Source organism: Marinobacter sp. P4B1, assembly GCF_001447135.1.
GTDB classification, from domain to species: domain Bacteria; phylum Pseudomonadota; class Gammaproteobacteria; order Pseudomonadales; family Oleiphilaceae; genus Marinobacter; species Marinobacter vinifirmus.
In genome coordinates, this window is sequence record NZ_LLXM01000013.1 from 1 (window position 1) to 57,105 (window position 57,105).

General features: G+C 55.7%; 55 protein-coding genes and 1 pseudogene (1 of these 56 only partly in view). 21 read left to right on the forward strand and 35 right to left on the reverse strand.

The genetic code is table 11. From position 1 onward, the window contains the following. The 11 genes from AQ621_RS09450 to AQ621_RS09500 all read right to left on the reverse strand — a co-directional run. Positions 1-963 (reverse strand): glycosyltransferase (locus tag AQ621_RS09450; RefSeq protein WP_145840274.1); only part of this gene is annotated, 963 nt, incomplete at its 3' end. 30 nt (positions 964-993) lie between these two features. After that, the gene (locus tag AQ621_RS09455) at positions 994-2,430 is read right to left on the reverse strand and encodes a hypothetical protein (protein WP_058341254.1); all 1,437 of its coding nucleotides are present in this window, start codon (positions 2,428-2,430) and stop codon (positions 994-996) included. Between the two features lie 220 nt (positions 2,431-2,650). Continuing rightward, the gene (locus AQ621_RS09460) at positions 2,651-3,661 is read right to left on the reverse strand and encodes an ATP-grasp domain-containing protein (protein WP_058341255.1); all 1,011 of its coding nucleotides are present in this window, start codon (positions 3,659-3,661) and stop codon (positions 2,651-2,653) included. Between the two features lie 78 nt (positions 3,662-3,739). Continuing rightward, positions 3,740-4,546 (reverse strand): glycosyltransferase family 2 protein, encoded by an 807-nt coding sequence (locus AQ621_RS09465; protein WP_058341256.1) that lies wholly within the window; start codon positions 4,544-4,546, stop codon positions 3,740-3,742. Between the two features lies 1 nt (position 4,547). Next, a complete protein-coding gene (locus AQ621_RS09470) occupies positions 4,548-5,681 on the reverse strand; it encodes a polysaccharide pyruvyl transferase family protein (RefSeq protein WP_058341257.1) in 1,134 nt (377 codons plus the stop codon). After that, the gene (locus AQ621_RS09475) at positions 5,663-7,093 is read right to left on the reverse strand and encodes a lipopolysaccharide biosynthesis protein (RefSeq protein ID WP_058341258.1); all 1,431 of its coding nucleotides are present in this window, start codon (positions 7,091-7,093) and stop codon (positions 5,663-5,665) included. The genes AQ621_RS09470 and AQ621_RS09475 overlap by 19 nt, the downstream gene beginning before the upstream one ends. A 289-nt stretch (positions 7,094-7,382) precedes the next feature. Continuing rightward, entirely contained in the window at positions 7,383-9,584 is a 2,202-nt protein-coding gene (locus tag AQ621_RS09480; protein WP_058341259.1) for a polysaccharide biosynthesis tyrosine autokinase, read from the reverse strand. A gap of 5 nt (positions 9,585-9,589) precedes the next feature. Continuing rightward, positions 9,590-10,033, reverse strand: coding sequence for a low molecular weight protein-tyrosine-phosphatase (locus tag AQ621_RS09485; RefSeq protein ID WP_058341260.1), 444 nt, complete (start codon positions 10,031-10,033; stop codon positions 9,590-9,592). 6 nt (positions 10,034-10,039) lie between these two features. After that, complete coding sequence (locus AQ621_RS09490) at positions 10,040-11,143, reverse strand: polysaccharide export protein (RefSeq protein ID WP_058341261.1); 1,104 nt, start codon at positions 11,141-11,143, stop codon at positions 10,040-10,042. A gap of 106 nt (positions 11,144-11,249) precedes the next feature. Beyond that, positions 11,250-12,281 carry a hypothetical protein gene (locus tag AQ621_RS09495; RefSeq protein WP_058341262.1) on the reverse strand — a complete coding sequence of 344 codons (1,032 nt, stop codon included), beginning with the start codon at positions 12,279-12,281 and terminating at the stop codon, positions 11,250-11,252. A 157-nt stretch (positions 12,282-12,438) separates the two neighbouring features. After that, entirely contained in the window at positions 12,439-14,388 is a 1,950-nt protein-coding gene (locus AQ621_RS09500) for a YjbH domain-containing protein (RefSeq protein WP_058341263.1), read from the reverse strand. 796 nt (positions 14,389-15,184) lie between these two features. On the opposite strand from AQ621_RS09500, the gene AQ621_RS09505 reads away from it, so the two are divergent. Next, positions 15,185-17,227: a vWA domain-containing protein gene (locus tag AQ621_RS09505; protein WP_058341264.1), complete on the forward strand. Its 2,043-nt coding sequence runs from the start codon at positions 15,185-15,187 to the stop codon at positions 17,225-17,227. Positions 17,228-17,299: 72 nt separating this feature from the next. Here the strand turns inward: AQ621_RS09505 and rfaH are convergent, their stop codons facing one another. Together rfaH and cysQ are read right to left on the reverse strand one after the other, a co-directional pair. Next, positions 17,300-17,779, reverse strand: a complete 480-nt coding sequence (gene rfaH, locus AQ621_RS09510) for a transcription/translation regulatory transformer protein RfaH (RefSeq protein ID WP_058341265.1) — start codon at positions 17,777-17,779, stop codon at positions 17,300-17,302. A gap of 74 nt (positions 17,780-17,853) precedes the next feature. Beyond that, the gene (gene cysQ / locus AQ621_RS09515; RefSeq protein ID WP_058341266.1) at positions 17,854-18,621 is read right to left on the reverse strand and encodes a 3'(2'),5'-bisphosphate nucleotidase CysQ; all 768 of its coding nucleotides are present in this window, start codon (positions 18,619-18,621) and stop codon (positions 17,854-17,856) included. A 166-nt stretch (positions 18,622-18,787) separates the two neighbouring features. Between cysQ and AQ621_RS09520 the strand changes: the two genes are divergently transcribed. Next, on the forward strand, positions 18,788-19,492 hold the full coding sequence (locus AQ621_RS09520; RefSeq protein WP_227508290.1) for a transposase: 705 nt from the start codon (positions 18,788-18,790) through the stop codon (positions 19,490-19,492). A 7-nt stretch (positions 19,493-19,499) separates the two neighbouring features. Beyond that, positions 19,500-19,700, forward strand: a complete 201-nt coding sequence (locus tag AQ621_RS09525) for an NUDIX hydrolase (RefSeq protein ID WP_058341267.1) — start codon at positions 19,500-19,502, stop codon at positions 19,698-19,700. A 26-nt stretch (positions 19,701-19,726) separates the two neighbouring features. On the opposite strand, the gene AQ621_RS09530 is transcribed toward AQ621_RS09525, so the two are convergent. Beyond that, positions 19,727-21,088, reverse strand: coding sequence for an MBL fold metallo-hydrolase (locus tag AQ621_RS09530; RefSeq protein ID WP_058341268.1), 1,362 nt, complete (start codon positions 21,086-21,088; stop codon positions 19,727-19,729). A 192-nt stretch (positions 21,089-21,280) separates the two neighbouring features. On the opposite strand from AQ621_RS09530, the gene AQ621_RS09535 reads away from it, so the two are divergent. Together AQ621_RS09535 and AQ621_RS09545 are read left to right on the forward strand one after the other, a co-directional pair. Then, positions 21,281-21,919 (forward strand): c-type cytochrome, encoded by a 639-nt coding sequence (locus AQ621_RS09535; protein ID WP_058341269.1) that lies wholly within the window; start codon positions 21,281-21,283, stop codon positions 21,917-21,919. Positions 21,920-22,185: 266 nt separating this feature from the next. Beyond that, positions 22,186-22,527, forward strand: a complete 342-nt coding sequence (locus AQ621_RS09545; RefSeq protein WP_058341270.1) for a type II toxin-antitoxin system HicB family antitoxin — start codon at positions 22,186-22,188, stop codon at positions 22,525-22,527. A gap of 68 nt (positions 22,528-22,595) precedes the next feature. On the opposite strand, the gene AQ621_RS09550 is transcribed toward AQ621_RS09545, so the two are convergent. The 5 genes from AQ621_RS09550 to AQ621_RS09565 all read right to left on the reverse strand — a co-directional run bounded on the left by AQ621_RS09550 (position 22,596) and on the right by AQ621_RS09565 (position 24,486). Further along, entirely contained in the window at positions 22,596-22,895 is a 300-nt protein-coding gene (locus AQ621_RS09550; RefSeq protein WP_058341271.1) for a type II toxin-antitoxin system RelE/ParE family toxin, read from the reverse strand. Next, entirely contained in the window at positions 22,895-23,131 is a 237-nt protein-coding gene (locus AQ621_RS09555) for a type II toxin-antitoxin system ParD family antitoxin (RefSeq protein WP_058341272.1), read from the reverse strand. Before AQ621_RS09555 ends, AQ621_RS09550 begins: the two co-directional genes overlap by 1 nt. 111 nt (positions 23,132-23,242) lie before the next feature. Further along, complete coding sequence (locus AQ621_RS09560) at positions 23,243-23,542, reverse strand: CcdB family protein (protein ID WP_022987711.1); 300 nt, start codon at positions 23,540-23,542, stop codon at positions 23,243-23,245. Beyond that, positions 23,542-23,787 carry a type II toxin-antitoxin system CcdA family antitoxin gene (locus AQ621_RS17305; RefSeq protein ID WP_081699735.1) on the reverse strand — a complete coding sequence of 82 codons (246 nt, stop codon included), beginning with the start codon at positions 23,785-23,787 and terminating at the stop codon, positions 23,542-23,544. Before AQ621_RS17305 ends, AQ621_RS09560 begins: the two co-directional genes overlap by 1 nt. Positions 23,788-23,880: 93 nt before the next feature. Further along, positions 23,881-24,486, reverse strand: a complete 606-nt coding sequence (locus AQ621_RS09565) for an alpha-ketoglutarate-dependent dioxygenase AlkB family protein (protein WP_058341273.1) — start codon at positions 24,484-24,486, stop codon at positions 23,881-23,883. Positions 24,487-24,647: 161 nt separating this feature from the next. On the opposite strand from AQ621_RS09565, the gene AQ621_RS09570 reads away from it, so the two are divergent. The 3 genes from AQ621_RS09570 to AQ621_RS09580 all read left to right on the forward strand — a co-directional run bounded on the left by AQ621_RS09570 (position 24,648) and on the right by AQ621_RS09580 (position 25,676). Beyond that, entirely contained in the window at positions 24,648-24,929 is a 282-nt protein-coding gene (locus tag AQ621_RS09570; RefSeq protein WP_022987713.1) for a pyrimidine/purine nucleoside phosphorylase, read from the forward strand. A gap of 118 nt (positions 24,930-25,047) precedes the next feature. Next, positions 25,048-25,305 (forward strand): type II toxin-antitoxin system RelE family toxin, encoded by a 258-nt coding sequence (locus AQ621_RS09575; protein ID WP_058341274.1) that lies wholly within the window; start codon positions 25,048-25,050, stop codon positions 25,303-25,305. Next, positions 25,302-25,676, forward strand: coding sequence for a helix-turn-helix domain-containing protein (locus AQ621_RS09580; protein ID WP_058341275.1), 375 nt, complete (start codon positions 25,302-25,304; stop codon positions 25,674-25,676). Before AQ621_RS09575 ends, AQ621_RS09580 begins: the two co-directional genes overlap by 4 nt. Here the strand turns inward: AQ621_RS09580 and AQ621_RS09585 are convergent, their stop codons facing one another. From AQ621_RS09585 to AQ621_RS17315, 6 genes and pseudogenes are all read right to left on the reverse strand, one after another. Continuing rightward, positions 25,677-25,916, reverse strand: coding sequence for a helix-turn-helix domain-containing protein (locus tag AQ621_RS09585; protein ID WP_058341276.1), 240 nt, complete (start codon positions 25,914-25,916; stop codon positions 25,677-25,679). Beyond that, a complete protein-coding gene (locus tag AQ621_RS09590) occupies positions 25,913-26,233 on the reverse strand; it encodes an addiction module antidote protein (RefSeq protein ID WP_058341431.1) in 321 nt (106 codons plus the stop codon). Before AQ621_RS09590 ends, AQ621_RS09585 begins: the two co-directional genes overlap by 4 nt. Positions 26,234-26,240: 7 nt before the next feature. After that, positions 26,241-26,441 (reverse strand): annotated as a pseudogene (locus tag AQ621_RS17310) (type II toxin-antitoxin system RelE/ParE family toxin); the annotation flags it as partial. A 154-nt stretch (positions 26,442-26,595) separates the two neighbouring features. Continuing rightward, positions 26,596-27,069 carry a DUF4124 domain-containing protein gene (locus AQ621_RS09595; RefSeq protein WP_058341277.1) on the reverse strand — a complete coding sequence of 158 codons (474 nt, stop codon included), beginning with the start codon at positions 27,067-27,069 and terminating at the stop codon, positions 26,596-26,598. 159 nt (positions 27,070-27,228) lie between these two features. Next, positions 27,229-27,534, reverse strand: a complete 306-nt coding sequence (locus AQ621_RS09600; RefSeq protein ID WP_058341278.1) for a BrnA antitoxin family protein — start codon at positions 27,532-27,534, stop codon at positions 27,229-27,231. After that, a complete protein-coding gene (locus tag AQ621_RS17315) occupies positions 27,518-27,787 on the reverse strand; it encodes a BrnT family toxin (RefSeq protein ID WP_023011846.1) in 270 nt (89 codons plus the stop codon). The genes AQ621_RS09600 and AQ621_RS17315 overlap by 17 nt, the downstream gene beginning before the upstream one ends. Before the next feature lie 120 nt (positions 27,788-27,907). Here AQ621_RS17315 and AQ621_RS09605 point away from each other — a divergent pair, with 120 nt between their 5' ends. Continuing rightward, a complete protein-coding gene (locus AQ621_RS09605; RefSeq protein WP_227508291.1) occupies positions 27,908-28,906 on the forward strand; it encodes a transposase in 999 nt (332 codons plus the stop codon). Positions 28,907-29,315: 409 nt separating this feature from the next. On the opposite strand, the gene AQ621_RS09610 is transcribed toward AQ621_RS09605, so the two are convergent. Then, positions 29,316-29,798, reverse strand: coding sequence for a pilin (locus AQ621_RS09610; RefSeq protein WP_319822994.1), 483 nt, complete (start codon positions 29,796-29,798; stop codon positions 29,316-29,318). Between the two features lie 365 nt (positions 29,799-30,163). Here AQ621_RS09610 and pilB point away from each other — a divergent pair, with 365 nt between their 5' ends. The 11 genes from pilB to AQ621_RS09665 all read left to right on the forward strand — a co-directional run bounded on the left by pilB (position 30,164) and on the right by AQ621_RS09665 (position 43,412). Next, a complete protein-coding gene (pilB, locus tag AQ621_RS09615) occupies positions 30,164-31,876 on the forward strand; it encodes a type IV-A pilus assembly ATPase PilB (protein ID WP_058341279.1) in 1,713 nt (570 codons plus the stop codon). Between the two features lie 2 nt (positions 31,877-31,878). Further along, complete coding sequence (locus AQ621_RS09620) at positions 31,879-33,099, forward strand: type II secretion system F family protein (RefSeq protein WP_058341280.1); 1,221 nt, start codon at positions 31,879-31,881, stop codon at positions 33,097-33,099. Positions 33,100-33,172: 73 nt separating this feature from the next. Then, positions 33,173-34,048 (forward strand): prepilin peptidase, encoded by an 876-nt coding sequence (locus AQ621_RS09625; RefSeq protein WP_058341281.1) that lies wholly within the window; start codon positions 33,173-33,175, stop codon positions 34,046-34,048. A gap of 3 nt (positions 34,049-34,051) precedes the next feature. Beyond that, positions 34,052-34,681, forward strand: a complete 630-nt coding sequence (coaE, locus tag AQ621_RS09630) for a dephospho-CoA kinase (protein ID WP_058341282.1) — start codon at positions 34,052-34,054, stop codon at positions 34,679-34,681. Further along, complete coding sequence (locus AQ621_RS09635; RefSeq protein ID WP_227508292.1) at positions 34,644-35,768, forward strand: hypothetical protein; 1,125 nt, start codon at positions 34,644-34,646, stop codon at positions 35,766-35,768. The genes coaE and AQ621_RS09635 overlap by 38 nt, the downstream gene beginning before the upstream one ends. Continuing rightward, a complete protein-coding gene (gene tsaA, locus AQ621_RS09640) occupies positions 35,761-36,510 on the forward strand; it encodes a tRNA (N6-threonylcarbamoyladenosine(37)-N6)-methyltransferase TrmO (protein WP_082641017.1) in 750 nt (249 codons plus the stop codon). The genes AQ621_RS09635 and tsaA overlap by 8 nt, the downstream gene beginning before the upstream one ends. A gap of 44 nt (positions 36,511-36,554) precedes the next feature. Further along, positions 36,555-38,633, forward strand: a complete 2,079-nt coding sequence (locus AQ621_RS09645; RefSeq protein WP_058341283.1) for a response regulator — start codon at positions 36,555-36,557, stop codon at positions 38,631-38,633. 122 nt (positions 38,634-38,755) lie between these two features. Beyond that, the gene (locus AQ621_RS09650) at positions 38,756-39,316 is read left to right on the forward strand and encodes a YfaZ family outer membrane protein (protein ID WP_058341284.1); all 561 of its coding nucleotides are present in this window, start codon (positions 38,756-38,758) and stop codon (positions 39,314-39,316) included. 117 nt (positions 39,317-39,433) lie between these two features. Continuing rightward, complete coding sequence (locus tag AQ621_RS09655; protein WP_058341285.1) at positions 39,434-41,623, forward strand: hypothetical protein; 2,190 nt, start codon at positions 39,434-39,436, stop codon at positions 41,621-41,623. A 61-nt stretch (positions 41,624-41,684) separates the two neighbouring features. Beyond that, positions 41,685-42,503: a glucosaminidase domain-containing protein gene (locus AQ621_RS09660; RefSeq protein ID WP_082641019.1), complete on the forward strand. Its 819-nt coding sequence runs from the start codon at positions 41,685-41,687 to the stop codon at positions 42,501-42,503. 12 nt (positions 42,504-42,515) lie between these two features. Beyond that, complete coding sequence (locus AQ621_RS09665; RefSeq protein WP_058341286.1) at positions 42,516-43,412, forward strand: acyltransferase; 897 nt, start codon at positions 42,516-42,518, stop codon at positions 43,410-43,412. On the opposite strand, the gene AQ621_RS09670 is transcribed toward AQ621_RS09665, so the two are convergent. The 4 genes from AQ621_RS09670 to zapE all read right to left on the reverse strand — a co-directional run bounded on the left by AQ621_RS09670 (position 43,413) and on the right by zapE (position 50,864). Continuing rightward, a complete protein-coding gene (locus tag AQ621_RS09670) occupies positions 43,413-46,103 on the reverse strand; it encodes a LuxR C-terminal-related transcriptional regulator (RefSeq protein ID WP_058341287.1) in 2,691 nt (896 codons plus the stop codon). A gap of 192 nt (positions 46,104-46,295) precedes the next feature. Next, entirely contained in the window at positions 46,296-47,657 is a 1,362-nt protein-coding gene (locus tag AQ621_RS09675; RefSeq protein WP_058341288.1) for a DUF1329 domain-containing protein, read from the reverse strand. Between the two features lie 33 nt (positions 47,658-47,690). After that, entirely contained in the window at positions 47,691-49,490 is a 1,800-nt protein-coding gene (locus AQ621_RS09680) for a DUF1302 domain-containing protein (RefSeq protein WP_058341289.1), read from the reverse strand. Positions 49,491-49,763: 273 nt separating this feature from the next. Further along, the gene (gene zapE / locus AQ621_RS09685; RefSeq protein ID WP_208618749.1) at positions 49,764-50,864 is read right to left on the reverse strand and encodes a cell division protein ZapE; all 1,101 of its coding nucleotides are present in this window, start codon (positions 50,862-50,864) and stop codon (positions 49,764-49,766) included. Positions 50,865-51,097: 233 nt separating this feature from the next. Here zapE and AQ621_RS09690 point away from each other — a divergent pair, with 233 nt between their 5' ends. Then, positions 51,098-51,535, forward strand: a complete 438-nt coding sequence (locus AQ621_RS09690) for a Z-ring associated ZapG family protein (RefSeq protein WP_022990657.1) — start codon at positions 51,098-51,100, stop codon at positions 51,533-51,535. Positions 51,536-51,746: 211 nt separating this feature from the next. Here AQ621_RS09690 and AQ621_RS09695 read toward each other — a convergent pair whose 3' ends face one another. From AQ621_RS09695 to murA, 5 genes are all read right to left on the reverse strand, one after another. Next, a complete protein-coding gene (locus tag AQ621_RS09695) occupies positions 51,747-52,490 on the reverse strand; it encodes a Nif3-like dinuclear metal center hexameric protein (protein ID WP_058341436.1) in 744 nt (247 codons plus the stop codon). A 205-nt stretch (positions 52,491-52,695) separates the two neighbouring features. Continuing rightward, positions 52,696-53,766: a histidinol-phosphate transaminase gene (gene hisC / locus AQ621_RS09700; protein WP_058341290.1), complete on the reverse strand. Its 1,071-nt coding sequence runs from the start codon at positions 53,764-53,766 to the stop codon at positions 52,696-52,698. A gap of 253 nt (positions 53,767-54,019) precedes the next feature. After that, a complete protein-coding gene (hisD, locus tag AQ621_RS09705) occupies positions 54,020-55,324 on the reverse strand; it encodes a histidinol dehydrogenase (RefSeq protein WP_058341291.1) in 1,305 nt (434 codons plus the stop codon). Positions 55,325-55,607: 283 nt separating this feature from the next. Further along, a complete protein-coding gene (gene hisG / locus AQ621_RS09710; protein ID WP_058341292.1) occupies positions 55,608-56,258 on the reverse strand; it encodes an ATP phosphoribosyltransferase in 651 nt (216 codons plus the stop codon). 27 nt (positions 56,259-56,285) lie between these two features. Further along, on the reverse strand, positions 56,286-57,105 hold the 3' portion of the coding sequence (gene murA / locus AQ621_RS09715; protein WP_058341293.1) for a UDP-N-acetylglucosamine 1-carboxyvinyltransferase. Its footprint extends 443 nt past the window's final position; the window shows 820 of its 1,263 coding nt (coding positions 444-1,263); its start codon lies beyond the right edge, outside the window; it ends in the stop codon at positions 56,286-56,288.

The window sequence follows — 57,105 nt, forward strand, 5'->3', positions numbered from 1 at the left end:
GTTCCCGGGCTCCACGAGCTTGCCATACCGACCGTAATCCAGAATTTCGCGGGGACCGCTTTCGCAGTCAAAGGAAACGACAGGAGTGCCAAGCACAATCGACTCAATCAGAACATTGGGGAAGCCCTCATAGTTCGACGTGAGCAACGTCAGGCTGGCGTTCTCATAAAAAGGGATAACATCCGTTTGAAAACCTTCGAAGTTAACCCGGCCTTCCAACCCAAGCCCAGTCACCTGGGCAACCAATGCAGGCTTTAAACTGCCATCACCGACAAACTTCAAGCGCAAACTCTGGTGTTTTTTGGCAACTATGGCAAATGCATTGATGGCGTGATGGAAGGCTTTAACCTCTTCCAGTCTGCCGACGCACAGGATATAAGGTGAGGTTTCCGAAGCTCTAACTGGCTGGTCGGCCTTTTTGTATTCCTCAATGTGAGCGCTGACTGGGTTGTGGATGACGACACTTTTATCTTTCAATGACGGTAAGTGCTTCAGAAGGTCTTTCTGCATCTCGTAGGACTGGTTGATGACGCAATCCACGCGCTCTATAGGCTCACCGAACAGTTTTTTGATTATTTTCTGTCGAATACCGACTTTTGCTTCTTTCTTTTTTCCGAAAACACTTATATTTCGTCCAATTACATCCAGATTTAACCGGAAAATAATCTTAAGAATGATGAGCAAATCTATAAGCTCATACTTAAAAACAACCAAACTATCTGGTTTATTTTTGATCAGGTACCAAAGGACCGCTGGCCCCGCATAACGTGCGCGCCTCGCTTTTAGCTCAACCAATTTCACCTTGTTAGACAAGCGGCTAATATAGCTATTTTTACCACTATGCAAAACAAGAAGATCAACCTCCCAACCTCGCATAACTAAACCATTCGCGATATTTAGACAGACTGATTCCGCTCCCCCTCCGGAGATCGTGCTAACTAATAACGTTGCAACTTTTCTCATATTAAAAATCACCGACTGAGCTGATTATAGCTACCTCGCCAACCTCTTTGCCATGAAACTCACAACAAATACAATAAAACATAACATAACACTGTTACCTAATGTTGGAAAAATTGACCCCCTCGCCAAAGAAACGGAACTCATTATAAAATAGAAACCCAACACGTACCAATAAACACTACTCACCCTGACATAAAATCTATAATCAATTTTCAGGAAAAGCCTACCCATAAAAAATGCAACTAAAAGCGACAAAACAAAACCAACATTTAATAACGCATCGCCAACAACCGAGTTGCCTAGGCCATAGCTTTCGCCCGCTTGGGAGGTAACTGTGTGTGATACGTTGATGTCGACCTTCTCTAAAGAAAACAGCTTCATAAACACAGTAACAGCGTATGGAATACTCATTAGGATTCCTGCCACAACCCCAAGACCATAAAGGCTATGCCCAGACTCCCAAAGACTAAAAGCTGTATTGTACGAACGAAACGAGCCAGACAACTCTGCCGTTGCAGGAAATATAGAAGTAAATTTATTAGAAATCGACAACCTTTCATATGCACTGAAAAAGCTTGAAATTACATCCCCCTGATATCCAACTGACCCCATTGCCTTGACAGTGCTCAAAAAAATTCCAGCACTAACAATAACAGCAATGAATGCAAACAATGAAACACTCCTTTCTGTGGCGACAAAATAACCAACCACAAGAAGCATTAGCGCACGTATCGCCGGCCCCCTATCACCAGCAAGGAAAGTCATAAAAGAAAAAGCCAAAATTACAATGACAAAAGTCAACGGAAATAGCTTAATGTAACCAAGAAAACCTAGCCTAACCTTCGGGCCAGAAACTTTAAAATTATAAATAACAACACCGAAGCAAATTGGCATGAGCAAAATGAAATAGCCAAGAACACTACCGGCTAAGCCCTGAAGATCCCCCTTCCGACCACCACTATAATAACCTGAATCCATAGTAACTAGATGCAGAACAAGAAAAAAATAAAACAACAAAAAGAAAAACTTCTCGGGGCATGTACCCTTGACACAAATCGAACCTTTAATATTTCTTAGCTTAACCGCCTGAAACGCCATACCCAAGCAAATAAAGATGAAGAAAATTAGCGCATACCAAACAGATTTTAAAAAAACGGAATTATCGAAAATTAAGACCTCATAAATCGATTCATCTGAATAGCTACCCAGATATACATCAATGGGAAACTGAAAAAAAACAATTGCGTATGACAACAAAAAGAGCACACTCAAAGAAAACGGCTTTGCCCTTATATCAACACACCTTCTAATATAGAAAAATAAAACAACTGAGACAAAAAACAAAACTAGAGCGAAAAGCAAGTGATGATCACCAGTAAAGACCGACGAAAACTGGTACATCAAAAGAGACGCAAAAGCCATAAAAAATAAAAAAACAATACAGTAAATCATCGGCTTACGAATCATAAAAAACTGCCTGGCTTGGGACTTAACAGAACGCTCTATTTAAAACCTTAAATCTGAAACATCAAAACTTATAAAAAAGATAAAAGAAGCAAGAAATCTATAAAATTTAGAGGAACCATTAATGAAGGTGCCACTGGCGTCTAAAACAGTGTCATAATTTGGTTTACAGCCTCCCAGAACAGTTTTTTGGGTTAAACTCATCGTATTCATTCCTGCACCTCTAATCTTTAGAGATAATTTCCACCATCCATTCCTGAGGAACAAACCCACCCTCAACCCAATTCAATCCCTCATCCCAATACCCCGGACAAGCATCATAAGGCTCTACAGCAAACCCATAACAAATCTCCACAATCAAAGGGTTTCCCGTTTCGTCGTACACAAAGTCATAAGCCACTACCTGGGCACCAAGCTTCTTATTAACCTCAAACGCCAACGCCACACACCGCTCGTCCATAGCTTCCCGGCCAAACTCTATAGCCCCACTACCTGACGCCCGGAAATCATTCTCTCTAACGAACCGCTTAACGGCGAAGGCTCTGCCCCCAATAACAATCACCCGCAGGTCCGAATCGTTGCCAGGTATGAATTCCTGAAAGTACACATATCCTCTTTCGTTGGGCTGCTGCTTGGCAAAATCTGTGGTGTACAGTAGGCGCCCAATGCCTTTCAGCACATAAAACAACGAAGCCTGCTTTTGCCGAAACTTTCGGAACCGCTCCTTCAGCGCCGCAAAGCGATCATACTGCGGAAAGCCCCTCCCGAAAGCTTTGCCGATCAGCTTTCTTGCCTCGCCTTCGGAGCGAACCAGGCGCACGTTTGCCGCACCTGCACCGCCCTTGAGCTTGAAGACCTTGGGATAGATTGTAGCCTTGGCCCACGCAAGCGCTTCTTGCTTGTCGTAGAACACATAGCTCGGTACCAACGGCGCACCGATAGCTTCCAGCAAATACTTCTGAGCAACCTTGTCGTCAAAGTGCCAGCCAGTTTTGAAATCCGGGAACACCTTAATTCCGGCGTGCTCCAGCGCGAACAGGATCTTCTTGGCTGCTACCACGTCTTTATACACCGCGTGATGGTGGTGCCACATGAAAGCATCGCAATCGCTCAGCTGTTCAACTATGTCGCTGTCAAAGGCGTTGACGAGTTTGTAGGGAATGCTTGTCTTTTCGCAATAGGCGATCCAGCGGTCAGAGAAGCTTCCGGGGCGGTGGTGGATGGCGATTTTCATGGGTTTTGGCTTATTGAGTAGGATGTTCAGTGAAGCGGATACAGAGATAGATCATTTTTAGGCCTAAAGAATCCTGAATCACCTAATGAAAATCTCGATGTTATGCTTAACGAGAAGTATAAAAATCTCTTTAAAGTCCAACGTTTTTATGTCTAACTTAAGTCTATTGACGATCATCTTCTTGAAATATTTACGCTCAAACGACTTCAGCCCCCGTAAATTAATTTTCGAAAGTATTGACCTTTCGTAATCAGACTTACCCTTAGACAGCGATGCGCCATCAGATGTATTGTAAACGGCTGTCACCTTTTCACTTTTAATAACCTGATACACCCTAGCCAACCGAGCCCAAAGATCCAGGTCCTCGCCACGATTCAGCTTCTCATTAAACCCGCCAACCACATCAATGCAACTCTTATGAACCACCACAATACTGGTCCACATCAAGCTTTCCTTCATAGCTTCCTTAAAGTAATTCTCTACCTTAAAAATTGGCTCGCTACGAGGGTGCCTGAACATCGGCCGCTTATCTGAATACTCAAACGACGTCACAAAAACCTTGTCGTCCGGGAACTTCTGCATCATTAATGAAATCTCTTGAAGATGCGACTCGTCCCACAGGTCATCACCATCCAGAAAGGCAACCCACTCGCAACGAGCTTCCTCTATACCCCGGTTCCGCGCAGCGGAAACGCCTTGGTTTTTCTGATGGATCAGCCGAATCCGGTCATCTTCGATGGCTTCGACCACCGCAGCACTGTTGTCGGTGGAACCGTCGTTAACAACAACAATCTCAAAATCCTGGCAGGTTTGATCAAGCACCGACTGGATGGTGTTTCGGATGCTGAGTTCTTTGTTGTAGAGGGGGATGACGACTGAGAACATTTTAAAATTCCACCCCAGTGAAATTGAGCCGGGCCTTGGATCTCACAGATTCCTTCTTTGATGGCTCTATAAACTTTTCCCGGTTAACTGCCTTAACTATCATGCTTGAAGTTTCTTCTATTGAATACTCACTATCATAAATTCGGTAATTTTCGTGATATCCGACCGTATTCAGAAAATCAGCGCACTTTCTATGATATTCATTAAGTATAAAAGGCACTCCAGCAAAGCAGGCAAATATTGCAGCATGTAAACGAGTTGAGATCATAAAGTCACAGCTATTCACTTCGTTCCACATGGCCATCGTCTCCCTTTGATAAGGGACTATCTCAAAATTTTTCAGCTTAGCGTCTGCTATCGTTCGTTTCGTCAGCTCTAAGTCGCCGATACGTGCATGGCCGTTGATTTCCAAAAACTTGAAGTGCACATTTTGCTTCTTTTGGATATCAGCCAAAAGCTCACAGAGCATTCTGTGGCGCTTCTGTTCATTAGCGATTGCACCTGGATTACTAATACTTTCATACGGGCAGACACTAATACCAATAACCTTTCGCCCATCCTCTCGTTGAGTATCGGGTTTTGAGGTGTAGATTTCAGGCAACAAAGCGGCAAGGTCAAAGGCGTTCACCGGCTTATAAGGAAGATCAAGCTGCTCGACATACTCGAACGACTGCTGATCACGAACAGCCAGAAAATCTAGGTCCTTCAGGTATACCGCTACCGCTTTCTCATCCCCTGTATTCTTAAACGGCCCGATTGATACGCCAATCGCGCCCAGCTTTAAGTTTCCCCCATTCCGCTTCCGCTCTGTGGCCATAGCTTTGATATTTCTTTTTGCGAGCCTGCTATGTATGGTTGAGCCGCCAGCGGAGATTAGGCATTTCGTGTTTCTAAGCAGTAGCTGATTCTGGAGGTGGTAACTCCTTGGGAGAGTGAAAGGGTACCCTTTCATCGTGTTCTGGGTTATCGGAAGACTGTTTTTTCGTGCCAGGAAGGTCGGTCGCTCTACTTGCCAATACTGCTTAGCACCCCAAGCCGCAACCTCAACAAAGGCATCATCACCCGTATTTTTTTGACCGTAGAAGCCAGTGAATAGAATATCTGAAGTAAAAACACTCACTTTCTTAAGCTCCAAACAATGTTCTTTAGCTCTCTATCTAGGAGAACACAGAGTCCAGCGTATAGTATCGGTAGAAGTGTTCCAAAGATCAGAATTGAGATGATGTCTGAGCTCAAAAATTGATCCAGATAACTCTTAGCCAAAAAGAGAGACGCAAAGGTTGATATGCCAATTGCTACGACAACCGCTAGATCTTTAACCTGTTCCAGTAACCTATAGCTTATCAACTTCCCACTATAGATTGAGTTTATGAGATAGGAAGCAAACGAAAATGCAACTAAAGAAATAACAAGACCGATCACATCAAACGCCAGACCAACCACTAGGAAAAGAACCCCTATGATTTTTTTTATAATCTCGACCAAGAGAAATAAGTCGCTGCGGCCTTTTACTTTCAAAATATTCAAATTATATGAACTGACCGGCCTTATGATAGACGCCACTGCGAGCAACTGAAAATAGGGAACGGCAGGTAGCCATTTTTCGCCGAACACGAAACGAAAACCCTCTTCAGCCACTAATATTAACGACAACATTACTGGAAGCGTGACGAACATTACCAACTTCATGGTTTTTCTATATGCGCTTTTTAAGGCTACATCGTTGTCAATATTCGAAAAGTACGGGTATGTAACCTTCCCAAGCACCGCGCTAAGTTGGTTCACGGGGAACAAGCGCAAGGTTTCAGCCTGATGAAAATACCCAACCTGAGCCGGAGAGTAGAATTTACCGATCACGATTCGGTAGGCGTCGTTGTATACGGTATCGATCAGGCTCGAAAGCGTTAGCTTGTATCCAAACTTGAAGTGGTACTTGAAGCGCTCTTTGTCGAAAACCAACGACGGCTTCCAGGGTATTAACACCCAGTTCTGGACGGTAAACACAATCGCCTGCGCGAGATTGAGCCATACCAGGCTCCACACTCCATAGCCCATGTACGCCATGGTAACGCCAACAATACCCGACATGATTGTTGCGGGGATTTGCAGCTGCATTTGCAGCTTGAAGTTCATTTCTTTGGTGAGCTTTGCTACGTGTACTGCTACAAAAGCCCGGATGACGAAGCTAAGCGCGAGCAGGCGGATTATGTCTGTGAGGACGTTCTGATCGTAGAAGGCGGCGATATAGGGCGCAGACAGGAAGACAACTCCATAGACTGCAAAGCTTACGATCAGGTTTGTGACAAATACAGTGGAATAATCTGTCTGGTCTGGCTCTTTGGTACGGATGAGCGAGCTGGTCATGCCGCTGTCCATCAGCGCTGTGCCGATGGAGATAAACACGATGACCATGGCAATCAGGCCGAACATTTCCGGCATCAGCAGCCTGGCCAATATGACTTGAACACCGAAGTTTATGATTTGTACGCTGAATTGCTGTACAAAATTCCACTTTACGCCGGTGATGGCTTGTTGCTTAAGGCTCACTGGGAGAGTACTACTCTTTGGGGGAGTGTCTGGCTTTGGGTGGGGTCTGACCTCGTAGGGTCAGACCCCTTTGTAGATTGCTGGTTGTGGGGGCGCTGGTCTTTGTCCGTGAGCGTCAGTGAGTGTCCGTGGCTAAAAGCTTTTCTTTCCGTGTTTTTCCGTGGATTCCGTGGCAAAAAACCGGGCTTTTAGTTCGTCGCTGGCCTTGGGGGGGTCTGACCTCGTAGGGTCAGACCCCTTTGTAGCCTGCTGGTTTGGGTGCGTGGGGGCAGCCCCCTTTGTAGCCTGCTTACTTTGCGGATTTGTAGGCGTAGTTGTAGTAGCCGTAGCCACCATAACCGTAATTAGAGGCTTTCTTCTCCACAGCGTTAAAGATCACACCCTTCACCTCTATGCCATTCTGCTCAAACCGCCGCTTGGTCAGTTCCAGTTCTTTCGCCGGGTTGGCGCCGAAGCGGGCTACCAGCATGGTGGTGCCGGCGTGCTTGCCTACGATGGCCGGGTCTGTCACTGCCAGGATGGGCGGGGTGTCTACAATCACTAGGTCGTAGTTTTCGCTCGCTTGTTTCAGGAACTCGTCAAAGCGCTTGCTCATCAGCAGTTCAGACGGGTTGGGCGGCACGGTGCCGCGGCTGATGAAGTCCAGGCCTTCTACGCCGCTGTGTTCGGTGGCTTCTTCCAGTGTGGCTTTGTCAGCCAGGAGGTCCGACAGGCCTTTGTGGTTGCTTACGCCAAAGACATCGTGGGAGAAGCCGCGGCGCAGGTCCGCATCTACCAGCAGTACCCGTTGGTTGGCCATGGCCATGACGGCGGCCAGGTTAACGGACACAAAGGTTTTGCCCACACCGGGGCTGGGGCCGGAGATCATCAGGATGTTGTTGCGGGCGTCCATCATGCCGAAGTGCAGGCTGGTGCGCAGGCTGCGCAGGCTTTCTACGGCCAGGTCGGCCGGGTTGACCACAGCCAGCAGGCCGGAGGTGCGGTCCTGGCGGCCCCGTTTCTTTTTGGCCATCTGTTCCTGGGTGTCAGACAGCGGCACGGTGGCGTAGACCGGCAGGCCGAGTTTTTCGATGTCGTCCGGGTTTTCGATGCCGCGGTTGAGCATGGCCCGTACCAGTACGATGCCGGTGCCGATCATGCCGCCCAGCAGCAGGGCCACGGCGGCTATCAGGGCGCGTTTGGGCTTTACCGGGGCCTGGGTGTTTACGACTGCGTCGTCCACTACCCGTACGTTGCCCACGGTGCCGGCCCGGGCGATGTCCAGTTGCTGGATGTTAGAGAGCATTTGAAGGTAGATTTTGTTGCCCACTTCCACATCACGGCGCAGGCGTACCAGTTCTTGCTGGGTTTCTGGCAGGCGGCCGATGCGGGCGTCCAGTTCGGCGCGGCGGCCTTTGAGTTCGGCCATTTGAGAAGCCCAGGCCCGGTAGCGCGGGTGGGTGGGCTGAAAGCGTTGTTCAATTTCGGCGCGCTGGAATTCCAGCTGTGAGATCTGGGCTTCCAGGTTGACGATCTGGTCCAGCACTGCCGAGCCTTCGGCGCTGATGTCGATGGTTTCTTCCTGCACCTGGTAGTTATTGAACTTCTCTTCGGCGGCTTCCAGTTCCTGCTTTACTTCCGGCAGGGTTCTTCGCAGGAATTCCAGGGACTGGGCGGCTTCGGCGCTGGCGCGCTCTACGTTCTGGCGTACGTAGTTCTGGCCCACTTCCGCCAGGATGGCTTCGGCCATGGCCGGGTTGGTATGCTCAAGGGCCAGTTCGATGATGCCGGAGCCTTTGCCTTTTTCGCTGGCACTTACCTGCCCCTGCAGAGACATGGTGGCAGCATACTGGGTGCGCTTGGTTACGTTGAAGCGGGTGCCGGGGCGGGCGTGCAGTTCGGTGACCATTACGCCGAAGCCGTTGGCATCGGCCGGGGTGTCGGTTTGGCCTTCCAGTACCGGCTCTTCGTCCTGGTTCAGCAGGGTCCAGCGGCCGTTTTCGCCTGCTTGCAGGATGTAGCTGCCAGAGCCACCGGGTACGTCCATGCGGGTGATGGTGAGTTTTTCACCGCCCCAGGCGTAGCCTTCGCCCCATTTGGGCTCGGCCAGTTCTCCCGGTTGGCCACCAAAGCGGCGGGCCAGGGTGGCGCCTACTACGGGGAAATAATCCGGGCTGGTAACGATGTCCAAGTTCAGGTTGTCCACTACCTGGCCCAGTACCCGACGGCTTTTGATCAGTTCGATTTCAGTGCTGGCGTTAGAGGTGGTTTCCAGCAGGCCGCCCAGGTCTTCCATGCCCGGCAGGCCGCCTGTTTTCTCTTCTACCTGGATCAGTGCGTTGGCGCGGTACACCGGCGGCTGAATCAGGGCGTAGAACACGCCGATGGCGGTGAACACTACGGTTACGGCGGCAATCAGCCATTTGCCGTCCCACAGGGTGCCTATCAGGGCCAGCAGGTCTATTTCGTCGTCTTGCGGGGTTGCAATGCTGGTTGTTGTGTTGTCTGTCATGTAATTCAGTTACCCAGGTATTTGAGCCAGCTGTCGCAGGCTTGGTCGATCAGTTTGTAGGCGTGTTCGAAGGCGGGGCGCTGTTGCCGGTAGGGGTCTGGCACCGGCTGGTTGTTCTGCCATTTGCCCAGCAGGAAGGCGCGGCCGCGGATTTGCGGGGCGATTTCGTGCAGGCGCTTCAGGTGGCCGTCTTCCATGGCCAGTATCAGGTCGGCACTGGCCAGCATCTCTTGTGTTACTTGCCGGGCCCGGTGGGGGCTTGCGTCTATGCCCTGCTCTTGCAGCAGCTCCTGCGCGGTGGCGTCGGCCGGTTTGTCCACCAGCGCGCCGATGCCGGCGGAGTGGACTTGTTTGCCGCTATCCGCCGGCAGCCTGGCTTTGAGCAGGTACTCGGCCATGGGGCTGCGGCAGATGTTGCCTACGCATACGATGAGGATGTTGTTGAACATGCGGTGTTAGTTGTCGGTAACTTCGTCTTCAGCCCGTGCGAAGAAGTACACAGCCTGCGCGGTGGGCACGATTTGTGCTATCAGGCGGTTCCAGCGGGCGATGGGCGCGGCGGTTACGTACACGATGTCCCGCGCTTGCAGGGTGAACTGGTCGGCCAGTACCAGGGCGGTGGCGTTGCGGGCGTGTAGCTGAAACACGTCGGCAATTTTGCCGCTTTCTTCGGCCGCTTTGCGGATTACGAAGACGCCGCTGGCATCGGCGGTGGCCTGGGCAAAGCCGCCGGCATCGGCCAGGGCTTCGGCCAGGGTGATGTCTGAGCGGCCGATGTTCAGGCTGGTGGGTTTGCCCACTTCGCCCAGTACAAAGATTTTGGCGGCGTCGTTACGGGCTACGTGGATGATGTCGTTGGGGCGCAGCAGGATGTTTTCCCGGGTGTCGCCTTGGCGGTACAGGTCCCGCAGGGAGTAGCGTTTGGTTTCGCCGTTGCGGGTAAGGGTTACGTTGGTCCAGTCGGCCGCATCGCTCAGGCCGCCGGCGTTGCTGACGGCTTCCAGCAGGGTAAGCGGTACGTTGGTGATGGGCTGGGTGCCGGGTTGTTTCAGTTCGCCAGTCATGTACACGCGCTTGGAGCGGAATGAGGCCACGGTTACGTCTACCTGTGGCGAGGCGATGTATTTGGCGAGCTCTTTGCGCAGGATGTCGCGGATTTCGGTGACTTTCAAACCGGCGACTTTGATTTCGCCCACGTAGGGGTAAAAGATGGTGCCGTCGCTGTGCACCCAGTTGCCGGCTTCAGACGGGCTGCGGTCTGATCCGGCGGGAATAGTGAGTTCCGGGTGGTCCCATACGGTGATATTGAGTATGTCGCCCCGGTTTACGGTGTAGTCGTAATCCTGGATTTCCAGTTCCAGCTGGTGGTTGAACACCGGCGTGGTGTCTGGCTTGGCCATTCGTTCCTGGAGCAGTTTGGGGGTGATGGTGTGGATGTTTACCATGTCGTCCAGGTTGGTGCTGTCATCGCTTTCGCTTTCATAGGGTACATGGGCGCCAGGTATAAAGGCGCAGCCGCCCAGGCTGATGAGCAGAACCAGTGCGAATAAAGCTTTCATCCGGTAGAGACTTCCTTGGGGATTTCGGGGTCAGACCCCCGATACATTTTGCGGTGGGAAATGTACCGGGGGTCTGACCCCCGGTACTTATTTTGCGGTTTGGGGTTTAGGCTGCGCCTTGACCGCCGCCAGTTGCGCCAGTTGCGCCGGTGCCTGGCTCTTCAGCCGGCTCCTGTTCTTCCTGGGTTTCTTCAGCGATGGCTTCTTTGATGACTTCCTGCGCGGCTGTGATGGCCTCGGCTGCATCGTTTACGTCGTCAACGGTGACGGCTTCCGGAGCGGTAGTGTTGTCAGCTACGGCTTCGTCTGCGATGGCAGCAAGCTGCTCGCCAGTGATATCCGGGCCGGTAACACCGCCTTCGGCCAGCTTGGCATCAACCACCTGCTTGATAACCGCTACTTTCTCGGTCACTTTGTTGGTGGCGGCGGCCAGGATGGCACCTGCGGAAGCGCCGGTTACGGAGCTGTTCGCTTGAGCTACAGCTGCAACCAGTTGCTTGGTGATTACCTGGTTAACTACGCGCAGCTGGGTGGCCAGGTTGGAGTCGCTGCCGTTAGCCTTGGAGACGGCTACGGCGTCGAAGTTAGCCAGGTCTGTGCCTTCCGGTGCGCCCAGAGCGGCGGCCAGGTCTGCCTTGGCTTTGGCTTCGGCGGCTGCCGGGCTGCTGCCTTCAGCGATCAGGCGCTCGGTTTCTACCTGGATGATGGTAGAGAAGCCGGATACGGTTGTAGCGCCCGCCGGAGCTACGTAGTTGAAGTTTTCGGTAACCGCTTCACCGGTATCTTCATCAACGGTTACACCAGCGATGGCTTCCAGTGCCAGCGGGTAACGTTCCTGGGCCGGGGTCAGGCCTGTCAGCAGGAAGAAACCGCCTTCACCGGTTGTGGTGCTGGGCTCGGCCTCGTTAACATCAGGTGTGTTGGGATCATCTTCGTCACACTGCTTGTTCAGGTTTACGTCTGCACAAACGGTTGCGCCGCGCAGGTAGCCGTCGTAGGCCACACCGGCTTTTTCGCCCGCTTCTTCACCGGGAATGTAAGCACCGTCGTTAGAGCAGGCGGTGATGGCCATTGCTGGCGCCAGTACGGCGAGGGCCAGCAGTTTTTTCTTGAAATTTCCTTGTTTGGTCTGAGTCATATTGCCTCTTCTCCTGAGTTTGGCTGTAGCACGTGCTTTTTTATGTGGGCTGCACTGCTTTTAACAGCGCAACTGGGGAAACCGTTATTAAACTGGCTTGGTTAGTCACTATATGTGTTCATTTTATAAACGCAAGTATTGCAACTATGTTGCATTGTTACTGCGCCACCCTGCCCCGGTTCAGGTAGGTTTTCTGAAGCGGGTTGGATGAGGTCACCACACCGGCGCCGCCGAACGAGACGATGTTGGCGTCTTCGTTGATGCGGGTTTGTACGGCGTAGTTGAAGTCGGCATTGCCTTTTACCTGCAGGTAGCGGAACTGGCGGTCGCGTACCGGGGTAAGCGGGATTACCCAGCCCAGGCTGACGAATTCGGCGTCTGTGTTTTTGTATTGCAGGGTGAGGGCGTAGTCGCCAAACCAGAACCGGCTGTCGATGCGGAAGCCTTCGTCTTCGGCGAAGAACTGGCCGCCGTATACGGTGAACTGGGCATCCAGGCCCGGGTTGTAGTAGGTGTACTGGGCCAGGGCCTGGGTTCTGTCTTCACCGTTGCTGTCGGTGTGGCTGAAGGTGCCACCGAGAAAGCCGATGGCGTGGCGGCCGCCGGGGCTGAGCAGCAGGGTTTCGTTCAGGCCGCCGTTGTAGTCAATGGCGTAGCGCCCGGCGTGAAAGCTTGTGTACAGCTGCGGGTGCAGTTTGAAGGTTTGCTGGATTTCCGCTTCTACCAGGTCTGTACGCTGGCGGTTGCTGTAGAAGATGCCGCCTTTGTCGAAGTCTTCGGTCTGGTAGATTTCGGCATCATAGCGGGCAGAGGCCAGTGCGCCGGGCCAGAGGTTAATGGCCAGCTCGGAGCTGATGGCAACCGAGGCATCCCACACGCCGTATTCGGTGGCCACGCCACTGCTGATGGAGGGGCTGAGGGTAAGGCGCGGCTTCCAGCTGGGGCCATAGCTGCCTTCAAAGTCCCACTCGGGTTGTTCGCGATTGAAAACGGTGTTGTCCGCAAACTGACGGCTAACCTGGTACGGCTGCTGTTCGCTGAGCGACACGGTTTGGCTGATTACCGGCAGGCCCTGGTTGAGCAGGGTGAGTTCGGCTTGCTGATGGCTGCCGGCGGCCTGGTGGGCTTTGCGGGCTACATGCAGGATGCTGTCGCGCTCGTCCCGGTTGTAGAGGTTGTTTTCCCACCAGATGTGCAGGGTGCCGTTGTTACTGGCGGTGCGTACGTTGTCGTAGCCTTCGGCCACCAGTTGTTCGCCGATGCGTTGGGCGGTGGTTTTGGCGGGTTGTTCGGCTGCTGAGGTATTAACCGGCTGCGCTTGTGGCTTTTGCGCCGGCATGGGCTGCAGCCGTTGTTTGCGCGGGGCGTTGCCGAAGGGGATAGACAGGCCGACGGAGGCGAAGTTGCGGTCGTTGTCGGTATCGCCTTCATCCCACGCCAATACTTTACCTTTTACCTGAAGGCCCCAGGGCAGCCAGCCTTGTGGTGTGGTGGCGCCGATGCCGACGCGGGCGTCCTGGCTGTCGTGTTCGGCAATCAGGTTAAGCCACGGGAACGGCCGATAGCTGATGGCCCCGAAGGCTCCGTCCAGGTAGCGCGGAGTTTGTTCCGGCTTGCCGTAGCCCAAGGAGACTTCCACCGGGCCCAGTTGTTTGCCGGCGACTACGTAGTAGGCTTCAAAATCCCCGGTTTCCCCACCCAGGTCCTGCGCGCCGGCGGCCAGGCTGAACCAGTCTTCCGGTATAAACGGCGCCTGGATTTTCACGTTGGCGGAGAGGTCGCGAATGCCGCAGTCTTCCCGGTAACAGTTGTTCTGGGTGGTATCCCACGCCAGCCGGCCACCCAGCTCCACATAGGGAAAAATGCCAAAGGTGCCGCTTACGTTGTTGTAGTGCCCGTAACCGCTGCTGCCCCGCCGGTTCAGAAACGCCTGATCCGACCACTGCACATCTGCCTGGCCATGGTTAAGCACCGTGGCCGAAGGTACGTTCAGAAACCCGCTGTAACCGGGGAAGGCAAGATCTGTCTGAGGCTGCTGCGCGTGGCCATTAACACCGATCAGGCACGCTACCGCCCCACCGACCAGGGCCCAGTGTTTTGAGGACATAAGAAGACTGTTCAACGTTTGGACAAGGGGCAGCGGCTGTGCCGGAGGGAAGATTTCCCAACTGACTCCTTGTCAGGGTTAAGAGGATTCACTCGAAAACCAGCGCGATTCTACGGGTTCCGGTGTTACAAGCAAGTGACACCTTTGGCCAATTATCCAAAATCAAGGACTTACACCTCAAAAACAATGTAAAAAATTGCAAACCGGAATCTGCGAAGGAATCTGACAAAGGGGTCTGACCCCACGGGTCAGACTCCCTGCCTACTCCGTACTCCCTGCCTACTCCGTACTCCCTACCTACTCCGTACTCCCTGCCTACTCCGAACTCCCTGCCTACTCCCTGCCTTCTCCAGCGCCATTCTCTAACCAGGAGATCGCCGCCGGCAGAAGGGTGGGGTCAGGCCACGTAGGGCCCGACCCCTTTGAAGCCTGCAAGGCCTGGAGCACATAACCAGAAGGCTACAAAGGAGTCTGACAAAGGGGTCTGACCCCACGGGTCAGACTCCCCACCCAACCCAGCGCCATTCACCAAGTAAAGCATAAAACCCCACAAACGATAAAATTTAAATGCAAACTTGAAACACCCCGGTTATGCCACTACTCTCTACATGTCGGCCGAAGGATTCGGCCAGTAGTGACACAAGAAAGGATTCTTCCTCATGCAGTTTTTCTCTCTCCCACAGTTTTCTCTCTTCTCGCATCAGGGCCCGGGCTGCCTGGTGTGGGTTTTCGCCTGTGCGCTTGCAGGCGTTTGCGGTTTCCCCTGCCCGGAACAAAAACACCAAGGAGTTAAAGGATGAACAAGGTAAGGTTTGGGCGGTCTGCGCTGGCTGCTGCTGTGGCGGCTTCTTCGTTGTCTTTGAGCGGTTGCTGGCTTACGGATAACGATGGGGCTTACATTCCCGATGATGACGATATGGGGCTGTTTGCCGTGGCCGGGAATATTCCAGCCAACGGCGTGTGCCCGGAAGGCGGCCGCGAGATTGCCGCAGGGCTGGACGCCAACTTCAACAGCATTCTGGATGCCGATGAAATTACCGACCGGGTGCAGATTTGCAGCGGTACGGTTGTGGAAAACATGGACGGCGACCTTCTGCGGGTGACCACGCTGGATACCGGCAGCGAGCGCTGTGCCAGCGGCGGCTACCTGGTGGAGGCCGTACGCGATGGCACGGTGGAGAAGTCTTTTGATGTGTGTAATGTGGTACCGGATGGCAATGCTGACACCGGCGAAGACACTTCCACACCGGAAGAAAACACCACTGAGGTGGAAACGGTAGCGACCGGCTCGGTAGCGGTCTCTGTACCTGCGGAATTCGATGTGCCTGAAGAACAACCGGGCGGCGATTTCGACGGTGCGATGATGTTTGCCGGCTCTTCAGAAGCAGTGGCGGAACCGGCGTCTGTTCAGGCATTCGCGGCCCCGGCCACTTCTGAGCCGGTGCGCATGGCTTTCGCCAGTTCGGCCAGCACGATGGAAGCCACTAATACTACCGCCAGCTCGCTGGCCACCCGCGAGGTAGCCTCGTTTGTGGCTGAGCGGCCGGTGATGTCTGCTGGCTCTGATGCGGGCGAAGTGTTGCAGAACTTCACCAGCCAGATTAACACTAACACAGACCTGAACATGCGCGCGGCCAACGTTTCCACAGGCCAGTTGTTCGGTGGCATTATCTACAACGGCGTTTATACGCTGTCGGTAACGAACGGCGCCAAGCCTACTGAGGTGGCCAATGCACTGGTTTCACTGCTGGGCGTGAACGCTGTGGGCGGCGAAGTGACCGGCCTGCCGGCGAGCCTGGCTTCTGAAACGCCTGAAACCGATTTCCGCCTGTTCATGACCGTGGTGTATCAGGACCAGGGCACCGCGGAAGCTGATGACGACAAGCTGGTGCTGATTGCATCGGTAACTCCGGCCGCCAAGCTGAACACCTGGGAGAACGCGATTTCCCGCCTGAACAGCGGCCGCAACGTATCTGCCCCGGGCGTTACCCGTACCGCCGGTGAACAGCAGTTCACAGTGGAAGGCGGCAGCAACCTGGCGGACTTCCTGTTTGTGATCGATAACTCCGGCAGTATGAGCGACGACCAACAATCGCTGGCAGATGCAGCGGATTCGTTTGTGACTGTGATGCAGAGTTCCGGGCTGGATTTCCAGATTGGTACGATTAATACCGGTGAAACCATTGAACTGGCCGACACCAATGAAGACGGTGCGTTCACCAATGATCTGCAGGAGTTCCGTGATGATGTGGTGAACCAGGGCACCTACGGTTCTGCAACCGAAACCGGCATCTATAACGCTGAGCAGGCGCTGCTGTCGACCGCACAGGGCGATGCGGAGGATGGCGTGGTGACTGCGGAGGGTTACCCACGCAGTGGTTCTTCACTGTCTGTGGTGATCCTGAGCGACGAGCCCAGCCAGTACACCCGCCGCTCGGCAGGTGGTGCGGAGTTTGATCCTCAGATCAACCTGTTCACCGAACGTGGCTACACCGTGTATTCGCTGGTTGACGAGAACGACGCGCCCAACAGCCAGTACGATGACCTGGCCCTGGCCACCGGCGGCTCCTTCGGCAACATCGGCGCCACCCAGGACTTCAGCGCGTTCATGGAAGAAATCTCCAAAAACGCCGGCGGCGTAAGCAACCGCTTCGAACTGCCGGAAAACGTAGACCCGGTAACCATCGAAGTGCGCAAAAACGGCACCGTAGTTCCGGTAAGCCAGGACGCCCAAAACGGCTGGATCTACCGCCCGCTGTCGAACACCGTACTGCTGCGCGGCACCGCACTGCCAGTGGGTGGTGATGTGATCACAATTCGATATGAGGTAATTAACTAAGCCAGCTACAAAGGGGTCTGACCCCACGGGTCAGACTCCCTACCCAAGCCAGCGCCATTCTTAAACCACCACCTAAGCCCGAATCGCCGAAACCGGCACACTAACCCGCTGCTGCTTCTGCATAAACGAAATCAAAACAATCGCCCGCTCTTCCCCATCGTAAGCCTGAAAAATCGCCCCGATGCCCTTAAACGGCCCATCATCCAGCTCCACCGCCTGCCCGGGCTTAATACCACCCTGCTCCGCCACCTTATCCATGCTGGCCTTGATGTGGTCAATCACCTCATCCGCAATCGCCGCCGGCTTATTGGCAAAACTCACCACCCGGATCACCCCCCGGGTAGACCGCAGCTTCGCCCACATCGGATTCGTCTGCTCCAGGTTCACAAACACATACCCCGGAAACAACGGTTCCAGCCGCTTCGCCCGCTTGCCGCCTTTCACCTTCTCCACCTCAATCTTCGGGTAGAAACAGGCAACATCCTGGTTCTGCAAATGCTGAACCGCCCGATCGCCCTGCGCAGGCTTATGTTGTAACGCGTACCAGGTCATCCCATTCCCCAATCCGGGGTCAGACCCCCGATACATTTGCCAGGGCAAAATGTATCGGGGGTCTGACCCGCTCGTTAAAAATACCACCCGCCGGCCGCAATAAAGTGCGGGTTCAGAATATCTTCCTTGCCATACACCAACGGCTTACCATCCACAGTCTGCACCTGGCCACCCGCCGCAAGAAGGATGGCGTGGGCCGCGGCGGTGTCCCATTCGCTGGTGGGCCCCATGCGCGGGTAGATGTCGGCGTGGCCTTCGGCGATGCGGCAGAATTTCAGGGAGCTGCCGGCCTGCACGGTTTCGTGGGGGCCGAGTTTGTCGATGAAGGCGCGGGTTTCGTCGTTCAGGTGGTTTTTGCTGGCCACTACCCGCAGGGTTTCCCGGGGTTCCGCCACGCGGATTCTGTGTACCCGGCCGGTGCGGTCGCGCATGTGGGCGCCTTCGCCTTTGATGCCCCAGAAGGCTTCTTTCAGAGCAGGTGCCGTAACCACGCCCATCACCGGCACGCCGTCTTCGATCATCGCGATGTTCACGGTGAATTCGCCGCTGCGCTGGGTAAAATCCTTGGTGCCGTCGATCGGGTCAATTAGCCAGAACCGGCGCCAGCTTTTGCGCTCTTCCCAGGGAATCTCCGCACCTTCTTCCGAAAGAATCGGAATGTCCCGGCTGATGTTACGCAGCCCCTTGTAGATGATCTCGTGAGCTGCCTCATCTGCCGCGGTAATCGGCGAGTTGTCTTCCTTATACCGCACCTTGAAATCGGACTCGTAGATATGAAGCACCTTCTCACTGGCCTCATCCGCCAGCCTGATCACATCCGGAAGTATGGAGCTGTAGTGCATGATTGCATCCTGCCTGACCGTTTCCCCCATGTTAACAAACTTTGGGGGTCAGACCCCCAGTACATTTTGTGAGGTGAAATGTATTCTGGGTCTGACCCGGGGTTGAAATTTTGGCGCAGCTGGGGCAGATTGTTGCGCTTTCAAATTAATCCACAAGGAATGTGTGATGCCCCGCCGACCAAGGATTTGTCCGGCCGGGATGCCCCAGCATGTGATTCAGCGGGGCAATAACCGGCAGGTTTGTTTTCAGGATTTGTCTGATTTCGCCACCTATTCGATGTACCTCACGCGCTACCAGGAGAAGTTCGAGGTAGATATTCACGCGTGGGTGTTCATGACCAACCACACCCACCTGCTGGTAACGCCGAAGACTGATGACGGGCTGTCGGCTTTTATGAAGTCGATCGGGCAGTCTTACGCGCAGTATTACAACGCCCGGTACGAGCGCACCGGAGGCTTGTGGGAGGGGCGTTTCAAGTCTTGCCTGGTGGATACCGAGGAGTATTTCCTGCAATGCCAGCGCTACATTGAACTGAACCCGGTGAAGGCGGGCATGGTGGATTACGCCGGCGAATACCAGTGGTCCAGCTACCTCTGCCATGCCTACGGCAGCGGCTCGCGCTTTCATGTGCCCCACCCTTGTTACCTGGAATTGCAGCCGGATGCCGATCAGCGGCTGGTCAGTTATCGCAATTTTGTGGCCAGCCCGATGGCGGAGGCGGTGGAAGACCAGATTCGCTATTCCGCGATTGCCGGGCTGGCGCTGGGTTCTGAGGGATTCCAGAAGCGGATGAAGGAGCGGTATGGGGATGCTGCGGGTACCGGGACGGCGCCGGTGGGGTTTCGGCGGGAGCGGGTTTCCTGGATTTGATTAGGCTATGGAAGCGGAAGAGCACTGGTACGAGGCATCGCTTGAGCCGCGTAAGCTCTATGAACTCATCGATGACCCACAGGCGAGGGCCGTCGGGATGCTGCGGGTGATCGATGAATCCGGGGAAGACTACCTCTTCCCTGAGCAGTTGTTTGTCCGCATTACGCTGCCGGAAAGTCTGGAGAAGCAACTTTCCGAGGTGGCTTGAAAATACGGCAGGCGGCGAAGCCGGGTTCAGATCTCCACCTCTTCAAACAACTCCGGCACCTCCGCATGCCAGCCAAATTTCTCAGTAATGCGCTTGCGCATGGTATCGCTGGCGAGCATTTCGCCGTGGGTAACGTACACGCGCTCGGGTTTCAGGTGACCCTGCTCCAGCCAGGCCAGGATTTCGTTGTAGTCGCCGTGGGCACTCATGGAATTCAGGTTGTGGATTTCGGCTTTCACGGGCCAGTATTCGCCGTGGATTTTCACGTCTTCGGCGCCGTTTACCAGCGCATCGCCACGGGTTCCGGGGGCCTGGAAGCCGGCGAAGACGACACTGTTGCGCGGGTTCGGCAGCAGGGTTTTCAGATGGTGCAGCACGCGACCGCCGCTGGCCATGCCGCTGGCAGAGATGATGATGCAGGGATATCGGGCGGCATCCAGCTCGATGGACTCTTCCACCGTGCGCACGAACTGGGTTTTGTCATCGATCAGTTCGCACTGAGCATGGTTCAGTTTGTGCTCTTTATGGTGTTTGATGAAGATTTCCGTGGCTTTGATGGCCATGGGGCTGTTCAGGTACACCGGCAGTTTGGGAATGCGCCCCTGCCCCATGAGTTTGTGCACCACATATAGCAACATCTGCGCACGACCCACAGCGAACGCGGGCATCAGCGTGATACCACCACGCCCGGCGGTTTTGGTGATGATCTCGGCCAAATCCCGCTCCGGATCAGACTCGCCATGGGTACGATCACCGTAGGTAGACTCGCACACCAATACATCCGCCTTCTGTAACGGCTCCGGCGGTCGCATGATGATGTCATCTTGCCGGCCCACATCGCCACTGAACACCACGGTACGGTCCGCACCTTTGTGGTGCACATGCACGCAAGACGAACCCAGAATATGCCCGGCTGGCGTGAAGGTAACCTCAAAACCCTTCACCGGCTCGAATTTCTCGTGGTAATGCAGCGACTCGAAGTGCTTGAGCGCTTCCCAGGCATCCTTCTCGGTAAACAGTGGCTCCGGGTGTTCGTGCTTGGAAAACTTCTTCCGAAACGCGTATTTGGCGTCTTCTTCCTGCAGGAAACCGGCATCCGGCAGCAACACCTTGCACAGCTCATGGGTGGCCTTGGTGCAGTAAATCTTGCCCTTGAATCCATTCTTCACCAGCGCCGGCAGGTACCCGGAATGGTCAATGTGCCCATGGGTAAGCACCACCGCATCAATCGTGGAAGGATCCACCGGAAACTTCGCCCAGTTCCGCCGCCGCAGGGTTTTCACGCCCTGATACATGCCGCAGTCGACCAACAGGCGATGGGAGTCATCTGAAAGCAAATAACGGGAGCCCGTTACGGTGCCAGTACCACCAAGGAAGCGAAGTTTCATAGGCGTGTATGTCCTTGTCTGCCGAATGATATTTCCAGCTTACCCCGTACTGCGGGTCTGACCCAAAAACATTTTGCGGGGTGAAATGTATTGGGGGTCTGACCCCCAAGTCGGTTTTTCTTGATCTTTGGCAAGAATGGCCTGCGGGCATGTCTATATTCTTGGCACAATTTTCAGATAGTAGGGTGCGAGATGCTGCGGAAGTTGTGTTTGGGTGGGTTGGTGGTGGCCGGAATGATGACGGCGCCGGTGGCGTTTTCTCAGTCGATTTACCAGGCCATGGCAGAGCTGGAAACGATTATGGCCGATGATGCCCGCCGCGAAGCGGCCTATGCGGCGGGCCAGGAGCGCATTCTGTTTTGCGGCTCCTGCCACGGGAAAGACGGCAACAGCAAGCGTGACTACATCCCGAACCTGGCAGACCAGCACCCGCTCTACCTGTTCGAACAATTCGAAAAGTTCGGCAACGGCCAGCGCGAAGACTATGTGATGAGCAATCTGGCAAAAGTTCTCACTGTGGAAGATCGCATTAACATTGCCGTGTACTACTCACAGCAAGAAGCCAAACCTCGCACCAGCCCTGCCCCCGCGCTGGTAGACGCCGGCCGCGCCAAGTTCCAGACCAAATGCTCCGCCTGCCACGGCAAAGATGCCGAAGGCTTCCGCGATATGCCGCGCCTGGCTGGCCAACCGTCGGAATACATCAAGATCGCCCTGAAGCGATTCAAAGAAATGGACCCCGCGGTGCAGAGCTCACCGATGATTGGGATTGCCGCCCCGTTAACGACCGGAGATGTTGAGGAGCTGGCGGCGTTTTTGACTACCTTGTGATTTTGGGGTGGGGGTCAGACCCCCGGTACATTTGGTGGGGTGGAATGTATCCGGGGTGCTCTTCATAGGCCATCTGGACAAAACCCACGAAAGCAACTAAAGTTAGTCGCAATAAAGGGAGCCCTACTGATGTCAAAGCAAGGAAAGCTACTGGCGAAACTACTGAATAAGCAATCGACGTTTACCTGGCAGGAACTAGCAACGCTTCTAAAAAGTCTCGGCTATCGGCAGATTATCGAGAACCTTAAATCCGGAGGGCTGATTCAATGAGCAGCATGCTGAAATATAGAGGCTACTACGGCTCGATTGAAGTGAGCACGGAAGATAACTGCCTGTTTGGAAAATTGCAGTTCATTCGAGCACTGGTTAATTATGAAGGAGAAACAGTCGCAGAGCTTGAGAAAGCCTTTCAGGAAGCGGTTGACGACTATCTGAACACTTGCGAAGACCAGAACATAAAACCTGAAATACCCTGCAAGGGTTCATTTAATGTCCGAGTTGGCCACGATTTACACTTGGCGGCGAGCGTCGCTGCCCGGCGCCAAAGCATCTCTCTGAACGATCTCACTCGCAACGCTCTCAGCGAGTATCTGGAGCACCACCCTTGAAGCCCCACAGTCCGGTACATTTGGTGGGGTGGAATGTACCTGGGATGCAGGTCCGTGTCTGTCCATGATCACCAAATCAGATGCACACCAGGCAGCATGCGCTTGTGTAGGATGCGGATAATTTCAACAACATGGTCGGTGGCAAACCGATAGAATATGATGTGGCTTCCCTGAGGGTACTGCCGGTAGCCTGGACTTATCTCATCGCAGGCCTGCGCCAGGTTTGGATTCTCACCCAGAAGGTGGAAGCATTGATCAAACTGAAGAATATAGTGGTTTCGTTGATCCCGGCCCCATTCACGCTCCGTGTATAGGGCAATAGATTTGAGGTCAGCTTTGGCCTTCCTGGAAAGCTTGAAACCTGGCATCAGCGTTCTTCGTTGTCCAATTCACGAATAAACGAGTCATAGGAGTAGTCTTCGAAACCACTGTCCTCGCCTTCCTTGAGCAGTTTACGAAGTCTAGTCAGGCGTGCTTCAGACTCTTCAAGCAGGCGCAATGCAGCACGAACGACTTCGCTGGTAGAGCTGTATCGGCCATTTTTGAGCTGTTCTGCAATGAACGTATCAAAATGCTGGCCTAGAGTGATGCTGGTGTTTTTCATGGTGCCACCTCGACAGTACCAATAATTGGTATATTTTGGTCCAGGTGGCATAACAATTCAATCCATGGTCAGGCGAGTGCCGGTCAGGCCCGTGCCTGTCCTTGATCAGCCTCAAAAGCCCAAAAACAGCATATCCAGTGCTGCGACAATTTCATCCTGCAGCTCAGCAAGGCTACCGGAGCAAAAGCGCAACTCAGTTTCCGGTACAGCGGCTATATATTGAGTAGCCATGACGACTTCCATGCCGTTGATGCTGAACACCGGATTGAGCCTCTGCGCAGGGAATGGCGCCGACGATTTGGGCAGTAACGGCACGACTACTCGTGTGTTCAAGCCACTGAGAAGGTCGGACTGTACATCCAGCAGGTACCCTGCCCCTTCTTCATTTTCAAAAATATCGAAACGGGACATCAGAACTGCCGATGTCGTGCAAGAGGCAAGCCGTTGGCTTCAACATAGGCATTCGAGCTTTCAAGTGCCTTGGCGTTTTCGTTAAGCCACTTATTCTGCCTATGAAGTTTGACTGCTTCCGCAATTCCTGCCTCTGCAGACCGCGAGACATTGATTCCAAGGGATTTTGCCTCTTTAAGAAGAGCACTATCCAGCGACAGATTCGTCGGTTTACGTACGGATTTCGCAACTTCAGTAGTTCGCATGGCATGCCCCCTCGAACAGTATTTGGATCAGTATATGCGCATGGTTCTTGGGCATCAACAGTGCACAGGCAATGTATCCGGGGTCTGACCCCGCTATGCCACCACAGCCCGAAATGTCAGATTAATCCGCGGCGTTTGCACCGTCTTCGTCGCCGGGAGGCTGTGCTGCCAGAAGGCCTGGGTAGCGCCACTCATTACCAGCAGGCTACCGTGTTCCAGCATAAGCTTTATTTGATCCTTGCTCTGCTTGTGCCGGAAGACAAAACGCCGCGGCGCCCCGAGACTCACCGAAGCAATTGTCCCGTGCTTTTTCAGCTCCGCCTCGTCATCACTGTGCCAGCCCATGGCTTCTTCGCCGTTGTGGTAAAGATTCAGAAGGCAGGAGTTATAGCGCTCGCCACTGTGCTGCTCGACCAGAGCTTTCAACTCCGCCAGCACCGGAACCCAGGGCAGCGCCTGCTTGGTGGCCCTTGAATAGGTATAAGTAAACGGCCGGTCGCCATACCAGGCCACCTTACGGCGAGTGACCACGGGCCGGCCGAACATCACCAGCTCGTCGTGGGCCCAGGGGATCTCCTCCAGCAAACGCCGGAAGAAATCATCCGCCTGACCTTGCCCCATCACCGTGCCGTAATAACGGACATCACCATCGTATGGCAGCAGGTTTTCTGGCGGGGTGAATTGGTCAAAGAGATCCATAATGCCCTCGTTAATTAACAAGTGCCTGTCCACGGGATCTTAATTAACAAGTGCCTGTCCACGGGATCTTGCAGTATATTAGCCGCCCAATTTAATTAACAAGTGCCTGTCCACGGGATCTTGCAGTATATTAGCCGCCCAATTTATCAGGAATCATGGCCATGCTGAGTGTAAACGAGTACTTCGACGGCAAAGTAAAATCCATCGCCTTTCAGGGCGAGACACTACCTGCCACCGTGGGCGTCATCAGTCCGGGTGAGTATGAGTTCGGTACCAGCCAAAAGGAAGTGATGACGGTTGTCAGTGGTGCGCTGACGGTTCAGCTGCCGGGCAGTGAGAACTGGGTTCGATACGATGCCGGAAAGGCTTTTGAGGTGGCCGCGAATACCAGTTTTAAGGTGAAGGCTGAGGTGGATACGGCTTACTTCTGCACTTACGAATAAGGTCGCCGGGGGTCTGACCCGGTTATTTGGCAGGCTAGTGCCTGTCCGCGCCCCCAAAGCCGGAGTGTAAAAGCTCGCAATTGTTGACCCCCAGTAAACTCAAAAGTAAACTCGCCTGATGTACAAACTAACCTACAAAAAGTCAGCCCTGAAAGCCCTGCAAAAAATGCCTAAAACAAAGGCGTTAAAAATGCATCAGGAACTTACAAATATGGCTCAAGCCCCATATACCTATGAAGGCGACTGGAAACCAATGAAAGGCCAGCCCTTCTGGAGGCTGAGGCAAGGGAGTTATCGGGCAATATGCCGTATTGATAACGGTGAATTGGTGGTACTGGTGCTGAAGATAGGCACAAGAGGAGACGTTTACAAATGAGTGCTCAAATTATTGAACGAGAAGGCAAACCAGAATATGCCGTGGTGCCCTACAACGAGTATCTCGAGCTGCTGGCACTTGCTGAAGATGCGCAGGATGCTGCAGACGCCGGCGCTGCAATGAAGGAGCTGGCCATCGGCGAGGATGAAACCGTTCCGGGAGACATTGCCGAACGCCTGATAACCGGGAAAGAACACCCGGTGAAGATCTGGCGAGAATACCGCGGGCTGACCCAAGAAGCCCTTGGCAAGGCGGCCGGAGTTGGCAAGTCATACATCAGCCAGATTGAGAACACTGGCAAAACTGCGTCCACCAAAGTTCTGAAAGCCCTGGCCGAGGCGCTTGATGTTGGGATGGACGATTTAGCTTAGTTATAAATACAAAATCTCGATGCCCTTTCTTCTCACAAGGTTCAACAATTTCAGTGATGCTCCGGCAGGCTTTTTCTCACCCGTCTCCCACTTCTGAACGGTTGAAACACTCACGTTAAGAATGGCAGCAAACACAGCCTGACTCATACGGGTCTGGCTGCGAATATTCCGGATTTCTTCCGGCGGGAGCTCTCTACTGTCAGTGCGACACAGCTCTTCGTATTCGCCGAGTTGGGTCAGGCTAGTGCCTGTCCATGATCATTCGCCGGCTCCCGATGAGCACGGGCAGTCAAGTCCACACCCAGGGCGCGGGTCACTGTGAGCATGGTTTTCAGGGTAGGGTTGCCCTGCTCGCTAAATGATCGATACAGCTGCTCACGGGAAAGCCCCGTTTCACGGGCCAGTTCTGTCATCCCCTTCGCCCGAGCCACCACACCCATGGCTTTGGCGATGTAAGCCGTATCACCGGTCTCCAGGGCATCGGCGAGAAAAACCGCAATCGCGTCCTCACTATCCAGCGCCGCTGCTGGATCGTAATCGTAGATCTTGTCGCTCATAACGCCTCCCACTCTGCTTGAAGTAGACCCGATACCCGGGGCCATGATGAATGCGCAGCTCGCAGACACCCTGCCCTACCGGCTTTACATCCCCTGGCAAACCATTGGCCAGCCGAAATATACGCGCTGCAATCAACGCCTTGCCACGCTGGTCACGGAGTTTGCGCTCCCACTTTCGATATGTGTCCGTTTGCTTGATTTCTAGCATGAGTCAACTGTAGTTCTTAAACTACAACAATGCAAGGCAAAAGAAATGGACAACAGAGAATGGGGGGGCTAGTGCCTGTCCAAGGGAGGCTCTGGCCGGGGGTCAGACCCCCGGTACATTTGCCGGGGTGAAATGTACTGCGGGTCTGACCCGGTTATTGAAGTATTCGCCGCCGCTCCGCACGCAGGTGGTCGATTTCCCGGTTAACTCCGTCAATCTCTGCCTGATACCGCTTGCGAAGCACCTCTGCTTCCTGAGCTAACGAGCCTTCCCAGGTGGCACCGGCCAGGTTGTTGTTGGCGTTGGCTTTTTGCCGCTGATAGCGAATGAGCGCGTTGTCCATGTTCATTTTTGCACGGGCTTTCTGACGTTCCAGGCGCTCGATACTCCGGTCTATGCTTTCGACCTCACTTTTCCGGTCCCTGTGATCGAGAAATTCCTGGCCACTCTTACCCAACATTGAGCCTCCGCCAATACGTGCCGGGGCTTTAACCTGAATGCGCCGGGCATCTTCGCCACAGGGCTGGTCTGAAAATACCGTCTGGCCGTTGGTCTTGCATTGGTAAACTGCAGTGTGGCCGAGTGCGGGAATGGAAAGACTAATTAAAAGCAGCGTCCTTTTGAGCATGCTAACCTCCTTTTTATGCTTACCATAGCGCAAATCTGGAGGGGTGTTGGTGAAAGAGTGTAAAAGATGGTTGGTGGCGTGATTGGTCAGGCTAGTGCCTGTCCATGAATCACGCTGTGCTCAAATTCTAGCGCAGTAGATTCCCTCGATTGTTGTGCATTATCCCAACCTCTCAATATCGGACTGACTGTGGGTTCTCAGATACTCCTGAAGCGCCTTGTCCATTCGGGTTTGCCAGCCGCTGCCTGTGGCGCGAAACTGCTCAACGACCTCCGGTGAAAGTCTGATAGTTATCCGTTCTTTAGTGGTCTCCGCTTTGGGCCGACCAACCGGACGCAACCGGCGGAACTCTTCTTCCGTGAGCTCGCGTGTATCTTCGTCTTGTGCAATCCCCTCGTTAATGCCTGACTCTTCATCGCTCGAAGGCAGTGTAAACTTCCGACCTGATTTAGATTTTGTCTGCATAAAGCCTCACCTCCCGACGATTTGCCTTTCGAAGACTGATTATGCGGCGGATGCCTTTTCGCTCTGTGTAAACAACACAGTAGACACGATCGCCTATGGGGCCATACCCAATCATTCGGCGCTCGCCATAATCATTACGAAAATCCTCCATAGCCCACACCCAATCCCATTCGAGCCTGGCGGCATCAGCTAACGAAACACCGTGCTTTTCAGTGTTCTTCTCATCCTTCCTTGGATCGAATTCAATATTCATCTGGATTTATTGTACATACAAAAATAGAGTTTGAGAAATAGCAGAAATAAGGGAAACACACTAAAACACCAAAATACTGTACATCTATACAGATCCGAATTATTGATGCATGATATGACCATGTCAACAGTCACGGAAGACAAGGACTTCACCATGCCCAAAGCCAGAGCAGAACTGGTCAGCGTTTCAGATACCCCCTTCTACCACGTGATCTCACGCTGCGTGCGCCGCACATTCCTGTGCGGGCAAGACCGCGCCACTGGGCGCTGTTATGAACACCGGCGAGGATGGATTGAAGAGCGAATCCGGCTTCTGGCATCTGTGTTCGCGGTAGATGTGGCCGCTTATGCGGTGATGTCGAACCACTACCACCTGGTGGTGAAGCTCAGCCCCAATGACGTGGAACCGTGGAGCATGGATGAGGTGCTGGCGCGCTGGTGCAGCCTCTATAAGGGGCCACCACTGGTACAGCGGTACCATCGGGGTGATGAGTTGTGTGCGGCCGAGCTTCGGCGAGTGGAGGAGTATGCAGAAACCTTCCGGCAGCGGTTGGCGGACTTGAGCTGGTTTATGAAATGCCTGAATGAGCCAATTGCAAGGCAAGCCAACCGGGAAGACGAATGCACCGGCCACTTCTGGGAGAGTAGATTCAAATCCCAGGCTCTGGATACCGAAGAAGCCCTCCTTTCCTGCATGGCTTATGTTGACCTGAACCCTATCCGGGCCGCCATGGCGGAGACACCAGAAACTTCCGACCACACCAGCATTAAGGAACGCATTCATCCTACCTTCGATCTGGCGGAAGCCATTGCACGGCAAACGGAACAGCAAGCGTTGAATGATTTTTCGGTACCGTTAAAACCGCTGCTGGGTTTTGAAGGCGTGATTCGAAACGACTTTCAGCGAGGTATTCTGTTCAGCTTTGAAGATTACCTGGAACTGGTGGATTGCACCGGGCGCATCAGCCGGAGCGACAAACGCGGCTGTATTGACGAAAACGCGCTGCCGATTCTGGAACGGCTGAATCTGGACCCGGAACGGTGGTGCCACCGGGCGACTGCCTTTGAAGATAGCTATCAGGATTACCGAAATCCTGGACGGCGACGACAAGCGGCTTAGGCTCCCTCCCCTTCTTTTTCAAATTTAACTATCGGCGGACCTGCCGAGCACTTCACACGCCTAGAATCCAGGAATTTCCAGGATTCGCCGCGAGTTGCTGGCGCTGCTTTGCCATAACCCCGAATTAGGCGCAGTGAAATAGAAAGCCAGAAACGACAAAGGCCCAGGGTCGAAACCGCCGGGCCTTTGGGGATCTGGTCAGGCTAGTGCCTGTCCATGATCAGTCCAGCCAGGCCTTTGGGGATCTGGTTAGGCTAGTGCCTGTCCATGATCAATTTGTGTCCATTAGTCAGGCTAGTGCCTGTCCATTAGTCAGGCTGCAGAAACGCAAAAAGCCCGGGGACGAATCCACCGGGCTTTTCGAAATCAGGTCAGGCTAAGTTGTGCCTATCCATGATCAATTCGTGCATCAAACACCAGTGCAAGACTTCGGCAAATACTTCTGAGCGATTGTTGAAGTGCAGCTAAAATCGAATGAGGTCGGATCTGTGTTCAGTGCCGGAGGAGTCAAAGTTACGGTTTTACCGGCAATGTTTGCGTTAACGTCGCCAACTGCCTTGAAAGTGATAGTAATGATACCTGTATCGTCAGCGACAGCGGCATCAGCATACTGGCCGCCAACAGCCAAATCTGCTGCTTTGGGATCAGTCGCAGCTCCCGGGTAAATGCCATTAATCTGACCATACTCCGCAATTGCGGTTTTGGCACCACTTGACATTGAAAAAGCTTCTGAAACCTGAGAGCGCGCAATATAATCTTGATACGCCGGAATAGCCACAGCCGCCAAAATACCAATAATCGCCACAACGATCATCAGTTCGATCAGAGTAAAACCCTGCTGACCTTTGTTCATCTGAATCTTTTGCATGTTATCAACCTCAAGAGTTGTCATTTTTCGTTTATCCAGCTCCGGGGCGGTGGAGCTTTGCCCCGTTTCCGCGCTGAGCGTGGTGTAACTTAAGCAGGCACCATGCCAATTGCAAGAAAATATTAAAAATCAGCGTTCACACAGTGACTTAAATCAAAAAACGCCAACCACGCCAGTCCACTCGCCCAAACCCTGGTGCCCCTCCCCGCCCAAAGGTGACAATTTCCGTCACCCAAGCCGGCAATTTCAGACAGGCCACTTTTATCTACACGTCCTTGAGAAAGATCAAACCTGAGACACACCCCGCTTTCCAAAGCGGAACCATCCATCTAAACTCTGGTTCATAAATCCGAGATTCAGCCACTTATAAGACTTTCCTCAGAGCATTTATGGCGAGCAGCAACCGAAACGTGACGCTGACGGGCCTGGCCCGTCGATTTGTGGAAGACGGGCTTCTGGAAGAAGACGTGGCTAAGGATGCCTTTCTTCAGGCCTCCAAGAACCGCATTCCGCTGATTACTTACCTCACCCAGAACGACCTGGCCGACAGCCGCAGGCTGGCGTTTTCTGCCGCCATGGAGTTTGGCGTATCGGTACTGGACCTGGACGCCTTTGCCCCGGAAATGCTGCCGGAGAAAACGGTCGACGAGAAGCTCATCCGTAAGCACAACGCCCTGCCACTTTATAAACGTGGCAACCGATTGTTTGTGGCCATTTCAGACCCGACCAACCTGCAAGCGCTGGATGAGATCAAGTTCAACACCGGCCTGAGCACAGACTCGATTCTGGTGGACGACGCCAAGCTCCGTGCCGCCATCGATAAATATCTGGAAAGTCACGATTCCACCATGGGCGACCTGGAAGACGCCGATCTGGAAGGGGTGGAGACGGAAGCTGGCGACCAGGAAGACGACAAGGCCGTCACCGCAGAGATAGATGATGCCCCCATCGTCAAGTATGTAAATAAAATGCTGCTGGATGCCATTCGTGGCGGTGCATCGGATGTGCACTTTGAGCCTTACGAAAAGTCCTACCGTGTTCGATACCGTACCGACGGCATTCTGAAAGAGATTTCCCGCCCGTCCATCAAGCTGGCGCCAAAGATCTCTGCCCGGGTGAAGATTATGGCGCAGCTGGATATCTCCGAGCGGCGGGTGCCGCAGGATGGCCGGATCAAGATGAAGCTGTCCAAAACCAAGGCCATCGACTTCCGGGTAAATACCCTGCCCACCCTGTGGGGAGAGAAGATTGTGCTGCGGATTCTGGATCCTAGCCAGGCCAAGCTCGGCATTGATGTGCTGGGTTACGAGGAAGATCAAAAGCAGCTGTACCTGGATGCGCTGGAGCAGCCTCAGGGCATGATTCTGGTTACCGGGCCGACCGGTTCCGGTAAAACGGTTTCCCTCTATACCGGCCTGAACATTCTGAACACCACCGAGCGCAACATTTCCACGGCGGAAGACCCGGCGGAGATTAACCTGGAAGGCATCAACCAGGTGAACGTGAATAACAAGGTGGGCTTGGGTTTTGCGGAGGCGCTTCGGGCCTTCCTGCGGCAGGATCCGGATGTGATCATGGTGGGCGAGATCCGGGATCTGGAAACCGCCAACATTGCCATCAAGGCGGCACAAACCGGCCACCTTGTACTGTCCACCCTGCACACCAACAGCGCGGCTGAAACCCTTACCCGGATGATGAACATGGGGGTGCCCGCGTTCAACATTGCCACCTCGGTAAGCCTGATTATTGCCCAGCGCCTGGGCCGGCGGCTGTGTAATGGCTGTAAACAGCCGGCGGATATTCCGGCGGATGTGCTTTTGCAGGAAGGGTTCACACAAGAACAAATTGATACAGGCTTCACGTTGTACCGCCCCAAGGGCTGTGATAAATGCAATGGGGGATACAAAGGCCGCGTTGGTATTTACGAGGTGGTAAAGATTACAGACGAGCTGGCGAACATGATTATGGAAGAAGCCAGTTCCATAAAAATAGCAAAGCAGGCTCAGGCAGAAGGCTTCCGCACGCTACGGCAGTCCGCCCTTTTGAAGGTAATTCAGGGGGTGACCAGCCTTGAGGAAGCCAACCGCGTGACGAAGGATTAAGCATGGCACAAAAATCACATAGGCTGGAAACGTACGTTTGGGCAGGTAAAGACCGGAAAGGCAATGCATCCAAGGGCGAGATTATGGGGTCCAGTATTGCCCTGGCCAAAGCCCAACTGCGTAAGCAGGGTATGATTCCGGACAAGGTCAAGAAAAAGCCCAAGCCGTTGTTCGGCGGCAGTAAGAAGATTACGCCGTTCGACATTGCCATGCTCACCCGGCAGCTGGCCACCATGATGAAAGCCGGTGTGCCTCTGGTGCAGAGCTTTGACATTGTGGCCGATGGGCTTGAGAACAAGGGCCTGCAGGAGTTGGTGGTAACCATCCGGAATGACATTTCTTCCGGCTCCGGCTTTGCTGCGTCTTTGCGCAAGCACCCGAAATACTTCGATGATTTGTATTGCAACCTGGTGGATTCCGGTGAGAAGGCCGGTGCACTGGAAGCCATGCTGGACCGAATTGCGACTTATCTTGAAAAAACTGAGATTCTCAAGAAAAAAGTCAAAAAGGCCATGACCTACCCGATAGCGGTTGTCGTCGTTGCAATCGTGGTCACGGCAATTCTGCTAGTTAAGGTTGTTCCGCAGTTTGAGTCGCTGTTTAGTGGCTTTGGGGCGGAACTACCGGTGTTCACGCAATTTGTAATACGAATATCCGAATGGCTTCAAGCTTGGTGGTTTATCGTTCTGCTCGGTATCGTCGGTGCGATATTTCTGTTTAAGGAATCCAGACGCCGATCTCAAAAGTTCTCCGACTTGATCGACAAATACGTCCTTAAGCTGCCTATCGTTGGGGAAATCTTGGACAAATCCGCCGTAGCCAAATTCGGCCGGGTACTATCCACCACCTTCGCAGCCGGTGTGCCGTTGGTAGATGCCCTTGATTCCGTAGCCGGCGCCACCGGTAACGCGGTTTACCGGGATGCCATCCAGCGTATCAAGAACGATGTTTCCAGCGGTACCCAGCTACAGGCTTCCATGCGCCAGCAGGACATCTTCCCGGTAATGGCGGTGCAGCTGACAGCTATTGGTGAAGAATCCGGTAACCTGGATGAAATGCTGCAGAAGGTTGCCGAGCACTACGAGGCGGTGGTGGATGACATGGTAGACAACCTGACCGCCCTGATGGAGCCTATGATCATGGCGGTTCTGGGTGTGCTGGTAGGTGGCCTGATCATTGCCATGTACCTGCCGATCTTCCAGATGGGTCAGGTTGTCGGCTAAACACCGGCCCGTTCCTGCTCCCCGCTTCTTTTGGGGAGCAGGCATTCCCACAACATTTCCAATGAGTTCCTGAATGCCCTCTCTAGACGTATTCCTCAACACCCCCTGGCTCCTCTACCTAACCGTAACCCTCGTCTCCCTCTGCATCGGCAGTTTCCTGAACGTGGTCATCCTGCGCCTGCCCAAAATGATGCACCAGGACTGGCGTTGCCAGTGCGAGGAGTTCCTGGAGGTTCCGGAGGCGCAGCGTAAGAAAGAAGAAACGATCACCCTTTCCAAGCCCGCCTCCACCTGCCCTTCCTGCAGCCACAGGATTCGGGCCTGGGAGAATATTCCGGTGGTGAGTTGGTTGTTGCTGGGCGGCAAGTGCTCTTCCTGCAAATCCCGGATTTCGGTTCGTTACCCTCTGATTGAGGCCGTTACCGCAGCGTTTTCGGTAGTTACGGTGCTCCTGCTGGGGCCGACGGAAGCCGCGCTCTGGGCTTTGTTGCTGGTATGGGCGCTGGTGGCGTTAACGGTAATTGATTTTGATACCCAGTTACTGCCAGACAGCATAACCCTGCCGCTGATGTGGCTGGGCCTGGTGCTGAATTATTTTGGCGTGCTGACGGATTTCGAGAGCGCCTTCTGGGGTGCTGTGGCGGGGTATTTGTCGCTTTGGTCGGTGTATTGGTTGTTCAAGCTGGCCACCGGCAAGGAAGGTATGGGCCACGGGGATTTCAAGTTGCTGGCGGCGCTTGGGGCCTGGCTGGGATGGCAGTTGTTGCCGGCAGTGATTTTGTTGTCGTCCCTGGTGGGGGCTGTGGTTGGTATTGCGCTGATGGTGTTTAAGAAGCACGGGCGTGAGGTGCCGATTCCGTTTGGGCCTTATCTGGCGGCTGCCGGGTTGTTGGGACTTTGGTTTGGGGCAGAGATTCAGCGCTTCTGGTTTGGCTTTTTGGGAGTTTGATGCGTGAGGGTTATTGGCTTAACAGGCGGTATCGGCTCCGGAAAATCCACCGTGGCGCGGCTATTTGGCGAACTGGGCGTGCACTGGGTGGATGCCGATAACGTAGCCCGTGAAGTTGTAGAACCGGGGCAGCCGGCGTTGGCGCAAATTGCAGAGCATTTTGGTGCTGAGGTGTTGCAGGCGGATGGTTCGCTGAACCGCGCCTGGTTGCGGGAGCGGGTGTTTGCGGAACCTGCGGAGCGGGAGTGGCTAGAGCAGTTGTTGCACCCGGTGATTCGGGAGGAGCTGGTTCGCCAGCTGCATAACCCTCCCAGCCTTTCGGCTAAGGGCAACTCCGGCGATTATCCGTTACCTTATGTTCTGCTGGTATCTCCCCTACTTCTGGAAACCAATCAACATCAGCTGGTTGAGCAGTTGATTGTGGTGGATGTGCCGGAGGAGGTGCAGCTGGAGCGCACTATGGCCCGCGACGCCAATTCCCGGGAACAGGTGGAGCGGATTATGGCGGCGCAACTGGGCCGGGACGAGCGGCGGGCGCTGGCAAGCGCTATTATTGATAATAACCGCCCGCTGGATAACGTGGAGCTTCAGGTTTGTGAGCTGCATAACCGTTTGCTGGCTGAATTCAGTTAAGGAGCTTCGGCTGCGTTATACCTCGTTTTTTGTCTCGTTCCTGGCCTTCGGCGCGGTTCTGGCACCCACAGCCCGTGGCGGCGAGCCGGTGTTCAATATGCAAGCGGCGCCGGTGTCCGAAGTGCTGTCGCCCTATCACCTGCCGGCGTCTTTCTATACCTTTGATCCCGATGAATACTGGGCCGAGCCGGAGGATTCCTGGTGGCTGGATTTCAGTAACTGGGTGATTCGCCAGGAACGCCGGCACGGGGTCAACGTTCAGTCCATGGGCGCGTGGGCAGACCAGACCCTGTCTGGCTCAAGCCACGTGCTCCCAAACAATGAAAGCTACCTTCGCTTGGGGTTTGCCGCAGAATCGGAATACAGCGACCTGGCCAGTTTCGAGCCGGAAGCCCGGTTCCGGCTGGATGTACCCACGGCCGAGGAAAGGCTGCGACTGGTGGTGGAAAGCGAAAGCGAGGAACTGATCCCCCTGGCCGAGCGGGAGCGAGACCGCACTTTAACCGAGCCCGAGCGTACCGAAACCGAAACCACCGGTGCCCTGCGCTACCTGACCCAGGTGGGCGATGCGATCAACCTGTCCACGGATATCGGCGGCCGGCTGCGGCTGCCCCCGGAAGCCTTCTGGCGCACGACCGCCAGCAAGGGCTGGCGAATCGATGAAGACTGGGCGTTCAACCTCAAACAACGGGTTTACTACTACCACACCGAAGGCTGGGGCGCCCGCTCCTGGATGGGCTGGGACCGGCCGGTGAATAATGGCTGGCATTTTTTTGCGTCGTCAGAACTTGAGTGGATTCACGATGAACGCCGGTTCGATGCGGCGCAGATTTTCAGTGTGCGCAAGCGCCTGAATAACCGGTCGGTGGTTACGCCCCGCATAGGCGTTCTGGGCGAGAGCCAGCCGTCCTGGCGCACCACGTCCTACTTTGCGGACTTCACCTGGCGTTATCGCATGTACGAAGACTGGCTGTTCGCCGAGGTGGTGCCGGCCCTGGAATTCCCCCGGGAAGACAGCTTCCAGGACCGGGCCTCGGTGGTATTGCGTATCGAAATGTATTTCTCCGGAACCATCAGCCGTGACTAGACCCCGCCACAAAAGCAAACCCGCTGCGGAAGCCCTCACCCTTACCCCGATTGCCTACACCCGCTCCTGCTTTCAGGACAAGTTCGGGGTGCCGCGCCAGCCCGGCCTCACCAGGAATGCCCACGCCAGCCTGGTGATTGAACCGCCGTTCGACCGGGAAGACGCCTTCCGTGGCCTGGAATCCGCCAGCCACCTGTGGCTGGTGTTCCAGTTCCACGAAGCCGTGCGGGCGGAGTGGCGGCCGGTGGTGCGCCCGCCCAGATTAGGCGGCAACAAGAAAATGGGCGTGTTCGCCAGCCGCTCGCCGTTCCGGCCTAACAGCCTGGGCCTGTCGGTGGTAAAAAATGAAGGCCTGGACAGGCACAACGGTCGGCTGGTGCTGAAGATCAGCGACCACGACCTGATTGAAGGCACACCGATCCTGGATATCAAACCCTACCTGCCCTTTGCCGATGCGCTGCCGGAGGCTTCCCTGGGCTGGGCAGAGGAAGAACCCTTGCAGCGCCTGCCGGTCAGTTTCACCCCGGAGGCCGACGCACAACTGGCTTCCCTGCCCCCGGCCGATTACCCGGATTTGCGCGGGCTGATTGAAGATGTGGTGAGCTACGACCCCCGCCCGTCTTTCCGCCGGGGCCGGGATGAAGAGCGCATTTACGGCGCACATCTGTACGATCTGAACGTTCGTTTTCGTTTTGTAAACGAGGGCGCTGCCGTGCGTGTGGAAGTGGTATCTGTCTGCTAAACTGCCGCGAGTGATTTTGTAGTCGACACAGGGAACTTGTGCCTTTGCCTTCCAAGCGGTTTATCAAGCGTTTAGGTGTTCGCCCGCTGGCGTTGCGGCTGCTGGCCTGGGTGCTTTTGTACAGCGTGGTGCTGTCGCTGGTAGCCACCGGTGCACAGATGTATGGCGAGCTTTCAAAGGTATCCTCGTTCCAGCAGTTCTATGACGAGGTGCTGGGCCAGGCACTGCACAATCTCTGGTTCCAGTCTGTTGTGGTGATGCTGGGCACCCTGGGCCTGTTGTTGATTGTACGCCTCACCCTGTTCCGGCACTTGGAAACCATGGCGGATTACGCCGCCAAGCTGAATCTGGACGCCCTGGTAGACCCGCTGAAACTGCGCCGCAAGGCCCCCAAACGGCCGGATGAACTGTCAGAACTGGAGCAGGCCCTGAACCGCATGCGCCTGCAGATCCTGGAAGACACCCGTTCCCTGCGCCAGGACTCCCTGAAATCCCGTGACGAACGCGACGAAGCCATCCGCGCCAACCATGCCAAGAACCAGTTCCTGGCCAACGTCAGCCACGAGTTGCGCATTCCCCTGCAATCCGTGCTCGGTTACGCCAACCTTCTGACCGACACGCCGCTGGACCAGGAACAGCGGGAGTATGTGAACACCCTGCTGGGCGCGTCGGAAAACCTCTCTGCCATCATTAACGACTTGCTGGATATCTCGGCCATGGAAGCCGGCAAGATGGAACTGGAAGCCATTCCGTTCGACCTGCGGGAAACCCTGAACGACCTCATCCACATGCTCGGCAGCCGTGCCCGGGAGAAAGGCCTGGCGCTGGAAGTACGAGTAGATGAGAACCTGCCCTGGGCGCTGGTGGGTGATCCGGTACGTATTCGCCAGGTGATGCTGAACCTGCTGTCCAACGCCATCAAGTTTACCGATTCCGGCCATGTGCTGATCAGCATTGAAGTGCTGGGCCGGCGGGGCGACAAGGTACGCCTGCGGTTGGCCGTGGAAGACACCGGCGTGGGCATTAACCCGGAAGATGTTCCGCTGGTTTATGAGCCCTACGTGCAGCTGGGCCAGCAGTTCCAGCGGCAGACCCCGGGAGCCGGGCTGGGGCTGACCATCTGCCGGCAGCTGATCGGGCTGATGGGCGGCTCGCTGGACCTGGAAAGCCGCCCCGGTGAAGGCTCCACCTTCTGGGCGGAAATCAGCCTGCCGGAAGCGGCAGACAGCGCGGCCCGGGTACGTCCGGATTCCCGAAAGGTGCATCACAAGCGCATTCTGGTAGCGGATTCCTATGAGTTGTCCCGCAAGATTACCCTGGAAATGCTGTCCCGCCACGAGGTTCACATTGAGGCGGTACGCTCGGCGGGCGAGGCGCTTACCTTTCTGCGCCAGGCCTTTGATGCGGGCACGCCCTACGATGCAATCATTCTGGACGGCTTTGTGCCGGATATGGACAGCGACCTGCTGTGCCGCCAGATTCGCGGCAACCAGCAGTGGCAGGATATGCGCCTGCTGATTCTCTCGTCCAACCCCCAGCGGGGCGATGCCGAACATTTCCGCCAGGCCGGGGCCGATGCGTTCCTGAGCAAATCCCTGCGGGAGTCTTACCTGATTCCGATTCTGAACCAGCTGTTTGCGGATGCAGAGCAGCAGGAACGCCGGTTCCTGACCCGCTTTTCCCTGCAATCCATCAACCACACCGGCTCCGTACGCAGGGAGCTGGCCTGCGGCTGTATGCAGGTGTTGCTGGTGGAAGACAACCCGGTTAACCGCACCCTCACCCGCCGCCTGCTGGAGAAACTGGGCTGCCAGGTGATGACCGCCAACGATGGCGAAGCCGCGCCCTCCCTGTACCAGACCCACCAATATGATGTGATCATGATGGACTGCGTGATGCCCCGGGTAGACGGTTTTGAAGCCACCCGCCGGCTGCGCCAGTGGGAGCGGGACAACCACAAACCCCGGATACCGGTGGTGGCCCTGACCGCCAGCGCCATGGAAGAAGACGAGGAAAAATGCCGGGCGGCGGGCATGGACTCCTTCGTAGCCAAGCCGGTGAACATGGAGATGTTGCGGGCGGTGCTGGACCAGTATTGCCAGGCCGCGGCCAGTACAGACTAAGCTCGCGCCTGATCACTCGCCATCACCCCTTAACAACGACTTACAGCCATTTAAGTTGTGGCGCCGCGCGCAGGTGTTTACCATTCCCTCCGAATTAAAATGAAAGCAACAAAGGTGTCATCATGAAGATTACCCGCATCTCTGCCCTCGCTTTGTCCCTGGCTGCCGCTCCGGTATTCGCCAGCGACCTGGACCTGAGCCTGACCAACGATTCCGTTAAGGGCCAGGTAAACTTCTTCGGCACCCAGGACGAACTGCAGCTGGGCGCTGGCTACACCTATCACGAAGGCAGCCGCCACATCGGCAACGTGGACTTCCACGCCCAGGGCCGCACCGCCCTTGGCAACCTGCCTACCACCGCTGGCATTGGTTTGCGCGGCATCGCCTGGGATGACGACCAGGTAGACGGCGGCGCTGTGGGCCTTGGTGGCTTTGCCACGGTAAACATCCCGGATGTACCGGGCCTGTCGGTTTCCGGCAGCCTGCACTACGCCCCGAGCATTCTGTCTTTCGGTGATTCAGACGACATGACCAGCGTAGAACTGCGCGGCAGCTACCGTGTAATCCGCAACGCAGAAGTGTTCGCCGGTTACCGTTACCTGAACACCGAACTGGATTTCCGCGGCTCTCCGGATATCAACCTGGACGAAGGCGTGATGGCCGGTATGAAGATCTTCTTCTGATACCCGCCTTGCGGCCGCCCGGTTTGATGCCGGGTGGCCGATTCGTGCCCGCTTTCACGCTCTCCCCTTTGTTTTGCTGCTAGGCTGTGCCGAGATACATCATCCGGATTGCCTTGCATGAAATGTCGCCTGATTCCTGCCCTTGCCCTGCCCTTCCTACTGACCGCCTGCGGCGGTGGTGACAGTGCCATTGATGGCGCCCGCGAGATTCCCAACCGTTTTGGCAATACCGTTAACGCCTTGGACGACTTTAACCCCGGCAGCACCGGCGACTCCGGCAATACCGCCGGCCTGAAAGCCAACGAAGTCCGAATCACCATGGAGGTGCCCGCCTTTTATGCCCCGGATGCGGAACAAACCCGGCGCAACCTGAGAATCGTGATTCCGGACCAGGTGCAGGTGTACCGGAGCAACCAGGGCGGGCAAAACCTCGGCACCGTGCCCTATAGCACCAGCACTGGTGAAGACGGCCACTGGATTGTGGCCTTTCCGGACGGCCAGCCCATCGGCCCGGATGTGGTGATTGAAGCCCGCTATTCCGGCGGCGGCCAAACCATTGCGATGAAAGCCCTGGCAGCCGATTCAGACCGGGATGTGAAGGTAAACCCCTTCTCCCATTACCTGGTGCAAAACGGACTTGGCGGTTACTCCTCCACAGAATTCCAGGCAGTGATGGACTGCGTGAACGACCGGGGCGGCGCCCTGTGCCTGAACAAGTATGTGTGGTCCAGCCTGGCCGACCAGGTGCACGATTTCGAGATTGATATTGCCGGCAACCTGACGCTGGATGCTGCCGTCAGTACGCTGGCCGGGCGGGCAGATTTCGCCGGCTATATTGAGCAGATGGCAGACTATGCTCTGCTAGGCCCGAATGCGTCTGGCACCATCCGCGCCAGCTCCGCAGATTACAACTCGGTGTTTCTGGGGCTGGAGCTGGGCCCGACTTTCCGTGATGCCCGCTTCCCCGGTGCCGGCCAGTGGGGTGCTCGTACCGCACAGGAAGAAGACCTTGGCGGGGCATTTCTGTACCCGGCCCTGACCCTCACCTCCTTCGAGGCCTTCAATATCAACGTGACCTCCCTGGCCACCGATATTCCCTATGACCGGAGCACCCTGGTTCACGGCTTTACCAATCCGGACGGCCACCAGTTCTCCCGGGAAACCGGCTGGACCCGGAACAGCCATTCCAGCTCACCGGGAGCGGCCACTCTCACACCGCCCTCAGAAGACGGCTCCGACCCTGCCCGCCTGCTGGCCGGCCGCGCCCTGTACCAGAGCATTACCGATGAACCGGGCAGCGCCAACAATGGCTGGACCCGCAATCCCTATTTCATGGATGCCTTCACCTCCGCCCCTGGCAATGAAAACCAAAGCCCGGACCGGGTGCTGGGCAGTTACTTTACCGCCGGCAAGGCCATCGCCCTGGCGGATGCAGACGGCAAGCTGAAGCGCCAGGAAACCCTGGAAGAACAGTATCTCTCCGTGCTGGAGCTGCACCTGTTGCGCAGCGAAGCCTTCGACATGGCCGGCATTACCGAAAGCGATTACAACCTGGTGTATCTGACTGCCCAGTTTGGCGGCAGCAATCCGCTTACCTTCGAGACCGGCTATGGTGAGCTGGGCGGCGCTGATGGGGCACTGACCACAAATAACGCGGCCATCTACCGTGACAACACGGGGGCTGCGGGTGCAGGAGCGTCTTTAGCCGTGACCGACACTTGGAACATTGCCAACCGGCCCGCCCAACTCAGTTCCGGCCCCAAGGATATTGGCCGGCTGGCCCTGTGCCGCAGCTGTGCCGAAAGCGAGCCGCCGCTGGGTCTTGGCGCAGCGACACCCGATGGTTCCTTGCTGGCGTTCAATCTCGACGACGCGGGACTTGGCGATGGCCTGGTGATCGCCGGCAAAACAACCTCCCTGGCCGCCCCCGTTACCGGCGATTACCGGGTTCAGGGCACGATGATCGCTTTGGATACCAACCAGAACCAGCTGTACCAGGTGGCCGGAGGAACGCTCACTCTATCCGAAACCGGCGCAGACCTTACCGCCGCCAGCTACCGGGTTAGCCATACCATCACAGAGAACGCGGTCGGCACTCCGGAAAATGAGTTGCTCGACCTTGGGTTCACCGTGACACCCGGTGGCAACGGCACCATCCAACTGGCGGGAGGCGAGCTGGTTCTGAACGGCTTCTACACCAAATCCGGTGACCAGATCTTCCTGGTAGCTCAAGACAACACCGGCCCGGAATTACGCACCGGCTTGCTGATCGCGACACTCATTCCGGAATCACCCGCAGCTCAGTGAACAGGAGTAAGCCGTATAACCTGTTATAATTCCAGCCATATCGATTTTGGCGAGAGGTTTTATGACGTTAATCTCCCGGGCACTTTTGCTGTGTGTTCCCCTGGTGTTATTTGCAATTGCCGGTGCTTTGTACTCCCCCGAAGCCCCGGAAAGTGAAGACACCGACATTGCCCTGGGCTCCCTGCCCAAGTTGCCTGAATGGACCGCCGACGGCCTGCCGGATTTTTCCGGGTACCAGGACACCACCGAAAAGAAGGCCGCCTTTTTCTCGTTTCTTTACCCTCGCATTGAACTGGCCAACAACCGCATTCTGCTGGAGCGGGAATACCTGCAATCCCTCTCTGGCAAAGACGAGCTGGCTGACGATGAGCTGGAGTGGCTGGAACGGCAGGCGGACCGGCTGAGAGTTGAGGCGAAGAACGGCAGCCCCAAACAGTTTGAGCAACTCACGGAAAAGCTGGATGTGATTCCTCCGTCCCTGATTATGGCCCAGGCCGCCAATGAATCTGCCTGGGGCACTTCCCGCTTTGCCACCGAGGGCAACAACCTGTTTGGCCAGTGGTGTTTTACCCGTGGCTGCGGGCTGGTGCCGCTGAGCCGCCCTGAAGGGGCCAACCATGAGGTGGCAAAGTTTTCGTCGCCTTATTATTCTGTGCGCTCTTACATCCAGAATCTGAACCGGCACCCTGCCTACCAGCCGCTGCGGTCGATACGCTCAGCGGCCCGGGCCGACGGTGATGCTTTTTCCGGCATTGCCCTGGCACAAGGCCTGCTGAGCTATTCCGAAAGGGGCGAGGAATATATAAAAGAGATCCGCGCCATGATTCGCTACAACAACCTGGAATTCTACGACAAGCAATTCCGGGCTCAACTGGACTGACGAGACTTTCCCATGCTGGACTTTTTGCCCGCCCCGTTGAAAGGGGTCCTGGTGGTTTTGCTTATCCTGCTGAACACCCTCATTTTCCTGCCGTTTTTGCTGCTGTTCGCCATCATCAAACTGATTATTCCGGTGAAATTGGTGCGTACCCTGTGCACACGGATGGTGAACCTGATTGCCTGGTACTGGATTGGCTTCAACAACACCCTGGCGGACCTGTTCCACAAGATTGAGTGGGATGTTCGCGGCGTCCGGGAGCTGAGCAAGAAGCACTGGTACTTCGTAACCTGTAACCACCAGAGCTGGACCGACATCACCGCCATCCAGTACGCCCTGAACAGCAAGATTCCTTTGCTGAAGTTTTTCCTGAAAAAGGAGCTGATCTGGGTGCCGCTGCTGGGGGTTGCGTGGTGGGGGCTGGACTTCCCCTTCATGCACCGGCACACCAAGGAACAGATTGCAAAGCGCCCGGAGCTGAAGGGCAAGGATATCGAAGCCACCCGCAGGGCCTGTGAGAAGTTCCGCTACACCCCAGTGACCATTTTTAACTTTATGGAAGGCACCCGCTTTACCCCGGAAAAGCACGCCCGGCAGAATTCCCCCTACAAGAACCTGCTGAAGCCGAAGGCCGGCGGCACCGCGTTTGTGTTCGGCGCCATGGGCGAGATGATCCACACCATGCTGGATGTGACCATTGTGTACCCGGACGGACGGCCCGGGATCTGGGATTACCTGAGCGGCAAGGTGCGCCGGATTATCATCGATATCCGCACCCGGGAAGTGCCGGAGCGTTTTCTGGGCATGGATTACGAAGGTAACCGGGAGCTGCGGGCAGACTTCCAGCGCTGGGTGAGCGAGATCTGGGCCGAGAAAGACGCCCGCATCGAGGAGCTGAAAGCGGGCGCCTGATTACAGGATGCCCAGCTCACGAGCCCGGACAATGGCCTGGGTTCGCGATTTCACATCCAGCTTGGCGTTGATCCGGCGGGCGTGGGTTTTCACGGTGTGCAGGGAAATGTGCAGCTTGTCTGCGATCTCCTGGTTCGACAAGCCCTGGGCAATCAGCTCCAGCACGCCCTGCTCCCGGTCGCTGATGGGTTCAGCAAGGGTCTCGGTGGCGACAGGCGCATTGTTGAGACCAAACAGCTGGCCCAAATCCCGATTGAAGGCGTTTTCCGGTAATTGCCGGAAGCATTTCTGCATCAGTGGTGTGAGTTCGTTGACCAGCTCCGCAAACGGGCTGATAAAGCGCTCGCTGGCAGCCTGGCGAATCACCTGCTCCAGCTGTTTCCTGGCGGCCGGCAAACCTTTCTCCTGTTGCAGCAGGACAGCACTCAGCAGGCCAACGTGCAGCTCCAGCCCCCAGGGCAAGGTATCGCCGTAACGGCCCAGAACGGCGTCCAGCTGCTCCCTGGCACGAACAAGGTCACCGCTGGCCATGTCCGCCCGAACCTGCAGGCAGTCCATCAGCCCCGGCATCATGGGGAATAATTCCGGCACGCAACCACCCTGTCGATACGGCTGAAGCTTTTCGATGGCCTGGGCGGCACTTTCTGTCTGGCCATGGGATAACCAGCAGCTGGCCTTCAAGGCTTCCAGTACCGGCACGTACAGGGATTCATCCACCTGCCAGGCGTGCATGGCCCGCTCTGCCCGGCCAATCCACACAAAGGCATCTTCCAGCCGGCCCTCGGCTTTACACATCAGCACCCTCAGGGCCATGGCCAGCAACAGGCCCAGGTCCCGGGTCTGTTCGGCATGGCGGGAGCAACTTACCAACAGGCGGTCGGCTTCGTCCAACCGGCCCTGATGCCACAGCACCAGCACCAGGTTCAGTTCCAGCCGGGTTTCGCCTATGCGCGCCGGGCGGCTGAGTTCGTGCATGGCGGTGTCCAGGCCGGTTCTCAGCAGCTGCTCGGCATGCCCGAGCGCGCCCTTGCCCAGCTCAATGCGGGCGTGGGCGTAAACCGCCAGCGCCTCGGAACCGGAGTCTCCCGCTTCCCGGGCCAGCTTGGCCGCGGCGCGGTTGGCGTCCCGGGCTTCATGAAATTTGCCGGCGGCACACAAGGCGCTGGCACGAACAATCTGGGTGACCAGCTGGGCCTGGGGTGATAAGCCTCCGGCAGCGAGCGCCTTGTCTGCCATGGCCAGGGCTGGCTGCACGTAGCCTTCGCCCCGCAGGATAAAGGCTTTCAGGGCATAAATACGGGCTTCCTGCTGTTCCCGGTCTTCCGGCGAGAAGCCTTCGAGCAACTGCCGGGCCTGGTGGAACTGTCCGCCAATGGCATGAACCCAGCTGTAAACAATGCGTAATCGCGCGCTGCGCTCCAGCAAGCCGGCCGGCAGGTGTTTACGCAGGGTAAGCAGCGATGCGGTGTCCTGCCCCAGCAACAGGGCTTCAGTGCCCTCAGAGGCAATGCGCACGACTTCTTCGGCATCTCCGGACAGCAGTGCGTACTTCAATGCCTCCGGAAACTGGTTGCGCTGCCCGAACCAGCGGCTGGCCAGCAGCATGCGAGTGTTGTAACCACCCAGTGCCGGTGTTTTCAGCCAGGCCTGAAGTAACGGATTGAGGCGATACCAGCGGCCACGGCCGGATACCGGCTGCAGGGGCAAGCCCTTTTCACAGGCAACGGACGGCAGCATGCCCGAGTCGCCAACCGATGCCTGCAGGGCGATAAACAGTTCATCCGACACCCCGTCCAGCTCCGCCATCATGCGCAGCGAATTCATCTGGCCGGGCGCCATCTGCCCCAGCACCGAGCCTTTCAGGAAGCGTTCAACGGAGGCGGTTTCCTGCATCGGCCGGCGTTCCGGACTGCGCAGCAGCTCCCGCCGGTACAGGGCCAGCGGTGTAGGCCAGCCTTCGGTGAGGCTATACAGATGATCAATGGCGACACTGGTAATCAGGCTGTCCGGCCGGGCGTCCTGGAAGTAGGCAAAGGTTTCCGAGCGGGTGAATTCCAGGCTCTCGCGGCCAACACATTGGTAACGGTTTTCCAGCTCAAGGGTGTGGCATTCGAACGGCAACGGCAGCCGGGAGGTAAAGGCTACCGACAGGTTGCCCGGCATATCGCAGACAAGCTGCTGTAGCAGCCCGCCCACCGCAGGATTGGTCAGGTGGTGCAGGTTATCCAGTACCAGCACATCCCGGCCTTGCTGCTCCAGCCGACCCTTGGCCACCAGCATAACGGCCAGGTTGTCTTCAAACGTTCCACCGCCCTGATTGCCGGGGTGCAGGGACTGCGGCAAATCCAGCGCCATGGCGATGAGGGATAATAAACGGGACGGCGCGTTGTCGCCGGCATTCAGGGTAACCCAGCGAATCCGGTCAAACTCACTGGCACCCTCGCTCAGGGCGCTGACCAGGCTGTGGGTTTTGCCGTAGCCGCAGGGCGCTTCCAGCATCAACAGGGAGCGGGGCGCGAGGCTATCCAGGATCTGTTTGGAAAGCGCGGGGCGGGGCTGGTGATCTTTTGGAATGGCCGGCAACTGAAGCCGGTGCTCCAGTAAATCCCGAACCAGCTCGCCATTTTGCAGGCTGGTATTGGCGCCCTGAAACTCGTCGTTGGCGGCGTTGCCTTCGTTAAAGGATTTCACTCACGGCCCCGATTACACCTTTAGTATTAGAGATTGGCCTCGAGAGTAAACCAAAGCGGGGTCTGGCTGCAAAAAATTGGCGGGGCTAAACGGGGTTAGTGACGATTTTCCAGCGCAGTAATGTGATAGCGCTCACAAAAAAAAGGCGAGCCATCGCTGGCCCGCCTTTCTCAACCGATTACGTGTGGCCGGTTAGCGAGTTCCAGCCCGGCGCAGAGCCGCCGGAGTGAAATCGCGGGACTGGCGCTCAACGTCGAAGGAGTACGGAGTGTTCTCCTCGTTGGTCAGGCCCAGTGCCAGGTAGCGGCCAGAGAGCAGGTCGTACAGTGCTTCGATGGCGTACCAGGGAACGTCCTGGTCATACATCTGAACCGCATGTGCTTCGCCCACACGCCACAGCTCACCACGGCCATCGTAATGGTCGATCACAGAAGCCTGCCAGGTGTCTTCATCGATGTAGAAGTCACGCTGGGCGTAGACGTGGCGCTCGCCCTCTTTCAGGGTGGCGCGCACATGCCACACACGGTGCAGCTCGTAGCGGGCCAGGTCCTGGTTGATGTGGCCAGGCTGGATAATCTCGTCGTAGCTCAGGCCACGATCCAGCAGCTTGTAGGAGTTGTACGGGATGTACATCTCTTTCTTGCCAATCAGCTCCCAGTTGTAGCGGTCCGGAGCACCGTTGTACATGTCCAGGTTGTCTGAGGTACGCATACCATCAGCCGCGGTACCCGGGCCGTCATAGGCAACCTGGGGCGCACGGCGAACACGGCGCTGGCCAGCGTTGTACAACCAGGCACGGCGTGGTTCGGCTACCTGGTCCAGGGTTTCGTGAACCAGCAGTACGTTACCCGCCAGGCGCGCCGGCGCGGTGATGGACTGTTTGAAGTAGAACAGGACGTTATCGTCTTTACCCGGCTTGTAGTCGGTCAGATAACTGTTCCACACCAGTTCTTCCTGGAACTTCACCACAGAGAAGTCGCCGCCCGCGGTAGGAGTTACCTGACCCACGTTACGCTGCACCGAGCCACCCCGGTAACGGGTAATGTGGTTCCAGATCACTTCCAGGCCGTTCTGGGGAATCGGGAACGGGGTGGCGTCCTGGTAGTTGTCGATACCGTTACCGCCGGACACCAGTTCTGCCTTGGTCGCATTCGCTACGGTCTCATCCATGATCTTCTTCGGATAAGTAGCGGTACGATGTGTCGGATATACCGGAATCCTGTAGTTATCGTACTTGCGGATCATCTCGACCTGGCCCGGAGACAGCTTGTCTGCGTACTGGTCGACATTGCTCCGGTCGATAACAAACTTCGGTTGCTCACCGGCGAAGGGGTTCACGTAAATGCCGTCCCCCTTGTATCCGGCCGGAGGCGTGGAAAGCCCGCCGTCCCAGGCCGGAATGTCGCCGCCGTTGCCGGCTTTCTCCGCACCCATCGGGGTGAGGGTATCACCCAGCTTGGCTGCTTCCTGGGCAGAAACCGCGCCCCAAGCCTGGCCTGCAAACAAACTTGCAGTCAGAACGCCGGTGGCCAGTAGTTTCTTGTTCAGTTTCATTTAGGTTACCTCGTTAAACGAATTCGGTCCGGTTCAGAAGGAGTAGGAAACACTCGCGCTCACGAAATCCCGGTCGGTCATTTCGTTATACGGCTTGCCACCGAAGTAGTTGGTATAACCGATGTTGCCGGTGATCTTGTTCTGGTATACGCCTGTCAGAGACAAACCGATGGCTTTGTTGCCTTCGTTGAAGGCACCGCCAGGTTGCGGGGCGTAGCCTTTGATATCGTGGCTCCAGAAAACAGACGGAGTCAGGTTAATGCCAGCGATGGCGTTCGGGTATTCCCAGGACAGGTTGGTACGGTAGCCCCAGGAGAAGGAGGTTACGAAGCCATCGTTGGTGCAGTTTTCGGGGTTGATGTTATTGGTTTCACAGGCTGCGCTCGGAGTTGCCCCCAAACCAAAAGTACCCGAGCGACCATATCGAGCTTCATCCTTGCCCGGCAGGTCATGGATATAGGTTGCACCCACTTCCGCCACCAGGGACATCCGGCTTGCACCCATGACCTGATCGAAGAATTTAATCAATGTCATCTGTGCTTGGGATACACCGTAACGATCGTATCCAGATACCGCTACACCATCGGTATTGCCATTGTTCTCTGCGGCAATTTTTTCCTCATCACGAGCATAGAGCAAACTGAAGGGCGCCTGAAGACCACCATAAATCAGCTCAAACGCGTTCCACTGGATCGGCATCTTGTCACGATACGAGTATTCTGCACCGAGCGACCAACCACCCGGGGTAGTGGTGTTGATACTGAGACCATAGAGGTTGATATCTTCCGGATACTCAATGAAATAATTAGGGAAGTTCGGGTTGTCTTCGCCACCATTAGTACGGCCGCTGATGTACGGTAAACGGCTGTGGTACTTGATGTAGTAAAAGCCGAGTTCGGAATCGTTAAGAGCCGGCACATACCAACGCATAGCGACACCAAACTGATCTTTCGCATCTGGCTCGCGATCACCTTCCCTCGCAATAACCAGCCCTGACGCCAGGTTAGCAGCTTCTGATGCAGCACCGGTGAGGAACACCGGGCCACAACCATCGGCCACGAAATCTACGGTAGAAAAGAAGGTTCCGCAGTCATCTATGCGAACCTTTTCCCAGTCTGCTTGTACAAAGCCTTCAACTGTGATGTTCTCGGTAATACCGGCTGACATATAGAACATTTCAACCGGCAGCAGCGCGTCTTTCAGCTGGGCACCGGGAGCACGGAAGGCAGGAATATCTACCGGGTTAATGGTGTTGATACCGCCCTGGATATAGGTACTCTCACCCCAGCTCACCACCTGTTTGCCGTAGCGGGCACTGACCGGTATGTCGCCCAGATACCAGTCTGTGAATACATAGGCATCCAGCAGTTCGCCACCGGAGGCATTTGCCTTAGCCTCGTCGTTCAGCTCAACGTAACGCCGACCTTCGTCCTTGAGCTCAAAGTCATACCAATAACGACCGCGAACAAGGGCACCCACACGGGTCAGATAGTTGGAGTCAACGCTGTAATCAAGAAACAGCTCACTGTTGCCTTTAACAATCTTGGAAACGGTGTCCCCTTTATCGAAGTTCCGGTTACCGTCATCGTAGTTGTTGGTAGAAGCATAATCGGTCACCGGCGCCCCTGCTGGCCTGTCGTGGGGTGCCAACAATCGATTGTCCGCATCCTCGGTCCGCCAGGAGGCACCCGCAGACAACGTCGTGTTGAACTGAGCTTCTACATCGCCCATGTAAAACGAAATGGCGGAGGCCGGTGTGGATACGCCGGCGGCTATGGCTACGGCCAGTGGTAACTTGGTCCAACGCTGCCACGGTTGAGTTTTTCTTGTCATTGGAAGGCTACTCCGTTGTTGTTCTGAGTCGCTGCTCGGTTGTTCTGGTGTTTTTGTCCTGGCGGCTGTACTTACAGTGCCGTGATGCTTGCACTATATCCAAGGCCTGTGGGGGCTTTGATCAGTCAAAAGTATGATTTTGCAGTCACTCTCCGTTCATGGTGTTCTCGCACTCCCTCACTATAGACAAGATTCGGGAGTGCAACCACTTCGGAATGACTAAGGGCGAAGCTTGGGTAGAGCGGCCACGAGTGTCCGTGGCCGAATGGCTCTTTAAGGCTTGTGCGGTGCTTCCAGATACTCCCGGGACTGCATTTCCAGCAACCGCGATTCGGTGCGCTCGAACTCGAAGCTCAACCTGCCGCCGGTGTACAGCTCGGTGATGGGCGCGGCGGCGGAGATGATGACTTTTACGTTGCGGTCGTAGAACTCATCGATCATGTTGATAAACCGGCGGGCCTGGTCGTCGTTGTTCTTGCCCAGCTGCGGCACGTTGCTGATGATGATGGCGTGGAACTGGCGGGCCATTTCGATGTAGTCGTTCTGGCTGCGGGGGCCGTCGCACACGGCTTTGAAATCGAACCAGACCACGTCGTCTGCATGGGCTTCGGCGGGGATTTTGCGGCCGTTGATTTCCATGGTTTTGCTGTGCTTTGCCGCTTCTACCGCCAGGGCATCGAAGCTGTTACGCAGGCTGATATCGGCCTGGTCGTCCAGCGGGCAGTGGTAGAGCTCCGCCTGCTCCAGGGTACGAAGCCGGTAGTCCACACCACCGTCGACATTCACCACATCGGTATGCTGTTTCACCAGGGCGATGGCTGGCAGGAAACGGGCCCGCTGCAGGCCGTCTTTATACAGCCCGTCCGGCACGATATTGGAGGTACACACCAGGGTAACACCCCGGCTGAACAGGCCATCCATCAGGGTGGCGAGGATCATGGCGTCGCCGATGTCGGACACAAAGAATTCGTCAAAACAGATAACCCGGGTTTCGTCTGCGAATTTCTTGGCGACCATTTCCAGCGGGTTCTTCTCGCCTTTGAGCTGCTTCAGCTCGTTGTGCACCCGCTGCATAAAGCGGTGAAAGTGCACACGCATTTTGCGATCAAACGGCAGCGCCTCGAAGAAGGTGTCCATCAGGTAGGTCTTACCACGGCCAACGCCGCCCCAGAAGTACAGGCCTTTTACCGGATCTTCCTTACCCTTCTTCAGTTTGCGGCGGAGCTTGGACAGGCCGCCCTTGCTGCGTTCGCTTTCGGCCTCCACCAGTTTGTCGTACAGTGCCTGCAGGCGCTTTACGGCATCTTCCTGGGCCGGATCCTTGTGAAAGTCCGGGCGCTCAAGATCCTTTTGGTAGCGTTGCCAAGGGGTCAGGTTCGCGACGGTTTCGGAGGACATGGCTTCTGTCATCAGGATTTTCCTGCCTGCTAGGTGGATTTTCGGGCGCAGTATTGTCGCTTATTTCACGTTTTTTCGCCACGCCGCACAGGCGCCGGGGCAATAAGACGATTGGCGCAGTGTTTCGGCATGGGATACATCCGTTCGGGGGGTTATACTCCTTGAATGAGGAATGGCTCACTTGCAGGCAATGAAAGGACGATTTTTATATGACAAACCTGATTGTGGCGGCGGTTGTCGCGTTGGTGGTTGGCATTGTCATCGGGCTTATGTTTGGCCGGTCTGGCCAGGGAGCTTCGTTGCGACAGCGCCGGGCGGAGCAGCAGGTTGATGAGTTGCGTAGTGAGTTTACGCGGTATCAGGCCCAGGTGAATGAGCACTTTATGGAGTCTGCACATTTGCTGCGGCGGTTTAACGATACGTACCGGGATGTGAATCAGCATATGGCCCGGGGCGCGAATCGTCTGTGCAATGATGAAGACTGGCTGGAGGAGCTGGGGCAGGATTCTTCTGGTCGTCTTGGCCATTCCGAGGCTGAGCCTTCCGAGCCGCCTCGGGATTATGCGCCGAAGTCTGATCCGGAAGCCAAGGGTACTTTGGCTGAGGACTATGGCCTGAATGCGGATGGTTCTAAGCGGTCTGCCTGATTCTTTACTGAGTAGATACAGGCCTTAGAACTAGGCGCCTCGGATCCGCCAGCCTTCTGGGTTTGGCGGCTGGCCAGTCTGGGAAACGCCTCTCCAAAAACCGCTACAAGCACATCCATGTGCGCTTCTCTCCGGCCATCCATGGCCTACGACATTTTTGGAGAGGCGTTCCCCAGACTGACCGACCCTAACAGCTCAGGGGCCGTGTCATTTACACCGGGTTATCGCAGTCGATGAACTGGTGCATTACTCCGAATTCCCTTGCTAATGCTTCGCCCAGAGCCTGAACACCATACCGTTCGGTCGCATGGTGGCCGGCCGCGTAGTAGTGAATCCCGCACTCTCTGGCCGTGTGAGTCGTCGGCTCGGAGATCTCGCCGCTGATGTAGGCATCGACACCCGCACCCAAAGCTGCGTTGATGAACCCCTGAGCTGCCCCGGTGCACCAGGCGACAGTCTTGATCATTTCCGGGCCATTGCCTACGTGAAGCGGCTGCCGGTGCAGGGCTCTGGCGAGGTGCAGGCCGAACTTTTCGGATGACATGGCTTCGGGTAATTCACCTTGCCACACTAATCCACCCATTGGGCGTGGATTCTGGATGCCAAGTATATCGGCGAGTTGGCGATTGTTGCCGTACTCGGGGTGGTCATCAAGTGGCAGGTGGTAGGCGACGAGGTTTATGTCGTTGTCCAGAAGCTGCTTGATGCGGTTCTTTTTCATGCCGCGAATGGTCTGATCTTCACCTTTCCAGAAATAGCCGTGGTGGACCAGGATCATGTCTGCGTTTTGTTTTACGGCTTCGTCGATCAGGGCCTGTGATGCGGTCACACCGGAAACGATAACGCCTACATTCTCGCTGCCCTCAACTTGCAGCCCATTAGGGGCATAGTCCTGAAAATTTTCTGGCGCTAGCCATTCGTTTATTCTGGCGAGGATGTCGTTTCTGTTAGCCATACAAACCTCATAACTTGGGTTCAGTTGGATTAAGGTATAGCTGGCGTGCAAGATGCCTGAGAGTAAGGGGGCGCAGGGACTTTCCGGAAATTTCGTAGGCCATGGATGGCCGGAGAGAAGCGCACAGGGACGTGCTTGTAGCGGTTTCCGGAAAGTCCCTGCGGCCCCTTACGTTTACACCAAAACCCGAACGCCAGCGTACGCCCTAGTCAGCCTCGAGGGAACCGAGGCCCTTGATCAAAGCGTTGTTCTGATCGCTGGTGCCAATGGTGATTCGCAGGAAGTCGCTGATCCTTGGCTTGTTGAAGTGGCGAACGATGATGCCCTGCTCTCTCAACTTTGCTGCGATCTCTGCACCTTCGTGGTCAGGATGACGAGCGAACACGAAGTTTGCCTTAGACGGCAGTACCTCAAAGCCCCGCTGTTCAAGCTCTTCCGTCACTCTCTTCCGCTCACGAATCACACCGCTACAAGAATCTTCAAACCACTGTTTGTCTTCGAATGCAGCAACGGCGCCAACCAACGCCAGGCGGTCCAGCGGATAGGAGTTAAAGCTGTCCTTAACCCGATTCAGGGCCTCGATCAGCTCTTCGTTACCCACCGCAAAGCCAACACGCAGCCCTGCCAGCGAACGGGCCTTGGAGAGGGTCTGACAAACCAGCAGGTTCGGATACTGGTTAACCAGGCGAATCGCCGTATCACCGCCGAAGTCCACGTAGGCTTCGTCTACCACCACCACGCTGTCCGGGTTGGCTTGCAGGATCTCTTCCACGTGTTGCAGGCCCAGGTAACGGCCTGTCGGCGCGTTCGGGTTCGGGAAGATGATGCCACCGTTGGGGCGCTTGTAGTCTTCCGGGTTGATCTCGAAGCTGTCGGTAAGCGGGATCACCGTACTTTCGATCTGGTACAGGCCGCAGTAAACCGGATAGAAGCTGTAGGTGATATCCGGGAACAGGATCGGTTTGTCGTGTTTCAGCAACCCTTGGAAGATGTGCGCCAGAACTTCGTCCGAGCCGTTGCCGACAAACACTTGCTTTGCGTTGATCGCAAAATCAACGTGGTAGTCGGCGATAGCTTCTTTCAGCGCCTGTCCTTCCGGGTCCGGATATAGGCGCAGGTTGTCGTTCAGCTCTTTTTGAATCGCTTCGATCACCTTCGGCGACGGACCAAACGGATTTTCGTTGGTGTTCAGCTTCACCAAATTAGCCATTTTTGGCTGTTCACCAGGTACATACGGCTGCAATTCGCGGACCAGCGGGCTCCAGTATTTACTCATATCTCTTGAACTCCAAAATGGTGCAGGAGCCGGGTTGGTTGTATTTATTTGGGAGTTTTCGCAGGGCAGGTAGGGCTTTCCAAAAACCGCTCCTTACGGCACATCCATGTGGCGCTTCTGCTCCGCCATCCATGGCTCCGCAAATTTTTGGAAAGCCCTACCTGCCCTGCTATTCGAACCTTCCAGTACAACCAACCCGGCTCTCAAGCTATTCAGATGGACCAGCAGCACCCAAGGACACCGCAGGAATCGGTCAGTCTTTGATACGGTACTCAGCTGAACGGGCATGGGCCGTAAGGCCTTCACCGCGCGCCAACACAGAAGCCACACGCCCCATTCGGTCAGCGCCTTCCGGAGTAAAACCAATCAGGGACGATCGTTTTTGAAAATCGTATACACCCAGCGGGGAACTGAACCGGGCAGTACCGCTGGTGGGCAACACATGGTTCGGGCCCGCGCAGTAGTCGCCCAGAGCCTCTGCAGTGTAGCGGCCCATGAAAATGGCACCGGCATGGCGGATGTCGTCCAGCATCGCCTGCGGGTCTTCCACCGACAGCTCCAGGTGCTCCGGCGCAATGCGGTTGGAAACCTCTGCAGCTTCTTTCAGATCAGCCACCTTGATCAGTGCACCACGGCCCAGCATGGAAGTGCGAATGATGTCTTCACGCTCCATGGTCGGCAGCAGCTTGTTGATGCTCGCTTCCACAGCATCCAGGAAATCCGCATCCGGACTCACCAGGATACTCTGGGCCTGCTCATCGTGCTCGGCCTGGGAGAACAAATCCATGGCAATCCAGTCCGGGTCGGTCTTGCCATCGCAGATCACCAGAATCTCGGAAGGCCCGGCAATCATGTCGATACCGACAACACCAAACACCTCCCGCTTGGCCGTGGCCACGAAAATGTTCCCCGGGCCCACAATCTTGTCCACCGACGGCACCGTTTCCGTGCCATAAGCCAGCGCCGCAACCGCCTGGGCACCACCAATGGTGAACACCCGATCCACACCCGCAATCGCCGCCGCCGCCAGCACCATGTCGTTCACCACGCCATCCGGCGTAGGAACCACCATGATCACCTCGGCAACCCCGGCAACCTTGGCAGGAATCGCATTCATCAGCACAGACGATGGATACGCAGCCTTACCACCCGGCACATACAAACCAGCCCGATCCAGCGGCGTCACCTTCTGCCCCAGAATCGTTCCGTCTTCATCCTGATACTGCCAGGACTTCTGATTCTGCCGCTCATGATAATCCCGAACCCGCTCAGCAGCCTTCTCAAGAGCCACCCGCTGATCCTGGGGAATCCGCTCCAGAGCCTCCTGAAGACGACCCTGATCCATCTCCAGCTCCGCCATGGAGTTAACCTTTAACCGGTCAAACTTCTCGGTAAACTCCAGAACCGCCGCATCGCCGCGGGTTTTCACCTCACGCAGGATATGCCGAACCGACTCATTCACCTGATGGTCAACACTGTCATCCCACGCCAACAGCTTGGCCAGCGCACTGTCAAAGTCGCCCTGTGTGGTATTCAGCCTGGTGATCTTGTCGTTCATATCTCAAATCCTGCGTTGGATTGTTTACTCACAGCTGCCGGATTACCCGCCTGCAATTGCGGGCCACCGACAAAAAGCTTCTCAACCTGGGAGCTCACGCCATCAGGTAGGCTCTTCCAAAAACCGCTCCTGCGGCACATCCATGTGGCGCTTCTGCTCCGCCATCCATGGCTCCGCAAATTTTTGGAAGAGCCTACCTGACGGCGTCCGATGTACAGAGTTCAAAAAAGCCCTTGGGAAGGCCTTTCCAAGGGCTGACAGCACCCAAGTTGAAAAGGACGCCCTACTCCGCTTCAGAACGCCGGCGATCCACAGCCAGTGCCATCTTTTCGATAATGGGGTTAATCTGCCCATGTTTCATCTTCATGGAAGCCCGGTTCACCACCAACCGACTGCTGATGTAATCAATCAGCTCCCGCGGCTCCAGCCCGTTGGCCTTCAGGGTATTACCGGTATCCACGATATCCACAATCTCATCCGCCAGGTCCAGAATCGGCGCCAGCTCCATCGCCCCGTAAAGCTTGATGATATCCGCCTGCCGCCCCTGAGCCGCGTAATAGCGCCGCGCCAGGTTCACAAACTTGGTGGCCACGCGGATGCGCCCCGCCGAAGGCTGCTCGCCCTTCTTGCCGGCGGTCATCAGCCGGCAGCGGGAAATGTTCAGATCCAGAGGCTCGTACAAACCCTCGCCACCGTGCTCCATCAGCACATCCTTGCCGGTCACGCCCAGATCGGCGCCGCCGTACTGAACGTAAGTGGGCACATCCGTGGCACGGATAATCAGTACCCGCACGTTCGGATCCGTGGTCGGAAACACCAGCTTGCGGGACTTTTTCACGTCGTCCACCAGCTCAATACCGGCTTCCGCCAGCAGCGGCAGGGTTTCTTCGAGGATTCGTCCCTTCGACAAGGCGATGGTGATGGAATCTGTCATGGATCTATCCGGTTTCCCGTTGGTTAATTATGCCGGCAAACGGCGAATACTTGCGCCCAGCAGCTGCAGTTTTTCTTCAATACATTCATAGCCGCGGTCTATGTGATAAATGCGGTCTACGATGGTATCGCCATCGGCAACCAGCCCGGCAATCACCAGACTCGCAGAAGCCCGAAGGTCAGTGGCCATCACTGGCGCGCCGGTCAGATGCTCCACGCCCTTGATGATGGCGGCATTGCCTTCCAGGGTGATATCGGCACCCATGCGGATCAGTTCCTGCAGGTGCATAAAGCGGTTTTCGAACACGGTTTCCACGATCGTACCGGTGCCTTCTGCCACTGCATTCATGGCCGCAAACTGGGCCTGCATGTCGGTGGGGAACGCCGGGTACGGTGCCGTGCGCAGGCTGACCGCTTTCGGGCGCTTGCCCTTCATGTCCAGCTCGATCCAGTCCGGGCCGGTGGTAATTTCCGCACCGGCTTCTTCCAGCTTCAGCAGTACTGCTTCCAGCAGGTCTTCCCGGGTGTCTTTCAGTTTTACCCGACCACCGGTCGCCGCTGCCGCCACCAGGTAGGTGCCGGTCTCAATACGGTCCGGCAGTACGTTGTAGTGGCAACCATGCAGGCGCTCTACCCCGTTGATCTCGATGGTCGCGGTGCCGTGGCCCTTGATGTCTGCACCCATGGCGATCAGGCATTCGGCCAGGTCGACCACTTCCGGTTCCCGGGCGGCGTTTTCCAGAATGGTCTTGCCTTCTGCCAGGGTGGCCGCCATCAACAGGTTCTCGGTACCGGTTACGGTAACCGTGTCCATGAAGATGTGTGCACCTTTCAGGCGACCGTTGGTT

Bases quoted from the DNA above. Each gene is read 5' to 3' on its own strand.
- AQ621_RS09520 (WP_227508290.1), top strand. From the start codon at position 18,788: ATGCCCCGCCGACCAAGGATTTGTCCGGCCGGGATGCCCCAGCATGTG.
- AQ621_RS09675 (WP_058341288.1), bottom strand. From the start codon at position 47,657: ATGAAACTGAACAAGAAACTACTGGCCACCGGCGTTCTGACTGCAAGT.
- AQ621_RS09570 (WP_022987713.1), top strand. From the start codon at position 24,648: ATGCTGAGTGTAAACGAGTACTTCGACGGCAAAGTAAAATCCATCGCC.
- AQ621_RS09560 (WP_022987711.1), bottom strand. From the start codon at position 23,542: ATGTCCCGTTTCGATATTTTTGAAAATGAAGAAGGGGCAGGGTACCTG.
- AQ621_RS09690 (WP_022990657.1), top strand. From the start codon at position 51,098: ATGACAAACCTGATTGTGGCGGCGGTTGTCGCGTTGGTGGTTGGCATT.
- AQ621_RS09545 (WP_058341270.1), top strand. From the start codon at position 22,186: ATGAGCAGCATGCTGAAATATAGAGGCTACTACGGCTCGATTGAAGTG.
- AQ621_RS09565 (WP_058341273.1), bottom strand. From the start codon at position 24,486: ATGGATCTCTTTGACCAATTCACCCCGCCAGAAAACCTGCTGCCATAC.
- AQ621_RS09610 (WP_319822994.1), bottom strand. From the start codon at position 29,798: ATGACAACTCTTGAGGTTGATAACATGCAAAAGATTCAGATGAACAAA.
- hisG (WP_058341292.1), bottom strand. From the start codon at position 56,258: ATGACAGATTCCATCACCATCGCCTTGTCGAAGGGACGAATCCTCGAA.
- AQ621_RS09550 (WP_058341271.1), bottom strand. From the start codon at position 22,895: ATGCCAGGTTTCAAGCTTTCCAGGAAGGCCAAAGCTGACCTCAAATCT.
- hisC (WP_058341290.1), bottom strand. From the start codon at position 53,766: ATGAGTAAATACTGGAGCCCGCTGGTCCGCGAATTGCAGCCGTATGTA.
- AQ621_RS09650 (WP_058341284.1), top strand. From the start codon at position 38,756: ATGAAGATTACCCGCATCTCTGCCCTCGCTTTGTCCCTGGCTGCCGCT.
- AQ621_RS09580 (WP_058341275.1), top strand. From the start codon at position 25,302: ATGAGTGCTCAAATTATTGAACGAGAAGGCAAACCAGAATATGCCGTG.
- AQ621_RS09535 (WP_058341269.1), top strand. From the start codon at position 21,281: ATGCTGCGGAAGTTGTGTTTGGGTGGGTTGGTGGTGGCCGGAATGATG.
- AQ621_RS09590 (WP_058341431.1), bottom strand. From the start codon at position 26,233: ATGAGCGACAAGATCTACGATTACGATCCAGCAGCGGCGCTGGATAGT.
- AQ621_RS09485 (WP_058341260.1), bottom strand. From the start codon at position 10,033: ATGTTCAACAACATCCTCATCGTATGCGTAGGCAACATCTGCCGCAGC.
- AQ621_RS09460 (WP_058341255.1), bottom strand. From the start codon at position 3,661: ATGAAAATCGCCATCCACCACCGCCCCGGAAGCTTCTCTGACCGCTGG.
- AQ621_RS09500 (WP_058341263.1), bottom strand. From the start codon at position 14,388: ATGTCCTCAAAACACTGGGCCCTGGTCGGTGGGGCGGTAGCGTGCCTG.
- pilB (WP_058341279.1), top strand. From the start codon at position 30,164: ATGGCGAGCAGCAACCGAAACGTGACGCTGACGGGCCTGGCCCGTCGA.
- AQ621_RS17305 (WP_081699735.1), bottom strand. From the start codon at position 23,787: ATGCGAACTACTGAAGTTGCGAAATCCGTACGTAAACCGACGAATCTG.
- AQ621_RS09620 (WP_058341280.1), top strand. From the start codon at position 31,879: ATGGCACAAAAATCACATAGGCTGGAAACGTACGTTTGGGCAGGTAAA.
- AQ621_RS09605 (WP_227508291.1), top strand. From the start codon at position 27,908: ATGTCAACAGTCACGGAAGACAAGGACTTCACCATGCCCAAAGCCAGA.
- AQ621_RS17315 (WP_023011846.1), bottom strand. From the start codon at position 27,787: ATGAATATTGAATTCGATCCAAGGAAGGATGAGAAGAACACTGAAAAG.
- AQ621_RS09495 (WP_058341262.1), bottom strand. From the start codon at position 12,281: ATGACTCAGACCAAACAAGGAAATTTCAAGAAAAAACTGCTGGCCCTC.
- rfaH (WP_058341265.1), bottom strand. From the start codon at position 17,779: ATGACCTGGTACGCGTTACAACATAAGCCTGCGCAGGGCGATCGGGCG.
- AQ621_RS09595 (WP_058341277.1), bottom strand. From the start codon at position 27,069: ATGCTCAAAAGGACGCTGCTTTTAATTAGTCTTTCCATTCCCGCACTC.
- AQ621_RS09455 (WP_058341254.1), bottom strand. From the start codon at position 2,430: ATGATTCGTAAGCCGATGATTTACTGTATTGTTTTTTTATTTTTTATG.
- AQ621_RS09665 (WP_058341286.1), top strand. From the start codon at position 42,516: ATGCTGGACTTTTTGCCCGCCCCGTTGAAAGGGGTCCTGGTGGTTTTG.
- AQ621_RS09525 (WP_058341267.1), top strand. From the start codon at position 19,500: ATGGAAGCGGAAGAGCACTGGTACGAGGCATCGCTTGAGCCGCGTAAG.
- AQ621_RS09655 (WP_058341285.1), top strand. From the start codon at position 39,434: ATGAAATGTCGCCTGATTCCTGCCCTTGCCCTGCCCTTCCTACTGACC.
- AQ621_RS09505 (WP_058341264.1), top strand. From the start codon at position 15,185: ATGAACAAGGTAAGGTTTGGGCGGTCTGCGCTGGCTGCTGCTGTGGCG.
- AQ621_RS09530 (WP_058341268.1), bottom strand. From the start codon at position 21,088: ATGAAACTTCGCTTCCTTGGTGGTACTGGCACCGTAACGGGCTCCCGT.
- AQ621_RS09600 (WP_058341278.1), bottom strand. From the start codon at position 27,534: ATGCAGACAAAATCTAAATCAGGTCGGAAGTTTACACTGCCTTCGAGC.
- hisD (WP_058341291.1), bottom strand. From the start codon at position 55,324: ATGAACGACAAGATCACCAGGCTGAATACCACACAGGGCGACTTTGAC.
- AQ621_RS09465 (WP_058341256.1), bottom strand. From the start codon at position 4,546: ATGTTCTCAGTCGTCATCCCCCTCTACAACAAAGAACTCAGCATCCGA.
- cysQ (WP_058341266.1), bottom strand. From the start codon at position 18,621: ATGCACTACAGCTCCATACTTCCGGATGTGATCAGGCTGGCGGATGAG.
- AQ621_RS09625 (WP_058341281.1), top strand. From the start codon at position 33,173: ATGCCCTCTCTAGACGTATTCCTCAACACCCCCTGGCTCCTCTACCTA.
- AQ621_RS09555 (WP_058341272.1), bottom strand. From the start codon at position 23,131: ATGAAAAACACCAGCATCACTCTAGGCCAGCATTTTGATACGTTCATT.
- AQ621_RS09575 (WP_058341274.1), top strand. From the start codon at position 25,048: ATGTACAAACTAACCTACAAAAAGTCAGCCCTGAAAGCCCTGCAAAAA.
- AQ621_RS09490 (WP_058341261.1), bottom strand. From the start codon at position 11,143: ATGAAAGCTTTATTCGCACTGGTTCTGCTCATCAGCCTGGGCGGCTGC.
- AQ621_RS09695 (WP_058341436.1), bottom strand. From the start codon at position 52,490: ATGGCTAACAGAAACGACATCCTCGCCAGAATAAACGAATGGCTAGCG.
- AQ621_RS09660 (WP_082641019.1), top strand. From the start codon at position 41,685: ATGACGTTAATCTCCCGGGCACTTTTGCTGTGTGTTCCCCTGGTGTTA.
- AQ621_RS09680 (WP_058341289.1), bottom strand. From the start codon at position 49,490: ATGACAAGAAAAACTCAACCGTGGCAGCGTTGGACCAAGTTACCACTG.
- AQ621_RS09480 (WP_058341259.1), bottom strand. From the start codon at position 9,584: ATGACAGACAACACAACAACCAGCATTGCAACCCCGCAAGACGACGAA.